At 60.6% G+C, this 51,228-nt stretch carries 39 protein-coding genes, 4 tRNA genes, 1 pseudogene and 1 riboswitch; of the genes and pseudogenes, 36 read left to right on the forward strand and 8 right to left on the reverse strand.

Features of this window, described 5'->3' with window-relative positions; all coding sequences use genetic code 11:
• Window positions 1-209: 209 nt before the first annotated feature.
• From cas2 to dcuC, 4 genes are all read right to left on the reverse strand, one after another.
• Window positions 210-539: a CRISPR-associated endonuclease Cas2 gene (cas2, locus tag HMPREF2526_RS13075; RefSeq protein WP_082254436.1), complete on the reverse strand. Its 330-nt coding sequence runs from the start codon at window positions 537-539 to the stop codon at window positions 210-212.
• Window positions 523-1,440, reverse strand: coding sequence for a type II CRISPR-associated endonuclease Cas1 (gene cas1, locus HMPREF2526_RS13080; protein ID WP_082254435.1), 918 nt, complete (start codon window positions 1,438-1,440; stop codon window positions 523-525). Before cas1 ends, cas2 begins: the two co-directional genes overlap by 17 nt.
• Complete coding sequence (gene cas9, locus HMPREF2526_RS11360) at window positions 1,440-4,739, reverse strand: type II CRISPR RNA-guided endonuclease Cas9 (protein WP_046647776.1); 3,300 nt, start codon at window positions 4,737-4,739, stop codon at window positions 1,440-1,442. Before cas9 ends, cas1 begins: the two co-directional genes overlap by 1 nt.
• A gap of 186 nt (window positions 4,740-4,925) precedes the next feature.
• On the reverse strand, window positions 4,926-6,335 hold the full coding sequence (dcuC, locus tag HMPREF2526_RS11365) for a C4-dicarboxylate transporter DcuC (protein ID WP_070547313.1): 1,410 nt from the start codon (window positions 6,333-6,335) through the stop codon (window positions 4,926-4,928).
• A 90-nt stretch (window positions 6,336-6,425) separates the two neighbouring features.
• Between dcuC and HMPREF2526_RS11370 the strand changes: the two genes are divergently transcribed.
• From HMPREF2526_RS11370 to HMPREF2526_RS11400, 7 genes are read left to right on the forward strand one after another with little or no spacing between them, the layout of a single operon-like run.
• Window positions 6,426-7,445, forward strand: a complete 1,020-nt coding sequence (locus HMPREF2526_RS11370) for an o-succinylbenzoate synthase (RefSeq protein WP_210384421.1) — start codon at window positions 6,426-6,428, stop codon at window positions 7,443-7,445.
• Between the two features lie 48 nt (window positions 7,446-7,493).
• Window positions 7,494-9,845: an ATP-binding cassette domain-containing protein gene (locus HMPREF2526_RS11375; RefSeq protein WP_070547314.1), complete on the forward strand. Its 2,352-nt coding sequence runs from the start codon at window positions 7,494-7,496 to the stop codon at window positions 9,843-9,845.
• A 10-nt stretch (window positions 9,846-9,855) separates the two neighbouring features.
• Window positions 9,856-10,470: a hypothetical protein gene (locus HMPREF2526_RS11380; protein ID WP_070547315.1), complete on the forward strand. Its 615-nt coding sequence runs from the start codon at window positions 9,856-9,858 to the stop codon at window positions 10,468-10,470.
• Window positions 10,463-12,151 carry a 2-succinyl-5-enolpyruvyl-6-hydroxy-3-cyclohexene-1-carboxylic-acid synthase gene (menD, locus tag HMPREF2526_RS11385; RefSeq protein WP_070547316.1) on the forward strand — a complete coding sequence of 563 codons (1,689 nt, stop codon included), beginning with the start codon at window positions 10,463-10,465 and terminating at the stop codon, window positions 12,149-12,151. Before HMPREF2526_RS11380 ends, menD begins: the two co-directional genes overlap by 8 nt.
• Entirely contained in the window at window positions 12,152-12,595 is a 444-nt protein-coding gene (locus HMPREF2526_RS11390; protein WP_046647772.1) for a DUF3592 domain-containing protein, read from the forward strand.
• 8 nt (window positions 12,596-12,603) lie between these two features.
• Window positions 12,604-13,803, forward strand: a complete 1,200-nt coding sequence (locus HMPREF2526_RS11395; protein WP_070547331.1) for a glycosyltransferase family 4 protein — start codon at window positions 12,604-12,606, stop codon at window positions 13,801-13,803.
• An 11-nt stretch (window positions 13,804-13,814) separates the two neighbouring features.
• On the forward strand, window positions 13,815-14,504 hold the full coding sequence (locus HMPREF2526_RS11400) for a demethylmenaquinone methyltransferase (protein WP_070516470.1): 690 nt from the start codon (window positions 13,815-13,817) through the stop codon (window positions 14,502-14,504).
• A 47-nt stretch (window positions 14,505-14,551) separates the two neighbouring features.
• Here the strand turns inward: HMPREF2526_RS11400 and HMPREF2526_RS11405 are convergent, their stop codons facing one another.
• Window positions 14,552-15,790, reverse strand: coding sequence for a geranylgeranyl reductase family protein (locus tag HMPREF2526_RS11405; protein ID WP_070513390.1), 1,239 nt, complete (start codon window positions 15,788-15,790; stop codon window positions 14,552-14,554).
• 93 nt (window positions 15,791-15,883) lie between these two features.
• Between HMPREF2526_RS11405 and HMPREF2526_RS11410 the strand changes: the two genes are divergently transcribed.
• The gene (locus HMPREF2526_RS11410; RefSeq protein WP_046647769.1) at window positions 15,884-16,888 is read left to right on the forward strand and encodes a polyprenyl synthetase family protein; all 1,005 of its coding nucleotides are present in this window, start codon (window positions 15,884-15,886) and stop codon (window positions 16,886-16,888) included.
• A 76-nt stretch (window positions 16,889-16,964) separates the two neighbouring features.
• Window positions 16,965-17,046, forward strand: a tRNA-Tyr gene (locus HMPREF2526_RS11415).
• 50 nt (window positions 17,047-17,096) lie between these two features.
• On the opposite strand, the gene HMPREF2526_RS11420 is transcribed toward HMPREF2526_RS11415, so the two are convergent.
• On the reverse strand, window positions 17,097-18,200 hold the full coding sequence (locus HMPREF2526_RS11420; RefSeq protein WP_070547317.1) for a glutathione S-transferase C-terminal domain-containing protein: 1,104 nt from the start codon (window positions 18,198-18,200) through the stop codon (window positions 17,097-17,099).
• A gap of 243 nt (window positions 18,201-18,443) precedes the next feature.
• Between HMPREF2526_RS11420 and HMPREF2526_RS11425 the strand changes: the two genes are divergently transcribed.
• The 7 genes from HMPREF2526_RS11425 (at window position 18,444) to rplA (ending at window position 21,644) form a co-directional block, all read left to right on the forward strand.
• Window positions 18,444-18,519: transfer RNA gene (locus HMPREF2526_RS11425), tRNA-Thr, on the forward strand.
• Window positions 18,520-18,553: 34 nt separating this feature from the next.
• Window positions 18,554-18,625: transfer RNA gene (locus HMPREF2526_RS11430), tRNA-Met, on the forward strand.
• Window positions 18,626-18,752: 127 nt separating this feature from the next.
• Window positions 18,753-18,828 (forward strand) — tRNA-Trp (locus tag HMPREF2526_RS11435).
• Between the two features lie 25 nt (window positions 18,829-18,853).
• A complete protein-coding gene (gene secE / locus HMPREF2526_RS11440) occupies window positions 18,854-19,180 on the forward strand; it encodes a preprotein translocase subunit SecE (RefSeq protein WP_070547318.1) in 327 nt (108 codons plus the stop codon).
• Between the two features lie 138 nt (window positions 19,181-19,318).
• Window positions 19,319-20,233: a transcription termination/antitermination protein NusG gene (gene nusG, locus HMPREF2526_RS11445; RefSeq protein WP_049154835.1), complete on the forward strand. Its 915-nt coding sequence runs from the start codon at window positions 19,319-19,321 to the stop codon at window positions 20,231-20,233.
• Window positions 20,234-20,398: 165 nt separating this feature from the next.
• Window positions 20,399-20,842: a 50S ribosomal protein L11 gene (gene rplK, locus HMPREF2526_RS11450; RefSeq protein ID WP_010189723.1), complete on the forward strand. Its 444-nt coding sequence runs from the start codon at window positions 20,399-20,401 to the stop codon at window positions 20,840-20,842.
• A gap of 97 nt (window positions 20,843-20,939) precedes the next feature.
• Window positions 20,940-21,644 (forward strand): 50S ribosomal protein L1, encoded by a 705-nt coding sequence (gene rplA / locus HMPREF2526_RS11455; RefSeq protein ID WP_046647767.1) that lies wholly within the window; start codon window positions 20,940-20,942, stop codon window positions 21,642-21,644.
• A 991-nt stretch (window positions 21,645-22,635) separates the two neighbouring features.
• On the opposite strand, the gene HMPREF2526_RS11460 is transcribed toward rplA, so the two are convergent.
• Window positions 22,636-23,430 (reverse strand): siderophore-interacting protein, encoded by a 795-nt coding sequence (locus HMPREF2526_RS11460; RefSeq protein ID WP_046647766.1) that lies wholly within the window; start codon window positions 23,428-23,430, stop codon window positions 22,636-22,638.
• A gap of 124 nt (window positions 23,431-23,554) precedes the next feature.
• On the opposite strand from HMPREF2526_RS11460, the pseudogene HMPREF2526_RS11465 reads away from it, so the two are divergent.
• From HMPREF2526_RS11465 to HMPREF2526_RS11495, 7 genes and pseudogenes are all read left to right on the forward strand, one after another.
• Window positions 23,555-24,498, forward strand: a pseudogene (locus tag HMPREF2526_RS11465) (ABC transporter substrate-binding protein).
• Window positions 24,499-25,566, forward strand: a complete 1,068-nt coding sequence (locus tag HMPREF2526_RS11470; RefSeq protein ID WP_082254433.1) for a FecCD family ABC transporter permease — start codon at window positions 24,499-24,501, stop codon at window positions 25,564-25,566.
• Complete coding sequence (locus tag HMPREF2526_RS11475) at window positions 25,563-26,615, forward strand: FecCD family ABC transporter permease (protein WP_046647764.1); 1,053 nt, start codon at window positions 25,563-25,565, stop codon at window positions 26,613-26,615. Before HMPREF2526_RS11470 ends, HMPREF2526_RS11475 begins: the two co-directional genes overlap by 4 nt.
• A 6-nt stretch (window positions 26,616-26,621) precedes the next feature.
• Entirely contained in the window at window positions 26,622-27,416 is a 795-nt protein-coding gene (locus HMPREF2526_RS11480) for an ABC transporter ATP-binding protein (protein ID WP_046647763.1), read from the forward strand.
• 338 nt (window positions 27,417-27,754) lie between these two features.
• On the forward strand, window positions 27,755-28,276 hold the full coding sequence (gene rplJ / locus HMPREF2526_RS11485; RefSeq protein WP_010189711.1) for a 50S ribosomal protein L10: 522 nt from the start codon (window positions 27,755-27,757) through the stop codon (window positions 28,274-28,276).
• Window positions 28,277-28,362: 86 nt separating this feature from the next.
• Window positions 28,363-28,749 carry a 50S ribosomal protein L7/L12 gene (gene rplL, locus HMPREF2526_RS11490; RefSeq protein ID WP_046647762.1) on the forward strand — a complete coding sequence of 129 codons (387 nt, stop codon included), beginning with the start codon at window positions 28,363-28,365 and terminating at the stop codon, window positions 28,747-28,749.
• Window positions 28,750-28,921: 172 nt separating this feature from the next.
• Window positions 28,922-29,266 (forward strand): HigA family addiction module antitoxin, encoded by a 345-nt coding sequence (locus HMPREF2526_RS11495; RefSeq protein ID WP_371326152.1) that lies wholly within the window; start codon window positions 28,922-28,924, stop codon window positions 29,264-29,266.
• A gap of 17 nt (window positions 29,267-29,283) precedes the next feature.
• Here the strand turns inward: HMPREF2526_RS11495 and HMPREF2526_RS11500 are convergent, their stop codons facing one another.
• On the reverse strand, window positions 29,284-30,528 hold the full coding sequence (locus tag HMPREF2526_RS11500) for an MFS transporter (protein WP_070547320.1): 1,245 nt from the start codon (window positions 30,526-30,528) through the stop codon (window positions 29,284-29,286).
• A 160-nt stretch (window positions 30,529-30,688) separates the two neighbouring features.
• Here HMPREF2526_RS11500 and HMPREF2526_RS11505 point away from each other — a divergent pair, with 160 nt between their 5' ends.
• The 13 genes from HMPREF2526_RS11505 to HMPREF2526_RS11565 all read left to right on the forward strand — a co-directional run bounded on the left by HMPREF2526_RS11505 (window position 30,689) and on the right by HMPREF2526_RS11565 (window position 50,881).
• Entirely contained in the window at window positions 30,689-31,645 is a 957-nt protein-coding gene (locus HMPREF2526_RS11505; RefSeq protein WP_046647759.1) for a cell envelope lipid trafficking protein PgfA, read from the forward strand.
• Between the two features lie 294 nt (window positions 31,646-31,939).
• A complete protein-coding gene (locus tag HMPREF2526_RS11510; protein ID WP_070547321.1) occupies window positions 31,940-35,419 on the forward strand; it encodes a DNA-directed RNA polymerase subunit beta in 3,480 nt (1,159 codons plus the stop codon).
• 105 nt (window positions 35,420-35,524) lie between these two features.
• Complete coding sequence (locus tag HMPREF2526_RS11515; RefSeq protein WP_070547322.1) at window positions 35,525-39,520, forward strand: DNA-directed RNA polymerase subunit beta'; 3,996 nt, start codon at window positions 35,525-35,527, stop codon at window positions 39,518-39,520.
• 204 nt (window positions 39,521-39,724) lie between these two features.
• Window positions 39,725-40,348 carry an ECF transporter S component gene (locus HMPREF2526_RS11520; RefSeq protein ID WP_070547323.1) on the forward strand — a complete coding sequence of 208 codons (624 nt, stop codon included), beginning with the start codon at window positions 39,725-39,727 and terminating at the stop codon, window positions 40,346-40,348.
• Between the two features lie 670 nt (window positions 40,349-41,018).
• Window positions 41,019-41,198: riboswitch (TPP riboswitch) on the forward strand.
• Window positions 41,186-41,830: an ECF transporter S component gene (locus HMPREF2526_RS11525; protein WP_070547324.1), complete on the forward strand. Its 645-nt coding sequence runs from the start codon at window positions 41,186-41,188 to the stop codon at window positions 41,828-41,830. Its footprint overlaps the riboswitch before it by 13 nt.
• A gap of 115 nt (window positions 41,831-41,945) precedes the next feature.
• Window positions 41,946-43,382: an ABC transporter ATP-binding protein gene (locus HMPREF2526_RS11530; protein ID WP_070547325.1), complete on the forward strand. Its 1,437-nt coding sequence runs from the start codon at window positions 41,946-41,948 to the stop codon at window positions 43,380-43,382.
• Between the two features lie 103 nt (window positions 43,383-43,485).
• Window positions 43,486-44,208 (forward strand): energy-coupling factor transporter transmembrane component T family protein, encoded by a 723-nt coding sequence (locus HMPREF2526_RS11535; protein WP_046648510.1) that lies wholly within the window; start codon window positions 43,486-43,488, stop codon window positions 44,206-44,208.
• A 54-nt stretch (window positions 44,209-44,262) separates the two neighbouring features.
• Window positions 44,263-44,865 carry an isopentenyl transferase family protein gene (locus HMPREF2526_RS11540; protein ID WP_070547326.1) on the forward strand — a complete coding sequence of 201 codons (603 nt, stop codon included), beginning with the start codon at window positions 44,263-44,265 and terminating at the stop codon, window positions 44,863-44,865.
• Window positions 44,866-45,182: 317 nt separating this feature from the next.
• On the forward strand, window positions 45,183-45,554 hold the full coding sequence (gene rpsL / locus HMPREF2526_RS11545; protein ID WP_005286791.1) for a 30S ribosomal protein S12: 372 nt from the start codon (window positions 45,183-45,185) through the stop codon (window positions 45,552-45,554).
• A gap of 6 nt (window positions 45,555-45,560) precedes the next feature.
• Window positions 45,561-46,028, forward strand: a complete 468-nt coding sequence (gene rpsG / locus HMPREF2526_RS11550) for a 30S ribosomal protein S7 (protein ID WP_046648491.1) — start codon at window positions 45,561-45,563, stop codon at window positions 46,026-46,028.
• 300 nt (window positions 46,029-46,328) lie between these two features.
• Window positions 46,329-48,455, forward strand: a complete 2,127-nt coding sequence (fusA, locus tag HMPREF2526_RS11555; protein ID WP_070547327.1) for an elongation factor G — start codon at window positions 46,329-46,331, stop codon at window positions 48,453-48,455.
• A gap of 362 nt (window positions 48,456-48,817) precedes the next feature.
• On the forward strand, window positions 48,818-50,008 hold the full coding sequence (gene tuf / locus HMPREF2526_RS11560) for an elongation factor Tu (protein WP_046648489.1): 1,191 nt from the start codon (window positions 48,818-48,820) through the stop codon (window positions 50,006-50,008).
• A gap of 108 nt (window positions 50,009-50,116) precedes the next feature.
• Window positions 50,117-50,881, forward strand: a complete 765-nt coding sequence (locus HMPREF2526_RS11565; protein WP_070547328.1) for a hypothetical protein — start codon at window positions 50,117-50,119, stop codon at window positions 50,879-50,881.
• Window positions 50,882-51,228 lie beyond the last annotated feature (347 nt).

Raw genomic sequence — 51,228 nt, forward strand, 5'->3', positions numbered from 1 at the left:
GGTTCAGTTCTCATTACCCCTGATAGACTTCGCCCCTGTAGGCGTAGTCATTGAGCAGCGCTGGGGTTCAGTTCTCATTACCCCTGATAGACTTCGCGGGGCCAGCCACGCCTGATTCTTCTGGCTGGGGTTCAGTTCTCATTACCCCTGATAGACTTCAGTGCAGCCCCAAAAGGGCTGTTCTACTGGAGTTTATCGGTGATCCTTCGCTAAAAAATCGTGAGTTGAGGTGGGGTATTCTCCATTTTGGAAGGTTCCGATTTGGAAAAACGAATCGCCTTTGACCATTGAACATCAGTGACGGATATGATTCTCACATCTCCGTCTTCCGGTAGGCTGGACTTGATTTGTTTGACGGTACTTGCGATACGGGAAGCAAGAGGGAAGTACTGGACGTAAACGCTTAGTTGGGATCTACAAAAGCCCAGGTCTAAAAGATGGTTTCGAAACCGGTTAGCCTCTCTGGTTTGAATTTTTGATTTTACGGGAAGATCGAACATGACCACGCACCACATTGGTTCACTATCTTTCGCCGGCATCGAGTTTTCCTTCCCAAACCGGAACTTTTAGGTGATTTATATTTCCTTCGATGTATAGGCCATATTGTTGGCTGAAGTCATTAAAAACTGTGGTCAACGATTTTCCACTGGAATCGAACGGGTTGGTCAGATGCTGTGAGATAAGAGTCTTTTGTGGAGAGCCTAATGGCTCTCCGTTCGCGGTAGCGGTGAAGACAATCTGATCAACCATTGGTCGAAAGGGTTCCATGAGATCATCAACCAATGCCCACTTGTTACCGCGGCCATGGTGGAATACTCCTAATGCTCCGGCTAGCCCAGCGCTAGCCACAGCTCGGATTCCATGGCCACGCAAAAGTGTGTAACCGTAATCGAGCGCAGAATTCCACCCAGGTTCTCCGCTGCCAGGTAAACGTAAGTATGCATGACCGTGGGAGACGCAAGACCAGTATTTGCGCGCTGCCTGTGCTTCAAGGTTCTCTGGATCGCCAGATTTAACGGTACGAGAGAGGGCGTAGAGCTCCTTAGCTCCAGGCTTAGCTAGTGCTTTTAGAACGGAAGCTTGACCGGAAATTTTGGCTGCGACAATTCGAGACCAAGCTTGCTTCTTTTTCGGCAAAGATAATTGTGATTGGGCTTGGTGGCGAGCACCGATCCGGGAATGTTCGTTCCATGGGTAAGCACCGGCGACCGGAACGTTTCTCCAGTCGCAGACCAAAAGGGCGATGTCGTAGTCACTGAGCTTCTGGAGAACGGCACCGCTTATGGAGATTTTCGAGCCAATGAGGACGACTGCAATTTGGGCTAGGGGTAGCGAAACATCGGTCGGAGTGTCTTCACGGTGGATGACGAGATGGCCCCGAGAATACCGAAGGGAGCCTTTCAAGTTGAGGCAATCAATGACTCGCCATCCCGAGTTCATTACTCTGCCCTCCAAGAAACAGGCAGATGAGCCTTGCTGGTCAGCCTAACTCTTCCAAGAGCATCTCGACGAATCACGGTAACGTTGCCTTGACTAAATACCTTGTTGATAGCAGTCCGCCAGCCTGAAGTATCAATCACTTTCTTGGAACCTTGAGAAGCGTCGGAAGGTAGGCCTTCGGCGCTCATGTACAAAGGCCGCAATCTCAGCTTTGAGTTTGAATCAAAACCATCCAACCGCCAACGTTGAATCTGTCCAAACTCACTCTGTACTTCCGCAATCTGTCCGGTGTTGAAGTTTGAGGTGTCGATGACGAGCTCATCGTCCACTACCAACCAGCCAAGGTATTCTGCCGTGCCGTCGGAAAGGGCCTCGCGCAGTTTGGGCTCTGCCTGACGGACTGACATTGTTTGCGGTTTGATTTCAACTGAGAACAGGTCCTCATGTCGGTGCTGCATTAAATCGACATTATAAACTCGCAACATGCTGAAAACGGGAGCTTTTTTGCCGGGAATTCTATAGATCCGGGCATGATGGAAACGGCTCAGTTCAGCGTAACCACCTCGCACCTTGATTGCTCCCGCGCGTCCTGGAAAGACCTCGATTTCGTCGTCGGCATCGTACCAAGTGCCGTGCACACGAATTCGCCGTTCGGGATTCTCTGGCAGACCTTCTTTAGGATCGAAGTCTTCTTCGCGAGTGAGCGCGCACCATAATGCTTCGGTGGATGCCCTGTCGATATCGGTGGCCGAAATAGCATCGCCGACGCGTATCTTCTTTAACTCACCGATGGTGTCCTCGTGGGCGCGACCGTTGCCGATGCGTAGCCTTAGATTCGAGGTAACTACGACTCGATCTTCATCCAGCGCCTGCTGCAAGAGCATTGCGAGTCTTCGCATCTTAGGCAGCCAAGCATTCCAAGCCGCACGATGTGCTTCGTCAGCCCCAGTGAATTCTTTCCACTGGGGTGCCGAGCGAAGCAGCTCGGCCTCTCGCTTTTTGTTTGAACGAATGGCAAGAGTTTCTGCGACGTAGTTTTGAGTAAAAGCTACTACTGCAGCATCGACAGCATGATGACGACGGTCGAGGCGAGATTTTCCAGTGCCATCGATGAAACGTAGTTGGCCTGATATTCCCGAAGCACGGCGAGCTTCCGCAGTGAGTGCACCTCGATAGACACTTACGGTAGTGCCGTTATCTTGAAAGCGCCGCGCAACTCTGCCGCGTAGTTCGTTCGCCATCCAAGCAACAGATTCCATCGAGCGGGCGTCGATCGGTTCATCCATGGCGGTTCGCTTCAGTCGCTCGCGGACGCTGGTACGGAATTTGTTGAAGTCCTTTGCTGACATGCCGGAATCTTCGGCCCAGTGGCGCGTACGGTCGAGTGCCTCCTTAACGCTCACACCTGGAATTCCAGACTGGGCTGCCCAAACAGCAAAGGGGAAGTTTTTCTTGGACAGATTACAGCGATGACACACAGCCACGAGGTTGTCACGAGTATTGGTAGAACCTTGGCCAGCGCGGGGGACAATATGATCCATCTCGCACGTGGAATAAGTGATTGGTTCCCCGCAGTAGGCGCATTGGCAATTTTGGCGTTGTACTGATTGGAACCGCCAAAGGTCGGCACTGCGTGGCTTTCCTTCGATGCCTAGTTTCTCCTGCATATCTTGGAAAAGCTTTTGGTTACGTCTATGGCGCGCGTTGTTCTCACGATCGATTTCGTTAGCCTTAGATTTACTGACAAAACCATCGCGGACGTGTTCGATTACTACGGACTTTGGGGCACCCCATACATCTGCGGCTGCCTCCAACCACCTTGCTACGCCTTTAAGAACGCGATCTACAGCTGGGTTTCCTACTGGTTCACCAATTCGAGGAGCGGGTGGGGTCCAATCCTTGGGGATGTTAAATTCCGCCAAACGTGCCGCGTAGAGATCAAGATTTTCGTCCAACATGCGGCTAGTTAGTCGCTTTAGAGTGTCTTCGCAGTATGCGGCACGGCCCATTGGCAGATGTAGAGAATCGAGCTTCTCATGCTCGGTTTCGTCGAGCTCTGCGAAGAAAGCTTGAACTTGAGCTCCTTCAGGGGAGTCGAAATCATCAACTTCGGCATTCGACAGAGACTTGAGCATGGCGGCGCGTTCGTCATCCGCGGCCCGCTCCCACCAGGCAGCTAAAGGCTTCACCTTGCAGCCGAGAATCGTCCGGTTGGTGTCATGCACAGGTGGTCGAGCGCCTGCACGTTCGCCATCGTCAGTCATTATGGCCGTTCCTCTTAGTTGGCCACGGTCAATTCGCAAAAGCTCGGCTATGTCTAACCAGGTGGGTTCTTTCTTGTGAGAAAGATTGACAAGGTAATTAAAAACAATCAGCCGCTCATCGCGATCAAGGGGAGAGGTATCGCCGCCGCGGTTGATACGGAGGTTTCCGGTGAGAGCAGCGATACGGTACTGCTGAAAGACGTCAGAAGCTTTTAGAGCTCGGTCTTGACTGGGTTGCAGGGGGTCCTTGCCGACGCGCCCTTGTTGAGCACCTTTGGGGGATTCAGCCTCGAAGACTAGATCTAAAATGTTTTTCCGTAGTGTGTCGTCTATCTTTTGGACACGGCAAATCTCGTTGATTTCGCGCGCGTGGTCTATCTGATGCAGCCGCGCAGAAATAACTGCCTGCTTCACCTCGTTTGCGGGCTTCTTGTCGTCTTTCTTCTTGCCACCGCCTCGTAGCCTGTCGGTACCCAATTGAGCAAAGGAAATGAGTTGCCCAACGGTGGCATCGTGAGGAATTGCGCGGCCGGTGGCCGCCTCCAGCTCCTTGCGTATTTGTTGAAAAGCCTCGCTAGGCTCGCTCGGTGCGTACAGGCTCGATACCTTCCAATATGGATTACGCCAACCTCGGTGGTTGGCAATATGACGTAGCGCGATAGAAAGATATCGGCCTCGTTCTTCGTCATCGTGGATGAAGGAATTTACCAATTCCACGCGAGCCTTCCACGGAAGGTAAGGGTCGGAATAATGCTCAAAAGGTAGAGTTTCCCAGCCCTGCGCTTTGAGAAACTTTTCAAGCTTAATCATGCGCTTGCGACGACGGCGGTACAGACGGCGAGTCCGTCGTGCGACTCCGGAGGAAGCGAGTCGGGTCACCGCTCGCTTTTGCTGGTCGGGATCTAGTCCTGAGTCGTGGATCAGCGAAACCGCACTGAGAATTTTTACTGGTTGATCATTTTCGTCGACTTCAATGGCGGTGCAGCCAAGAGAATAAGTTCCGACATCTATTCCAACGCGGTAAGAGAGAGACAAAAGGTTAGCCCTTTCGGATAAAAAGAAAGCCGAACCCGAGGGTTCGGCTTGGAGCAATCAACGTCGGAAACGAGCCGACGCTTACTGAGGTTCAGTTCTGGTTAAGAACATAGCAGAATGAGTCTCGTGTGTCTTGGTTTTCTCCACAAAATTGGCGGAAGGCTATTGGGTTCGCGCCGATGACTTTCATCCAATAAACATGAACGCAAACAGCGTGTTCAGCACCGTCGCCACGATCATGGGCACGGAGGTGCGCTTGACCAGCTGGATGGGATTGACCTTGATGGCGCCGGCAACAATGAGTACTGCGGCGTTGACCGGGGAGACCTGGCGCATCAGGTTGGAGGTACCCCAGATGGCGGTGAGCATCTGTGGGGCGTGGATGGAGGTCTGCGAGGCCAGGTTGGGCACCACCTCAGAGAAGGCGAAGTAAGGCGCGGTGCCGGAGCCGGTGAGCGCGGCCATCGCGGCGGTGGCGGCAACGAAGATGAGGACGATGATGACGGCGGCGCCGGAGGAGCCTTCGGCGGCGTCGATAAGCATGTCAATGACACCCATCTGCGTAATACCCTCCACCAGGACAGCAGCAGCCACCAGCAGGGCCACGACGCCCGCAGCACCTTCGCCCATGCCTTTGAAGAAGCTGGAGATGGAATCCACAGCACCGGTGACGGTGCGCTTGCGGATGGACTCGATGATCATCGCGATGAACAGGGAGACCACGGTCACCGGGAGGATGCCGCCCTCAAAGGGGATGACACCCAAACGGTTAAGAATGGCGGAGATAATGATGAGCAGCAGCGGCATGAGCGGGAGCACGGCGTAGTAACCCGGCAGGGAGGCTGCGCGGGCGATGGCTTCCTCGGTAGCGTCATCGTGCATCGAATCGGCGCTGACCTCACCGGAGCTTTCGGCCTTGCGGGCATCCACCTTGTCGCAGTGGCGTTGCCACCACATGTGTACGAAGGCCGTGATGAGGAGCGTGGGCACCGTGGCGTAGGCGACGGCGCCGTAGACGAACTCGGTTGGCGTCATGTTGGTGAGATCGGCGCCCTGAATGAGGCCGGCCTCAAGCGGCGTGGGCACGATGGTGGAGGAGGTCACCACGATGGCGCCCACGGTCAGGGGTGTCAGGCCCGCGGCGATGAGTGCCGGCAGGAGCGTGGCCACGAGCAATAGGGATAGCGCTGCAGCCGAGGGGATCACCAGCGAGAGCAGCGTGCCCAGGATGAAGCCCACCGGAACCAGCCAGTAGGAGCCTTTGAAGCGCTTGAGCGGTGCGGAGAGCACCACGACCGTCTTGGCGTCCGCACCGATGTGCCGCATATAGGACACGAAGCCGAAGAGCACCATGATCGCCATGCCGATGCCGGAGAAGCGTGCTTTGAATAGCGCGTCCACGACGAGCAGCTGGTCATAGAAGGCATTGCCCGTGGCTTCGATTTCGGTGGTGCGGAAGTCCGCGCGCCCGGTGAGAGCGGCGAGCATGAGCAGGATTACGCCAACGGCGAAGATGGAGGCCGCGGCGTGGACTTTCTTATAGATGAGATAGACAACTGCGGCGATGGCCAGCAGTGCGATGAGAAGGTAAAGCATCTGAGGATCCTTCTTCTGGTTATATCCACTTACCGTTATAACCTAACACCGGCTATGACAGGTGTCGCGCTGAGCCCCCCCACACGTACGATGAACCTCATGCATATTGATGACGTCCTCGACCGCGCCCACGTGGTATCCCTTCCACTCGCCGTGAAATTCCGCGGCATTACTACCCGGGAGGCGCTGCTTATCGACGGCCCCGCGGGCTGGGGTGAATTCGCCCCCTTCCTGGAGTACGGGGCAGAGGAATCCGCCCGCTGGCTCGCCGCCGGACTGGAGGCAGCCTACGAAGGCTTCCCGGAGCCCGTGCGTGAGTGGGTAGAAGTCAACGGCACTATCCCCGCGGTCCCCGCCGAGCAGGTGCCCGAGGTCATGGAGCGCTATCCCGGTTGCCGCACCTTCAAGATCAAGGTGGCGGAGAAGGGGCAGACGCTAGAGGATGACATCGCGCGCGTTCACGCTGTCCGCACCCACATCGAAGCCCAAGGCCGCGTGCCGGTCTTGCGCGTCGACGCCAACTGCGGCTGGAGCGTCGAAGAAGCCGTTGTTGCGGCAAAGGAGATGATGCCGCTGGATTACATGGAGCAGCCGTGCCAGACCGTGGAGGAGCTCAAGGAGGTGCGCACCCAGCTCATGCGCGCCGGGATTTTCGTGCGTGTGGCGGCAGATGAGTCCATCCGCAAGGTCAGCGACCCCTACCGTGTGGCGGAATTGCAGGCGGCGGACGTCGCCGTGGTCAAGCCCGCGCCGCTGGGTGGTGTGCGTAAGGTGCTCGAGGTGGCCTCCCACCTGCGCGAGCGCCACATGGACATCACGGTGGCCTCCGCCCTGGACACCTCGGTGGGCATCTCGATGGGCTTGGCCGCGGTGGCGGCACTGCCGCAGATCTATGACGACGAGGACATCGACGTCACCCCGGCCGCCGCGGGGCTGGCCACGGGGTCGCTGTTCCTGGAGGACGTGACGGAGCCACGCGAGCTTGTCGACGGTTTCTTGCGCGCCGAAGCCCTTGCGCCCGCCCCGGATCGCCTCAGCGCGCTCGCCGCGCCGGGCGAGCGCCGCGACTGGTGGTTTGAGCGCGTGCGCGAATGTTGGCCGCACCTTTAAAATCACAGCTCACGGTCCATGTCCGGAGGTCAGCGTAGGCTGGCGGGCATGACGATTTCCGTGAGAGATGCGCACCTGCACAACCTTCGCAACGTGGATGTGGACCTGCCGCGCGGCCAGCTCGTAGCCGTGACGGGGGTGTCCGGCTCCGGCAAGTCTTCGCTGGCCTTTGGCACTATTCATGGCGAAGGCCAGCGCCGCTACCTGGAATCCGTCGCGCCCTTTGCCCGCCGCCTTATTGCCTCGGCGGTGGACCCGCAGGTCGGCCGCATCGAGGGGTTGCCGCCGACGGTGGCGTTGCAACAGTCGGCGTCGGCAAGCAGCGCGCGCTCCACCGTGGGCACGATCTCCGCCATGTCTAACTCCGTGCGCTTGCTGTACTCGCGCTGCGGTGACAACCCGGAGGGGCTGTACTCCGATTCCTTTTCCCCGAATACCCCGGAGGGCATGTGCCCGGAGTGTCAGGGCACCGGCGTGGTGCACGAGCCGACAGAGGCCTCAATGGTGCCGGACCCTTCCTTAAGCATCGAGGATGGGGCGATTGCTGCGTGGCCGGGAGCTTGGGCGGGCAAGAACTTCCACGACATCCTCCAGGAGCTGGGCTATGACCTGGACTCGCCGTGGGAGCAGCTGCCGAAGAAGGACCGCGAGTGGATCCTCTTCACCGAGGAACGCCCGGTGGTGACCGTCAAGCCGCGCCGCGGGGCGGATCAGATCCAGCGCAATTACGAGGGCACGTGGCGCTCCGTGGCCAGCTACCTGACCAAGACCTATGCGGAGACGAAGTCGGACACACTTCGTGCGCGCGTCTTGAGTTTCATGGAGACCCGCCGCTGCGATACCTGTCAGGGGCGCCGGCTGACGGCGAAGGCCCTCAAGGTCACCTACGCCGGGCTGCCTATCGACGAATTCAATGCCCTTCCGCTGAGCGAAGCCCACGAGCTGCTTAAGGACCAAAAGTCGCAGCCGAATGACGCGGAAGACTTGCTCCTCAAGGCCCTCCTTCCGGCTTTGGAATCCGCACTGGAACTCGGCCTTGGGCACCTCAGCCTGGACCGGCCGACGGAGACACTCTCGGGCGGTGAGGTGCAGCGCCTGCGCCTGGCAGCGCAGCTGCGCTCCGGGCTGTATGGCGTGACCTATGTCCTGGATGAGCCCTCTGCGGGCCTGCATCCGGTGGAGCGGGGCGCGGTGCTCGACATGTGCCGTCGCTTCATCGCGGAGGGTAACTCGGTGCTGCTGGTGGAGCACGACATGGAGCTGGTTAAGCACGCCGATTGGATCGTGGACGTCGGCCCGCTCGCCGGTGAGCGCGGCGGCCAAGTGGTGTACTCGGGCCCTGTTGCCGATTACATAGAGGCGGCGGACTCCGCCGATACTCCTACCGCGCGTGCCTTGGCGCGCCCGCGCCCCACGCCCAAGGCCGAAGCGCGCTCGGCTCACGGGGATATCGCGCTGCGCCAGGTGCACTCGCACACCATCGACGGCCTCGACGTGGACTTTGGGCTTGGTCAGTTCACGGCTATTACTGGGCTCTCGGGTTCCGGTAAATCCACACTGTTGGCCGCACTCCATGACACGCTCACGGGGCCGGAGTGCCCGGAGCAGGTCAAGCGCGTGGTCTCCATTACCCAAAAGCCGATCGGCCGAACCCCGCGCTCCACGGTGGCGACGTACACCAACCTCTTCGACAATGTCCGCAAGCTCTTCGCCGCCACGCCGGAGGCCAAGAAGAAGAAATGGACGGTCTCGCGCTTTTCCTACAACGTCAAGCAAGGCCAGTGCCATACCTGCGGCGGCGCCGGCCAGATCGAGGTCGAACTGGTCTTCCTGCCCGGCTCCTATACCCAGTGCCCAGACTGCCAGGGACAGCGTTATAACGATGACACCTTGTCCATCCGCTGGCAGGGCCGGACCATCGCGGACATCTTGGACCTCACGGTGGAAGAAGCCCTAGAGGTCTTTGCAGATGAAGCGCCGATCCTCCACGCGCTGCAAACCCTGGAAGCGGTAGGTCTGGGTTACCTGCGCCTAGGCCAGGGTGCACCGGAGCTTTCCGGTGGTGAGGCGCAGCGCATCAAGCTCGCCACGGAACTTCAGCGCTCCCGCAACTCGCGCCGGGGCCATACCGTCTACCTGCTGGATGAGCCCACCGTGGGCCTGCACCCGGCCGATATTGACCTGCTCATTACTGAGCTGCACTCGCTGGTGGAGGCCTCCCATACCGTCGTGGTGGCAGACCACGACCGTCACCTCATCGCTGGTGCTGACCGCGTTATCGAGATGGGCCCGGGCTCAGGCGCGGAGGGCGGACAGATCGTGGCGGATGGCACACCGGCTCAGGTCGCGGCGGGTGAGACGCCCACCGGCCGGGTGCTAAGTGGCGCGGGGGCACGATAAGGTAAATCCCATGACCAACAACACCGGCGACAACGAGACGCGGCAGTTCGGCCGCGTCAACGGTGAGAACGAAACCCGCCAGTTCGGCGCGCCCCAGCAGCAGCCGCCACAGCGTCCCCAACAGCACTTCCCAGAGCCTGGCTCCCAGAACACGCAGGCTTTCGGTCAGCCCTATCAGCAGGGCTATGACCAGAATTATCAGCAACCGCAGTATGACCCGGTTCCGTCGAGCTACCAGGTGGAGGAGCCGAAGAAGGGTGGGGGAGCCCTGTCCTATGTCTTCGCGGCCATCGCCGCTATCGCCGTCGTTTTCGCCGGCGTGCTGTTCTTCCTCTGGCGCGGTGCGGCCGCGGATGCCAACAAACCCGCCCCGGAGCCGGTCACCGAGACCGTGACGACCGAAGTCCCCACTACGGTGACCACCACGAAGGAATCTCCGCGGGATCGCCTCCCCACTGAGATTCCTACTGAGCTGCCACCGGAGGTCCCGACGGAGCTGCCGCCGAGCATCCAAGATCAGTTGGATCAGGGCGGATCTGACCTAGAGAGCCTGCTCAACGATCTCTTCGGCGAATTAGAGTCGGGCAACGGTGAGCCCGGTGCGGGCGGTGCAGAGAATGCCTAGTACGCCTAATACACAGCCCGTGGAGTCCTCGCAGCCGGAGTCGATGCAGCTGGCTGAAACACTCGCTGCTCAGCTCTCGCGGCACCTCACTGACGTCGTACTTTGCCCCGGCTCGCGCAACGCGCCGCTGTCTCTGGCGCTTCTCGCGCGCAGCGATATTCGCGTGCATACCCGCCTGGATGAGCGCTCCGCCGCCTTCGCTGCCCTCGGCCTCGCCCGCGTCCAACGCCGGCACGTCGGCATCGTCATGACCTCCGGCACCGCGGTGGCCAACGCCTTGCCCGCGATGGTGGAGGCACATTACTCGCATACCCCGCTGGCCGTTATCAGCGCGGACCGCCCGGCCCGTTTGGTGGGTACGGGGGCCTCCCAGACCATTGAGCAGCCTGGCATCTTCGGTGTGTATGCGGAAACCACCCAGGTGGAGACCACGAGTGATATCCCGCTCGTTGCCGAGCGCTTCCTGAATGATCGCCAGGTGCACATCAACGTGGCCCTCGATGCCCCGCTGGTAGGGGAGGAGCTGCCCGGTACCCCGACGGATTACACGCAGCACCGCGCGCGTACCCCGCGCTGGTCCAACCACGGCGAGGTGGCCGTTGATCTCAGCCGCAACACCCTCGTCATCGCGGGCGACGAAGCTTGGGAAGTCGACGGTTTGGAGGATGTCCCCACCATCGCCGAGCCCACGGCACTTGCGCCCTATCACCCGGTGCACCCGGCCGCGGCCCACCTGTTCCGCCGCGCTCAGGTGTCCGCCAATGACTACGTGGTCAACACCAAGGTGGAGCAGGTCATCGTCGTGGGCCACCCCACCCTGCACCGTGGAGTTCTGGCGCTGCTCAGTGATCCCGATATCGACCTCATCTGCCTGTCCCGCACGGAAGATTTCACTAACCCGCGCGGCGAGGCCGCGCAGCTGGGCACCACCGTCAAGACCAGCGGCGAGCCCACGCGCGAGTGGATGAAGATCTGCGAAGGTGCGGCACAGATGGCGGCCGACGGTGTTCGTGAGGTTCTGGCGGAGACCACCGGTGAGGATGCCACCAAGCCCGAGATCGGCTTTACCGGCCTCCACGTCGCCGCCGCGGTGGGCGATACCCTCGCTGTCGGAGATACCCTCGTCCTGGGCGCCTCCAACGCGGTGCGGGATGCGTCCTTCATCGGCCTGCCCTTCGACGGTGTGGAGACCTACTCGCCGCGCGGGGCTGCTGGCATCGACGGCACCATCGCGCAGGCCATCGGCATCGCCCTGGCCACCCAGTCCCGCGAAGCCGACGCCCCGCGCGCCCCGCGCACCGTGGCGCTCATGGGGGATGTCACCTTCCTCCACGACGCCACCTCCCTCATCCTCCCCGAGGACAACCCGCGTCCGGAGAATCTCACCATCGTCGTTTCAAACGACGACGGCGGCGGCATCTTCGAGGTGCTTGAACAAGGCCGCGAGCCCCTGCGCCCCTCCTTCGAGAAGGCGTTTGGGACGCCGCATGGGGTGGGCGTCGCCAAGCTGGCGGAGGCTTGCGGCGCTGAGCACCGCGAGGTGAGCTCGGCGCAGGAGCTTCTCGATGTTCTCGCAGAGCTCAAGGAATACTCCACCGGCATCACCGTCGTAGAGGCGCATACCACCCGATCCTCGCGCCGCGCGCTGCAGGAGGCGCTGAACGCCAAGGTAGGCCAGTAAATGCCGCGGCGCCGGGTACGCCAGCTGGTCCTGGTGCTGTATGCCGCGGCATTAGTGGGCATGGCGGGAATGGTCATCGGCCCTTTCTTGAACGACCGCACCATCAACGCCAACCCCGGGCGCGCGCTGGCCACGGTGACGGATGTCGGCACCTTGCGTACCTTCGTGGATTTCCAGGATGCCGAAGGTATCTACCACACCCCACCCACCGGGCTGCTGTATCCCACCGGGCTAGGAGAGGGCCAGCAGGTCTGGGTGCTCTACGCCAAAAGCAACCCGGACTTGGTCAAGGTAGAAGGCCGCGAATGGACCCTGTCCATCATTCCGGCGCTGTCTTCGGCAGCCGTCGCTACCCTGTTAGCGGGTGCCTTGTGGTGGGCAAGCGGGAAAATTAACCGGAATTTAGCACGTGCTTTACCAACCGAGCACTCAGGAAAGGAATGATGGGGCGCATGCGTGTTGCCATCGTCGCGGAATCCTTCTTGCCTAACGTCAATGGAGTGACCAACTCCGTGCTGCGTGTCCTCGAGCACCTCCACGAGCACGGCCACGAGGCCATCGTCATCGCCCCCGGCGCTCGGGATGGACAGGAGGAGATCCCTGATTACCTCGGGTTCACCATCGTGCGCGTGCCCACCGTGCGCGTGCCGTTAGTGGATTCGCTCCCAGTCGGCGTTCCCACCTCCGCTGTGGATGAGGCGCTACGAGAATTCAAGCCGGACATCATCCACCTGGCCAGTCCCTTCGTGCTGGGCGCTGCGGGGGCCTTTTCCGCCCGCCAACAACGTATTCCGGCCGTGGCGTTGTACCAGACTGATGTGGCAGGCTTTGCCACCAAGTACCACGCCTCCGCGCTGGCCTATGGGGTGTGGGAGTGGCTGCGCACCATCCACAATGCGTGCCAAATGACTCTCGCGCCCTCCTCACTGACCATCGCCGACTTGGAGAAGCACCACATCAAGAACGTGCGTCACTGGGGCCGCGGCGTGGATTCGGAGCGCTTCCACCCCTCGAAGCGCTCGGAGGCGCTGCGCCGCGAGTGGGATCCCACAGGAAGCAAGAAGATCGTCGGCTTCGTGGGCCGGTTGGCCGCGGAAAAAGGCGTGCACCGCCTTTCCGCGCTCAATGATCGTGAGGATATCCAGCTCGTGATTGTGGGTGATGGCCCAGAGCGCCCGCTGCTGGAGGCACAGCTGCCGGACGCGGTGTTCACCGGGGCGTTGGGCGGCGAGGAGCTCGCAGCGGCCTATGCCTCCCTCGACATCTTCGTCCACGCCGGTGAGTTTGAGACCTTCTGCCAAGCTATCCAGGAGGCTCAGGCCTCGGGCGTGCCCACCATCGGCCCCCGCGCGGGCGGCCCGGTGGACCTCATCGAGGAGGGCTATAACGGGCTGCTTCTCGACGTTTCAACGTTCGTCGAGGACCTCCCCAATGCGGTGGACGCGCTGCTCAACCCGGAGATTCACCAGGAGTTGCGGGAGAACGCCCGGAAGTCGATTGCCTCCAAGACCTGGCCGGCGTTGTGCGAGCAGCTGCTGGGCTACTACGACGAGGTTTTGGAGAATGTCCGTGAGGTCCCGCTGACCATTTTGGGCCAGCGTCCGGAGCTGCCGCGTTGGGCCGCTCGCGCTCTGGGAGCGCGCGTCGCCTAGACTAGGCGCTTGTGTCTAAGGCAGATCTGGAGAAGAAGCCCTTCGATGTCGCGCGCATGTTTGACGCGGTGGGCAAGAAATACGACATCACCAACACGGTGCTGTCCTTTGGCCAGGATGCGCGCTGGCGCCGCCTGACCCGCGAGCGGCTCAACCTCAAGCCGGGGGAGAAGGTCCTCGACCTCGCCGCCGGAACGGCCGTCTCTACGGAGGAGCTGTCCAAGTCCGGCGCGTGGTGCGTGGCCTGTGATTTCTCACTCGGCATGCTCGCGGCTGGTAAGGACCGCGATGTTCCCAAGGTAGCCGGCGATGGAATGCGCCTGCCCTTTGCGGATAACACCTTCGATGCGGTGACCATCTCCTACGGTCTGCGCAATATCCACGACTTCGAGCTGGGCCTGCGGGAGATGGCGCGCGTGACCAAACCCGGCGGGCGCCTGGCAGTAGCGGAGTTTTCAAAGCCGGTTATCCCGGTCTTTGGCACCGTCTACAAGGAATACCTGACCCGCTTGCTGCCGCCGATTGCCAAGGTGGTCTCCTCCAACCCGGAGGCCTATATCTACCTCGCAGAATCCATCCGTGCGTGGCCGGAGCAGCACGAGCTGGCCGCCGCCATTAACCGCAACGGCTGGGAACAAGCAGGCTGGCGCAACCTGACCTTCGGCATCGTGGCGCTGCACTCCGCAGTGAAGCCCGCCTAGGGGCCTAAGCCCAATGGGCTTAGGCCGAAAGGTAAAACCCAAAGGCCTTAAGCCCAAAGAGGCGTATCGCGCCGCAGCGCAGAGACCGCCCCGCCGGCCAGCCGCCAGGCGCGGGCAAGCAGATCCTTGTCCTCCTCGGTGATGAGGTTGCCCATGAGGCGCGCTGCGGCCGGCATGAGCATGCGGCCCACCGGCCCACGCATGGCCACAGGTCCGGCCAGCGGCAGGAATTGTGGGTAGGTCAGCAGGCGCGCGGCGGTGCGGGCAAGTAGGAAGGCCTCGCCATACTCGGCGCGTAGCCGGTCTGGCCACGCCAAGGTGAGGTCCTTGGTGCCGAGCATCTCCACGGCGAGCGCCGCCGTTTCCAAGCCATAGTCGATGCCCTCGCCGTTGAGCGGATTAACGCAGGCCGCAGCGTCACCGATGAGCATCCAGTTCGCGCCGGCAACTCCAGACACCGCACCACCCATGGGCAGCATCGCCGAGGTGACGTTGCGCAGCTCGCCCAGACCCCATTCCGAACGCTGCTGCTCAGCGTAGAAATCCAGCGCCTTCTTCGTGTTGAGGCGGGCCGGGCGGGCGGCCGTAGAGAGCGCGCCCAAGCCGATATTGACCCCCTGGCCCAGCGGAAAGATCCAGCCATAGCCCGGCTGCACCACGCCCTCGGGGTCCTTGAGCTCAACGTGGGAGTGCATCCATTCCTCGCCGTCCTGCGGTGAATCGGCATAAGCGCGTGCAGCAATGCCATAGACCTCCTCGCGGTGCCAGGTGCGGCCCAACTGCTTGCCAAATGTCGAGCGCACGCCGTCGGCCACGATGACCCACCGGGCGCGCACGCGGCGCTTGCCGACGGAGAACTCGACCAGCCGGTTGCCGTCCAGCTCCGGCTGCGTTGCCGTGCCGGTTATAAGCTGCGCGCCGACGTCTCGGGCGGCGTCAACCAGCAGCGCGTCGAATTCATAGCGCGGCAGCGCCGTGCCTTCGTGCGAGGGGTAGGCCTCAGGCCACGGAGCGGTCACGGTGCCGCCGAAGCCGTGTAGCTTGAGCCCGCGGTTGCGGTAGGACGCGTTGACCTCGATGCCGAGGAGCTCCAACTGGTGCATGGCGCGCGGGGTCAGTCCATCGCCGCAGGTCTTGTCGCGGGGGAAGGGGGAGGCGTCGACAAGCAGCGTCTCATGGCCGGCGCGTGCGGCGTGGATAGCGGCGGCAGCGCCGGCGGGCCCGGCACCTACGATGGCGACGTCAACAAGGGTGGAATCGATCTGCTCCGACATGGGGACTATCATTGCACGGGATAGTGGCCACAAGTGTGTTGAGGGCCGTGCCATGGGCTACGGTAAGTAAACACTAGGATTTTTGAGCTTAAAGGAACACGTTTAATGTCACACGGCCAAACTCACGCCAAGCACGTGGACTTGGGGGATGCGCAGCTCACCGAGCGTATCAACGCCGGGATGGCTGCTGTAGAGGACCTGCTGAATACGGAGCTCGACCGCGGGCAGGACTTCATTAAAGACAAGGTGCGCCACCTCTCCCTGGCCGGGGGCAAGCGTTTCCGCCCGATGATGGCGTTGCTGGCTTCCGAGTTTGGTGAACGCTCGCAATCGCCCGAGGTGATTAAGGCGGCCACCGTGGTGGAAATGGTCCACGTGGCCACGCTCTACCACGACGATGTCATGGATGAGGCGGAGCGCCGCCGCGGCGTGGATTCCGCGAACTTTCGGTGGACCAACTCGGTGGCCATTCTGGCGGGCGATGCACTGCTCGCGCACGCCTCGCGACTGATGAGCCAGCTGGATACCCACACGGTGGAGCACTTCGCGGAGACTTTCGAGGAGCTCGTCACCGGCCAGATGCGGGAAACCATCGGTGCTGGCGAAGCCAATGCCGTGGAGCACTACACGGCGGTGATCCGGGAAAAGACCGCGGTGCTGATCGCGTCCGCCGGCTACCTGGGTGCCTACCACGCGGGTGCGGGCCCGGAGCAGTGCGAGGCCCTGCGCCAAATCGGTGCGGCCGTGGGCATGATCTTCCAGATCGTCGACGATGTCATCGACATCTTCTCCGACTCCGAGGAATCCGGGAAGACCCCGGGCACGGACTTGCGCGAGGGTGTGTTCACCCTGCCGGTGCTCTATGCCCTGGAGGAGGAAGGCGAGGTTGGCGATGAGCTGCGCGCGCTGCTGACGGGCCCGCTTGAGGACGACGCCTCCGTACAGCGCGCCATCGAGCTGCTGTGGCAGTCGGGCGGCCGCGATAAGGCGCTGGCCGACGTTAACGCGTACCTGCGCGTGGTCGAGGACCAGCTCTCCCTGCTCCCGGAGTGCACGGCTAGTGAGGCTCTGCGCCAGCTGGCGGACTATACCGTTCAGCGCGTTGGTTAAAATACCCTCCTGCCTGGCGATTTGCATGTTGGGCGGGAGTTCGTAGTAAAGTACATAACCGCACTCAAGAGTGCTTGCCAGGTTGCCCGAGCGGCCAAAGGGAGCGGACTGTAAATCCGCCGGCATTGCCTTCAGAAGTTCGAATCTTCTACCTGGCACAACATGAATCCCGCAGACGCAAAAATGTGTCTGCGGGATTTTCTTATCGCTATCGCTGGAAGTCCGCGGGGTTCTTCAACTGCTCGGCCTCAGGCAACGGCCCCGGCAGGGTGGTGCCTTCAGCGAATGGTGCACCCGGCAGATGATCGCGGCCGTGGGGCTGGGCCAACCCAGACAGATCCGGACCGGCCGGCACGATTTGGGTGGGATTAATCTCGCGGTGGACGATGTAGTAGTGCTGCTTGATCTCCGTGAAGTCGGTGGTATCGCCGAAGCCCGGGGTCTGGAAGAGTTCGCGCAGGTAGCCGTAGACATTCGGCATCTCGCTGATTTTGTTCCGGTTCGTCTTGAAGTGGCCGTGGTAGACGGCATCAAAGCGGATCAGGGTGGTGTATGCCCGGATATCGGTCTCCGTGATGTGCTCACCCATGATGAACCGGCGGTGGGCTAGCCGTTCTTCCAACCAATCGAGGACCTCAAAGACATCCGCATAGGCCTCTTCATAAGCCTCCTGGGATGCGGAGAATCCCGCGCGATACACGCCGTTGTTGAGTTTCCTGAAGATGAAGTCGTTAATTTCTTCCATCTCCTCCTGCTGCTCGGCCGGCGGCAGCAGGTTGGGCGCGCCTTCTCGCTGGTACTCGGTCCACTCGGTTTGGAAGTCTCGCACCATGGAGTTGAAATCATTGGTCACGACTTTGCCGCTGGATTCCTCCACGATGGCTGGCACCGTGATGCCTCGCGGGTAGTCAGGGAAGCGTGCGAAATACGCATCCTGCAGGCGGGGGATGCGCAGGACTGGGTCGAGCCCGTCGGGTTCGAGATCAAAAGTCCAGGAGCGCTTGTCGTGGGTCGGGCCCGCCAAGCCTGAGGAGATGACATTTTCCAGTCCCAACAGGCGCCGCACGATGACGGCGCGGTGTGCCCACGGGCAAGCGCGCGCGGCGATGAGACGGTAGCGGTGGGGCTGCACCGGCCAGTCCAAAGTCTCGCCACTGCCACTCACGGAGGGCTGTGGATTGTCACCAGTGACTGAGGCGAGGATGCGGTCACCGATGTAGTTGGTGTCTCGCTTGAATTCGCCGTCCGTCGAGGCATTCTGGGCGTCGCCGGCCCAGTCCTTCGGTGTCTGTTTCTGGGTACCAGAGCTCATGTGTCCTCCCTAGAGCACATAAAGTATTTGATACATCAACAATAGCTGGATTTGGCGCGCCTGGAGTGGGGGTGGTCTACCGCGAGAGTGGTGCAAGGGTGATGCGTGTGAGTTTAGGTGCCTGAAAAGTGCGCAAAAACCCTTGTCGTACTGGCGATTTGTGTTGTTTAAGCGTTTCGGGTTAATCTTTTCAAGGCTTCAACGAGAGCACAGCGGAGAAATTCCGTGACTCAAAGAGGCTGTGCCCCCTTAGCTCAGTCGGCAGAGCGTTTCCATGGTAAGGAAAAGGTCGACAGTTCGATTCTGTCAGGGGGCTCCATTCATGTTTCTGGAAGCTTTCAGAAAGTGAATATGGCGGTGTAGCTCAGTGGTAGAGCAAGCGACTCATAATCGCTGTGTCGCGAGTTCAATTCTCGCCATCGCTACCGGGAAAGAAAAGCGCCCGCATCTGGGCGCTTTTTCACTACCGACTCCCAGCCTTGCGCGGCACGTGGTTTCCAAAGGGAATCGGCGTTCTGGTAGGGTTGTGCGTTGTCCCAAAAGGGCACGCAAAGGGGCGTGGCGCAATTGGTAGCGCAACGGTCTCCAAAACCGTAGGTTGCAGGTTCGAGTCCTGTCGCCCCTGCCACATCACTTCCAAGGAGGGAATCGCCGTGAGCGATGAAAAGCAGCCGAGCACCGGGGCTCCGCGCCCAACCGGCAAGCGTCAGCTCTCTGGCGCAGCGACCACCTCTACCGATTCCTACACTGACAAGCGCGTCGTGCGCGTCGAGGACAAGAAGGAAGATTCCTTCGGCGGATCTGTTGGTTCCTTCCCGGGTGAGGTTGTCTCCGAGCTTAAGAAGGTTGTCTGGCCCACCGGCAAGGAAATGGTTCAGTACGTTCTCGTGACCTTCGCCTTCCTCATCGTCCTCACCGCTCTGGTGTGGGGCGTGGACGCGCTGACTGGCCTCGGAGTTGAAGCAATCCTCGCGCCTTAGTAAACTAATTACATACTTTCATCCCGCCGCCTTCCCGCTAGCTCGACTAGGGGAAACGGCGGGATACTTTTTGCCCAAGTCCGGCCGAGTACCCTGGTGGGGACGAGAAGAATAATTACCAATTTGGAGTAGCAGACAATGAGCGAAGAAAACACTGGCACTTCCCTTGAGCAGGCCATGATCGATAACGTCCAGGAACAGGCCGCGGAGGCGGTCGAGGCTACCGAGGAGGCCCAGCAGCCGCAGGAGGAGCTCTCCGCAGAGGAGAAGGAAGCCGCCGAGAAGGAAGCTGCTACCAAGGCCGCCGAAGCCGCCCTCGGTGGCGGCACGGACGAGGCTGAGGCTGAAGGCGAGGGCGCAGGGGAGGCGTCGGCAAGCGCTGACGCGGACGCCGCCGCAGCAGCCGACGCTGAGTACAAGTCCCGCCTGCGCGCCTTTACCCGCGAGCTGAAGAAGCAGCCTGGCCAGTGGTACATCATCCAGTGCTACTCCGGTTACGAGAACAAGGTAAAGACCAACCTCGATATGCGTGCACAGACCCTCGAGGTTGAGGACTCCATCTTTGAGGTCGTTGTGCCGGTCGAACAGGCCATTGAAAAGAAGGACGGCAAGAAGAAGGTAGTTAAGCGCAAGCTGCTGCCGGGCTACGTGCTGGTGCGCATGGAGCTTAATGACGCTGCCTGGTCCGTCGTTCGCGATACCCCGGGCGTGACCTCCTTCGTGGGCAACGAAGGTAACGCCACCCCGGTCAAGATCCGCGACGTGGCTAAGTTCCTCATGCCGAACGATCCGACGGTCTCTCCAGAAGCTTCCGCAGCAGATTCCGAAGGCGAGCAGGTCGTGGCTATGCCGGAGAAGGAGGCCGCCAAGGCCTACGCGCACGACTTCGAGGTGGGCGAGGCCGTCACCATCCTGTCTGGCCCGCTGGCTTCCGTCTCCGCCACCATCTCCGAGATTGACCCGGAGACCGGCAAGATGCAGGGCCTGGTGTCCATCTTCGGCCGCGAGACCCCGGTGGAGCTGTCCCCGACGGAGATCGAGCGCATCTCCTAAAAAGCGATTTTGAGCTGGGCGCACGGTGTTCTAAACTTGAACGCCGTGCGCTTTTGCGCATCTTGAAACGTTCATCCTCCGGTGGCCCACAATGCGTGAGCATCCGGACGGGGCGCTGTTATTCATCGTGGCGGCACTCCGGTACCACAGGAAAGAGGTAATTCGATGGCTCCCAAGAAGAAGGTCACTGGCCTGATCAAGCTCCAGATCGAGGCAGGCGCTGCTAACCCGGCTCCGCCGGTCGGCCCGGCACTCGGTGCCCACGGCGTCAACATCATGGAGTTCTGCAAGGCCTACAACGCTGCGACCGAGTCCCAGCGCGGCAACGTCGTGCCGGTGGAGATCACCGTCTACGAGGACCGCTCCTTCGACTTCAAGCTGAAGACCCCGCCGGCAGCGAAGCTCCTGCTCAAGGCTGCTGGCATCAAGAAGGGCTCTGGCGTTCCGCACACCGACAAGGTTGGCTCCGTGACCTGGGATCAGTGCAAGGAGATTGCACAGACCAAGTTCGAGGACCTCAACGCTCGTGACATCGAGAACGGCGCCCGCATCATCGCTGGTACCGCTCGCTCCATGGGCATCACCGTTGACGGCGTCCCGGCTAAGTAAAAATTCGATTTAATGCGCGATACGTTCTGTGTCGCGCGTGGCAGGGCCAGCTTCGGCCCGCTAACACCACATCAATCCAAGAAAAGGAATTGCACTTATGAGCACCAAGTCCAAGGCATACAAGGCTGCCGCTGAGCTGGTAGACCGCTCCCGTCAGTACCGTCCGATCGAGGCCGCCAAGCTGGCCAAGGAGACCTCCTCCAAGAACTTCGACGCTACTGTCGACGTTGTCTTCCGCCTGGGCGTTGACCCGCGTAAGGCTGACCAGCTGGTTCGTGGCACCGTCTCCCTCCCGCACGGCACCGGTAAGGACGTCCGCGTGGCCGTCTTCGCTGAGGGTGACAACGCTGAGGCCGCTAAGGCTGCTGGCGCCGACATCGTGGGCACCGAAGAGCTGATCGCTGCCATCAACGAGGGCAACATCGACTTCGACGTTGCTATCGCTACCCCGGATCAGATGGCCAAGGTTGGCCGCGTTGCTCGCGTCCTGGGCCCGCGTGGTCTCATGCCGAACCCGAAGACCGGCACCGTGACCGCCGATGTGACCAAGGCTGTTGCTGACGTCAAGGGCGGTAAGATTTCCTTCCGCGTGGACAAGGCTTCCAACCTGCACGCCATCATCGGCAAGGCTTCCTTCGATGCTGAGAAGCTGGCTGAGAACTACGGCGCGCTGTACGACGAGATCATTCGCCTGAAGCCGTCCTCCGCTAAGGGTGTCTACGCTAAGAAGATCACCATGTCCACCACCACCGGCCCGGGCATCCCGGTCGATGCTTCCGTGGAGAAGAACTACACCGACTAATTGATGTCTGTGTTAACGGAGTAAAGGCCTCGGCTCATTCGTGAGCCGGGGCCTTTTCCTATGCTTCATGTGGGCTTGGCTTCACGTGGGCTTGACTGCAGAGCACTACACGTATCTTCGCGAAACGGATTACATTCTTTGTTCCTCTTGTAATTCGCAACGTCTGCGTGCTTCCATCGACGTGCTGGAGGCATCGGACAAAAGGCGTCTGGTAAAAGGCATCAGTCATAAGGCGTTTTCACGGCTAAAAACGCCTTTTTCTCATTGCAGATGGCGTTTTTAGACCCAAAGATGCCTTTTACCAGATGCCTGTTGTCAGATGCCTTTTGCGGGACGCCCTCCTGACTTAGGTCAATTTAGTACGGAAGTATCCCATCTCACCGCCGAATAACACTAGGTAGCAGGGGTAGGAATGACGTTGTTCATCCGACCATGGCCTCAATCGGAAAGCCCTCGTATATGCAGGTTAAGCGGCTGGGTTTCATTGACAGGTAAAACACAGGCAGGTTCGATGGGCTTTCAAGGAAGATGCCGCATACTAATTCTTGTGCGTTTGAGAGAGGCGCATGAGAGATAGAGAGAACACCCTGAGTCTTGCAGGGCGGGCGGCGTGAGAAACCGCCTGATAAACAAGACCCCTTACAACGCGGGTTCCGGATTTCACCGGGGCCCGCGTTGTACTGTGTAACCCAAGTCAGGTACTCCACGCCGTGGACTTAAGCGGAGATGCATCAGGCCTAGGGCAAACGCGGACGCTGGATGTAGATGGTTCTAGTCAAAAGGTTTTCTTGGGGGCAAACAAACCATATGGAGGAGCGAAGAAGGTTCGTTTGGGGGCAGGTGAACCTTCTGACTGAAACCTCCTGACGGAAACCTCCTGACGGAAACCTTCTGATGGGAACCTTCTGATGGGAACCATGTGGCAGCGCACCGAGTTATTCACCGGCTATCCGCTGCCGGTTAAAAGGATTAGATGCGTGCGAAGTCCGCTTTAAGGCCGCGGCTTGCCCTTCATCCAGTACACGGACCAGATGACGTCTTCGCGCGGCACACCCCAGTCATGCACGGCTATCGAGCGCACTGCTTTGGCCAGGTCCCCTTCGCCGGATACCCACACCGAATCCGGCGCTGTATCCGCGGTGAAACGGGAGCCGAGAAGTTGTCTGGCGCGTGTGCAGTGTTCGTCATGTGGAGCCAGGACCATGGTGAGTGAGCGGACCTTGCCGCGCCACGTCTCCTCCAAGCCGTCTTCAACTTCAGCGTCGTCTGTGATCATGGCAACGACGTCGACTGCACCCAAGGTTTCCGGTGAGAAGGCTTCGTAGTGCTCGAGGATGTGCCACAGCGCCGGTAGGGCAGAGGCATCTGCGAGTAACAGTTGTGACTTCCTAGGGGCCTGCCACAGTGCTTGCCCGGTATATATTCCGGCGGTATCCCCGGGTTGGGCATTGAGGATCCAGCGTGAGCCCGGGCCATTATCGCCATGGGTCACCACGTCGACATCGATGGTGCACGCTTCTTGGTTGAGCTTGCGAATTGTGTACCAGCGCAATGCTGGGCGAATGTCGTCGGGCAATCGGGTGACGGCGGCACGAACATTGGTATCGTCGACCGGGAAGGGCGAAAAATCCTGCTCGTCTTGGGGCATGAGGAGCCCAAAATACTCGTCAGGCCCGGCTAAGGGGTAGTCACTAAAAGCCGGCGAGTGAAAAGTTAAACGGTGCAGCCGCGGCTTGAGGCGGGTGTTCCCGGTGAGGGTGACGGGCAATAAGCGGTGATGCGTCAAGGGAATTGATCCTAGGTAGAGGTCAAATTTGAAACCATCATAACGTACAGGTTAGGCTAGCCTCAAATAAGTTAGGGGTGCGAATGCTTGCATGCTCGCTCCCGTTGAAGGAAAGGTTTATTCCATGGTTGCTATCCACCGGCGCGCGAAAACCGTGCTCGCTATTGTCTCAGCGGCAGCGATTGCTTTAGCGGGGTGCTCCCGCGGAAGTGGCGAGGACAGCGCGGGTGCGGACAGTGCTGAGGAGGTGCGCGTTGCCAGCCTGGGGCTCGGTGATGCCGATACCGTGCTGGCACTCGGAATCACTCCGGTTGCTGTGGCCCCTGGGGTGCGAAAGGGGATGGTGATCCCTCCGGAGTTGGCCCATGGGCGAAGGAGCTTTTGGGAGATGCCCAGCCCGAGGTGATCTATAACACCGCCTCCGGTTTCACGGCCGAGGTTCTAGAGCAGGTCACTGCCTCGGACCCCACACAGATCATCGCCGTGAACCAGGCAGTGGATCAGGAGGCGAAGAAATCCCTCGAGGATATCGCCCCGCTGACCGTGAAGCCCGAAGGTTTCGAGGACTGGCAGATCCCCTGGGATGAGCAAGTCAAGACCATCGCCTCTGCCTTGGATAAGGAAGAGGAGGGGGAGAAGCTCATTGACCAAGCAGAGGGCGCCTTTGAGCAGTTCAAGGACTCCCACCCGGAGCTGCAGGGCAAGCGCGCAGCCATCCTCATGCCCTATGACGGGAAGCTGGGCCTCTACACGGCAGAAGACGGCCGTGGCCAGTTCATCGAAGACCTCGGCTTTGAGATCCCCAAGGAACTGCAGGGTGATGGTTCCAGCTTCTTCGTGGACTATGCCCCGGAAAACTACTCCCAGCTCAACAATGTGGACTATCTGTTCGTCTTGGATTACAACGGTGCGGTCGATGAGCTGAAGAAGGATTCCACATTCCAAGGCCTGGACGTGGTCAAGGATGGACGCGTCCGCTACCTCGACACGGACACCGGCAATGCGATGAGCGTGCCGAACCCGCTGACGATCCCGTGGGCCGTCAACAAGTTCGAAGAGCAGCTCTAAGTGCTCGCACTACCGAGGAAGGCTGACGCTATCCACGGCGTTGCGTACCCGCAACGCCGTGGCAAGGCAGACGCACTGGATTCGCGGGGGAGAAGCCGCGCACTGCTCACCACGGCCCTGGTTGTGTCGACCTTCCTCCTTTTGCTGTGCTCATTGGCGGTTGGCTCGAGGGCTATTCCGTTGCCGGATCTGGTGTCTGCCCTCCTCCACGGAGGCGAAGCAGATATCGAGAACATCGTGTGGGATTTGCGTATCCCCCGCACGTTCGTTGCCTACTTCGCGGGAGCGGCCATCGCGGTATCGGGTGTTATCGCTCAGTCCTGGACTAGAAACCCCTTGGCTGATCCGGGCTTCATCGGTATCACCGCGGGGGCCTCGTTCCTGGTTGCCCTCGGGACGGCGCTAGGCGTCGCCACCTCAACCGGGATGCGGACCGCGCTCGCTCTCGTAGGCGCCGGCCTGGCCACAGCATTAGTGCTGGGTGTGTCCCGGCGGTTTCAGGATCCCCTGACGCTGGTCCTAGTCGGCGCGGGAGTTGCTGCTGCCTTGAGCTCTGGCGCCATGCTGATCGGCCTGTACTCCACGGATGTCCTTGACAGCATGCGCCGGTGGACCATCGGATCCACGTTCGGGCGCGGCCCAGAGGATGTCGCCATCGCAGGTGCCGGATTGCTCATCGGGTTTTTCATCGCCGCACGTGTGGCGCGCCCGCTCGATCTTCTGGCAATGGGGGAGGAATCCTCGGTTGCTCTAGGCGGTTCTCCCACGCTGGCGCGGCGCGGCGCTGCCTTGAGCATCGTTGTCCTAGCGGGATGCGCTACCGCAGCGACGGGGCCCATTGCCTTCGTCGGATTCGCCATCCCCCATCTGCTGCGCCGGTTCACGGGGCCAGAAGTTACCGCGATGATTGCCCCGGCCGCATTGCTCGGTGGTTGCTCCGTACTCGCTGCGGATATTCTGGGTCGCCTCATCGCGGGCCCCTCTGAGTTGGAGATGTCCATCGTCTTGGCCTTTGTGGGCGCACCATTTCTCATCTGGGCCGTACACCGTGGGGAGCATAAACTATGAGTGGGCGGGTGAAGGGGGACGTCGCCAAGCAACTGCGTTCCCAGGAGCGGCAGCGCCGGACATGGATATGGGCGGCGACCTGCTTCTTTGTTCTGGTCGCAGCAACCTCCTATGTCCTCCTTTTAGGCCAAGGCCCTGTGGCCTTGAGTCCGGGGCGAGTCCTAGAGATCCTCAACGGTGGCGGCAGCCGAAGCGAAATCCGCGTTGTCTGGGACCTGCGCATGCCGGTAGCTCTAGCGACCCTCATCGTAGGTGCCGCGCTCGGACTGGCGGGGTCGTGGACGCAATCCATGTCGCGCAATCCGCTGGCCTCGCCTGACATTCTGGGTGTGACTGGTGGCGCGTCCGTCATGGTGGTCCTCGGAACGGTATTCTCCCGGCCGTTGCTTGCCGACGGACTATCCATGTTCTGGTGGCGAGCCGGACTCGCGCTGCTGGGCGCGGTGCTAGCGGCCATCCTGCTGGTGGCGCTGGGGGGAATCGGCACGAGCAACCGCATCGTCATCGTCGGAATCGCGCTCTCCCTGCTGTTCCAAGCGCTGGTGGCGTATCTCTTACGCGCAGCCGAGCTCCTCCGCGCGGCGCAATCCCAGCTGTGGCTGGCGGGAACCACGGGTTTCGTGCGGATGGAGGTCATTGTTCCCCTGCTCCTGGGGTTGACGCCTTTCGTAGTTCTTGGCCTGTGGTGTGCTCGGGAGCTACCGCTTCTTGCGCATGATGATCTCTCAGCCCTTTCCCTCGGGGTCAACATCACGCGAACACGCGCGTTGCTGCTGGTGGCAGCTACGGGCATCTGCGCGGTGACCGTATCCGTGGCCGGTCCCATTGGTTTCATTGCACTTCTGGCCCCGCATGTGGGGCGTATTGTTGCCCGCACACCCACGCCTGTGCCGCTGGTCTCCTGTGCTGCAGGCGCCGCCTTGTTGAGCGTGTGCGCTGTCATTGCTGGAGCGTTGCCGATGGACGCTCCGGTGGGTGCTGTCTCCTCCATTATCGGAGGATGTGCCCTGGTCATCTTGGTGTGGAATGCCGCACGGCGGAGAGGATAAGAGCTAGTGAAAGACAGAGAAATTACGGCCACCGGTATTTATGCCGGATATAAGGACGGGGAAGACATCCTGTCGGGTGTTGACTTGGTGGCACGCCCGGGCGAAATCACCACGCTTATCGGGCCTAATGGCTGCGGCAAGTCCACGTTGTTGAAGACCTTGTCTAAGATTCTTCGCCCGCGGCAGGGGAGCGTGCACATCGGCGAGTTGGACGTGCACGCCATGAGCCCGAAGGAAGCAGCTGCCCACGTGGCGCTTCTTCCGCAGCAGCCGACGGCGCCGGATGGGCTGCGGGTGGGCGAGCTCGTCGCGCGCGGCCGCTACCCGCACCTGGGCCGTGGTCGGGGACTGTCCACGAAGGACCGCGACATCATCGCGCAGGCCTGCGTGGAGACTAGCATTACGGACTTCATCGACCGTGACATCGCAGCACTCTCGGGCGGCCAGCGCCAGAGGGTGTGGCTCGCGCTGGCCTTGGCGCAGGACACGCCAGTGCTGCTTCTCGACGAACCTACAACCTTCCTCGATCCAGCCCATGCCATCAGCGTTCTGCAGCTCGTGCGCAAGCAAGCCGACGCTGGGAAAACGGTCGTCGTCGTGCTGCATGATCTCATGCTGGCCGGGCAGTACTCCGACACCATGGTGGTCATGAACAACGGCGAAGTCATCGCGCAGGGAACACCCCGCCAGGCGTTGCGGAAAGAAGTGCTGGCCGCAGCCTATGGCATCGACGTCGAGATCTGGGACGACCCACGCAGCGACGCCCCCGTCATCGTTCCGCGCGGAGTGCTCAGCGACTGACAACGTTCATACAGGAACCCGCGTCGAAAGCTCTCAGCGGAGCGATTTGGAGTTAAGGCAGGTCGGGTTGTAAAGTACCTAGCGAAGTTTGAACGGCCCGCTGAGGCCGAGTCAAAGTTCACCGAAGACCGTCGGTCATCCGGATATCCGGATCGAAGGTTCCTCATCCTAGAGGGCGGCCCACGCAGGAGACACTTTGCGAATAAGCGCGGATTTCCGCGCGCGCCCTGTGCTCTTGCACGGGGCTTTTGTTATTTCGGTTGTCCATCGGGCAAGCGGAGTAGGGGAGGCCCCGGCGGAAAACACAAGAGATGTTTCGAAAGGAGGCGAAGTAGAAAATGGCAAACCCGAAGAACACCGCAGACCTGGCGGCACTGAAGGAGAAGCTCGAGGGTGCAAACTCCATCGTGCTTACCGAGTACCGTGGCCTGACCGTGGGTCAGCTCCAGGAGCTGCGTAACAACCTCGGCTTTGACGTTGAGTACTCCGTCGCCAAGAACACCCTTTTCAAGATCGCTGCCAACGAAGCTGGCATCGAGGGTCTTGACGAGCACCTGACTGGCCCGACCGCTATTGCGTTCATCAAGGGCGAGGCAGTGGATGCTGCGAAGGTCATCACCAAGTTCGCTGATGACAACAAGGCACTCGTTATCAAGGGTGGCTACATGGACGGCAACGCTCTGTCTGCCGACCAGGTTGAGGCCATCGCCAAGCTGGACAACCGCGAGACCACCCTCGCAAAGCTGGCTGGCGCCATGAAGGGTTCTATGGCAAAGGCTGCCGCCGTATTCAACGCTCCTGCAACCAAGATGGTCCGCACCGCTGCGGCCCTGCAGGACAAGAAGGCTGCGGAAGCTTAAGACGCCAATTACAGGCGCACAACTTAAACACACACACTTATCTGGCTGCCTAGTGCGGCCAGGAACAATGAGAAAGGATGCCAATCATGGCTAAGCTCACCAAGGACGAGCTCATTGAAGCTTTCAAGGAAATGACCCTCATCGAGCTCTCCGAGTTCGTCAAGGAGTTCGAGGAGGTCTTCGACGTTGAGGCCGCTGCTCCGGTTGCTGCTGTTGCTGCTGGTGCCCCGGCTGCCGGCGGTGCCGCTGAGGAAGAGAAGACCGAGTTCGACGTCGTTCTGACCGACGCTGGCGCTAAGAAGATCGGCGTTATTAAGGCTGTCCGCGAGATCGTCTCCGGCCTGGGCCTGAAGGAAGCTAAGGAGCTCGTTGAGGGTGCTCCGAAGGCTATCCTCGAGGGTGCTTCCAAGGACGACGCTGACGCTGCTAAGGCTAAGCTCGAAGAGGCTGGCGCTTCCGTCGAGCTCAAGTAATTCACCTGAATTACTCAGCTTTCCTGCGCGGCACATTCGCTGCGCGCCAACAACCCCGTTCCGCTTTCCTGCGGTGCGGGGTTGTTCCCGTTTTGTAAGGCCCGACGGCCTTGAATTATGCACTCGCAGTAGCGCATCATATTCAAGTGGACACCCGAAGGAGCTGTTGACGTTGACTTTATCGACTACCACTGACGCGCATTCTCATGTTGATGTTGTTCCCGTTCCGCACCCTGGAGAGGTACTTCTCCTAGAATTCCTCAAACCCTGCGGTATTACCCAGTATCGCCTGGCCAACGACATTGGCACTACCCGTTCCCAAGTTTCCAAAATTACCCGTGGTGCGCTCGGTATCAGTGCCGATATGGCTTTGCGTTTGTCGGCCTACTTTGGGAACTCCGCGGAGTTCTGGCTCGGACTCCAAGAGGAATACGATCTGTGGAAAGCTCGCCAGACCACTGATGTCAGCGCCATCGTTCCGCGGAATCACAAAGAAGAAGCCGACTCGCACTCGTAGAAACAGTTGACTTACGCTTATGAGTGGCTAGGGGAGTCCTCTTTCTCCTTCGCGTCTGCTTGTGCAAGGGCGCGATCGGCTCGGCGCACAAAGATGAGGGCGGGCCCGATAGCGAGGAACCCGGCGACCGCATTGGCCCACAATCCAGTGGTCAAGGTCCAGCGATGAGACAATGCGGCTAGAGGGGTCGACCACACACTGGAGAGTGAGACGACGGTGCTCATTTGGATATTGGTGACTCGGCCAAATGTTTCTTCTGCCATAAGCCTGTGGAGTGCGGCATAGGTTACCGCGCCGGCGGCTGGGGCTGTAAGAACGGATAGTCCTAGCGGGATGATCATCAACAGGCTGGGGCTGAGCAGGGCGCCACAGGCGATTGATGCAGCAACCCAGACACACGTGCCTACCTGAAGGGCTGCGAAGGAGAACTTCTTCTGCAGCCAACCCGTCGACAAAGCACCCACAATCCCGATGAGGCCGATGGACGTGCGGGCTAGTCCCGTTACCCATCCAGGGTTGTTCCCCTCCTCCAGTATGAGGACGGCCATGAACAGTGAGCCGTTAATTGCGCAGTTCGACAGTGTTTGCATGGCAATGAGCCCGCGCAGCAGGGGCGAGCGAGCCACGATGGCTAAGCCTTCCTTCGTTGTGCGTAGGAGCTTGTTCTCTGCCTTCTTTGCGGGGTCTAGGCCAGCCCTGATGAACAGGAAGAAAACAATGGTGAGGAAATTCGCCAAGCCTACAAACACAAAGGGCAGTGCCAGATTGACTTCTAGAAGTGCACCGCCCACGGTGGGGCCGATCAGTCCCGCAAATTGCAGGCGCGCTTGGATGAGCCCTTGTTTGGCGGCGAGCTGTTCTTCTTCAACGAGCTGGGGCAGGCAAGGGTCGGAGCAAGCTTGGCCTATTCGGTAAAAGAGCATCATGCTCCCGAGTAGCGCACCGAAGACGATGGGGGAGAAGCTTCCGGATAGAATGAGGCCCGCTAACGCGAGGTTGAGTACCCCAGCCAGCGCGTTGGTCACAATGATGAGTGGCTTGCGGCGCCACATATCCGCAAGAGAACCGCCGATGATGCCGCCTGCCAGTGCAGCTATTCCGGTGATGGTTCCATACAGGCCGGCAAGGGTAAGGCTATCGCTCAAGCGTAGAGTGACCACCGGAATAGCAAGCCCGGCTCCTACCCCGGCTATCTGAGCCACGAGGTCTGACCATAGGTAGAGGCCGAAGTCTCTGTTCTTGCGTTGGGGGTCATTCTTCATTGATTACTGCCAATCCCATGATGCGATCTTGAATGTGAGCTGGAGCACTTAGTTTAGGTTATTTAACACTCCTCTAGCCCCCCGTCAATGCCGCGTAAATGTGAAACGCACCCTCCGGGGAAATGTGTTTTGAGCAAACGAATCGGTAGGATAAGCCACCATGCTGCCCAAGTCCCGCATCTTCTCCGTCCTCCTGCTCGGCCTCGGCGTTGCGCTGATCGCGGCCGGCCTGACGGCGTCGAGCTTCTTGAGCTTTAGTCCGCGCCTGCCGTTGGATATCGAGGACACGACGTGGACTTTGCAGGATGACAATGCTACCGCGCAGGAGCTATCCGCGGAGGGCGTTACGCAGTATGAGGGGCCGATGACTTATCAGCTCAACCTGGACATCCAGGACCCAGCAGACAAGGAGACGGCGACGCTGCGAGTGGGGGAGTCCGCCATCCGCGGCGGCACGGGCAACGTGGAGGACTTAAGCTTTGCCCGCGTGTGGAATTATCCCGTTGACCGCCTCAGCGGTGAGGCCACGGGCCCGGCGGCGCTCTCCCACACCATGGGCTCGCCCACGGCGGAGGTGCCCGTCGAGGGCTACTGGCTGAAGCTGCCCGCCGATGCCGAGCAGACTACCTACCCGGTCTTTGACCCGGTGCTGCGCAAGGCGGCCGACGCCGTCTTCGAAGAATCCCTCGACATCGACGGCCGCACGGTCTACCGCTACCGCCAGGAGATTGAGCCCACCAACGTGGCTACCCTCTATGCTGGCAGCACGACGACCACGCTGAGCAACGAGGATGGCTCCACCGAGCAGGGCTACCTCTTCCACGCCGCAACCCGGGACCTCTACGTGGATCAAGCCACCGGACTCGTCGTGGGCATGGACGTCGATATCAAGGACTACTGGGCCGACCGCGAGGGTAACGAGCGTGAGGTGCAGTTCGCCTTCAATGGTGCGACTTCTGAGGAATCCCGCGCGGAGCTGCTCCAGCAGGCCGAGCGCTTCCCGCGGAGTGCTGTGGGGCAGTGGGTGCGCTGGGGCGGCATCGGAATCGGTGCGCTTCTGGTGTTGCTTGGGGCGCTAGGCGCTTTCCGACGTCCCACTAGCCGCCACTCCCGCTAGCTGCGCGTGCTAGGGGCCCGCGCGTGCGGATCTACGTAGCGACACGCCGTGGGCGCGTTTCGCCTTTACAAGGCCGCCATTATGCTATAGGCTATTTCGTTGCGCTGGAATCTGGATCTTTAGTGCACATTTAGCCTTTCGAGCGGTGATGGTAAAACCGACTTGACAAGGTGATTTTGTGCATTCTAAACCCAGTCATTCCACAGCAGACCGAATGCTAAATCTACCAGCGGTTTTGCACCTCACCGGCCAGGGTGGGGCCGCAATCCGCCAGAGGTACTGGAAGGACCCATCTTGGCAGTCTCCCGCCAGACCAAGTCAGTGGCCAACATCCCTGGAGCCCCGAAGCGATACTCCTTCGCTAAAATCAGCGAGCCTATCGCCGTCCCGGGCCTCCTCGATCTACAACTCGATTCTTACGCGTGGCTCATCGGCACCCCCGAGTGGCGCGAGCGCGAGCAGGCAGAGCGCGGCGAAGACGCACGCGTGACGAGCGGCCTTGAGGATATTCTCGAGGAGCTTTCTCCGATCCAGGATTACTCGGGCAACATGTCCCTGTCCCTGTCGGAGCCTCGCTTCGAGCCGGTGAAGAACACCGTGGACGAGTGCAAAGAGAAAGACATCAACTACTCGGCGCCACTGTACGTCACCGCAGAATTTATCAACAACGACACCCAGGAGATTAAGTCCCAGACCGTCTTCATCGGTGATTTCCCGATGATGACCGAGAAGGGCACCTTCATCGTCAACGGCACCGAGCGCGTTATCGTCTCGCAGCTCGTGCGTTCCCCGGGTGTCTACTTCGACCAGACCATCGACAAGTCCACCGAGCGCCCGCTGCACTCCGTGAAGGTCATTCCTTCCCGCGGTGCGTGGCTCGAGTTTGACGTCGACAAGCGCGACACCGTCGGCGTGCGCATCGACCGTAAGCGCCGCCAGCCGGTCACCGTGCTTCTTAAGGCCCTGGGTTGGACCGAGGAGCAGATCAAGGAGCGCTTCGGTTTCTCCGAGCTCATGATGTCCACCCTCGAGTCCGATGGCGTGGCCAACACCGATGAGGCTCTGCTGGAGATCTACCGCAAGCAGCGCCCAGGCGAGCAGCCCACGCGTGACCTCGCACAGGCACTGCTGGATAACTCCTTCTTCCGCGCCAAGCGCTATGACCTGGCCAAGGTGGGCCGCTACAAGGTCAACCGCAAGCTCGGCCTGGGCGGAGACCACGATGGTCTGATGACCCTGACCGAGGAAGACATCGCTGTCACCCTCGAGTACCTCGTGCGCCTGCACGCCGGCGAGCGTGAGATGAAGGCCCCGAACGGTGAGATGATCTCCATCCACACCGACGACATCGACCACTTCGGTAACCGTCGTCTGCGCACCGTCGGCGAGCTCATCCAGAACCAGGTCCGCGTGGGCCTGTCCCGCATGGAGCGCGTCGTCCGCGAGCGCATGACCACCCAGGACGCCGAGTCGATTACCCCGACTTCCCTGATCAACGTCCGTCCGGTTTCTGCTGCTATCCGCGAGTTCTTCGGTACCTCCCAGCTCTCGCAGTTCATGGACCAGAACAACTCCCTGTCCGGCCTGACCCACAAGCGCCGCCTGTCCGCGCTGGGCCCGGGCGGTCTGTCCCGTGAGCGCGCCGGCATTGAGGTGCGAGACGTTCACGCTTCGCACTACGGCCGCATGTGCCCGATTGAGACGCCGGAAGGCCCGAACATTGGCCTGATCGGTTCGCTGGCTTCCTACGCCCGTGTGAACGCTTTTGGCTTCATTGAGACCCCGTACCGCAAGGTTGTGGACGGCAAAGTCACCGACCAGGTGGAGTACCTCACCGCCGATGAAGAGGATCGCTTCGCTATCGCGCAGGCTGAGGTTGAGAAGGATGCCGACGGCACCTTGACCGGCGACCGCATCGAGGTCCGCCTCAAGGATGGCGATATCGGTGTGACCGACGCCTCCGGCGTGGACTACGTTGACGTGTCCCCGCGCCAGATGGTCTCCGTGGCAACCGCCATGATTCCGTTCCTCGAGCACGACGATGCTAACCGTGCGCTCATGGGCGCGAACATGCAGCGCCAGGCCGTGCCGCTGGTTCGCTCCGAGGCCCCGTACGTGGGCACCGGTATGGAGCAGCGCGCTGCCTACGATGCTGGTGACCTCATCATCACCCCGAAGGCGGGTGTGGTCGAGAACGTCACCGCGGACCTCATCACCATCATGGATGACGAGGGCCAGCGCGATACTTACATGCTGCGCAAGTTCGAGCGCACCAACCAGAACACCAACTACAACCAGACTCCGCTGGTCTCCCTGGGTGACCGTGTGGAGGCAGGCCAGGTGCTTGCCGACGGCCCCGGTACCCACAACGGTGAGATGTCCCTCGGCCGCAACCTGCTGGTTGCCTTCATGCCGTGGGAAGGCCACAACTACGAGGATGCCATCATCCTCAACCAGCGCATCGTGGAGGAAGACATCCTCACCTCGATCCACATCGAAGAGCACGAGATCGATGCTCGCGATACCAAGCTGGGCCCGGAGGAGATCACCCGCGAGATCCCGAACGTCTCCGATGACGTTCTGCGTGACCTCGACGAGCGCGGCATCGTCCGCATCGGTGCTGACGTCCGCGCGGGCGATATCCTCGTTGGTAAGGTCACCCCGAAGGGTGAGACCGAGCTGACTCCGGAGGAGCGCCTGCTGCGCGCCATCTTTGGTGAGAAGGCCCGCGAGGTTCGCGATACCTCCATGAAGGTGCCGCACGGTGAGACCGGTAAGGTCATCGGCGTTTCCCGCTTCTCCCGCGAGGATGATGACGATCTGGCCCCGGGCGTCAACGAGATGATCCGCGTCTACGTGGCTCAGAAGCGCAAGATCCAGGACGGCGATAAGCTCGCCGGCCGCCACGGTAACAAGGGCGTTGTGGGCAAGATCCTCCCGCCGGAGGATATGCCGTTCATGGAGGATGGCACCCCGGTGGACATCATCCTCAACACCCACGGTGTGCCGCGTCGTATGAACATCGGCCAGGTTCTCGAGGTTCACCTCGGCTGGCTGGCACACGCCGGTTGGAAGATCGACACCGAGGACCCGGCCAACGCCGAGCTGCTCAAGACCCTTCCGGAAGAGCTGTACGACGTCCCGCCGGAGTCGCTCACCGCAACCCCGGTCTTCGACGGTGCCACCAACGAGGAGATCTCTCGCCTGCTGGCTTCCTCCAAGCCGAACCGCGATGGTGACGTCATGGTGGATGAGCACGGCAAGGCCCGCCTCTTCGACGGCCGCTCCGGCGAGCCTTACCTGTACCCGGTTTCCGTCGGTTACATGTACATGCTCAAGCTGCACCACCTCGTCGACGAGAAGATTCACGCCCGCTCCACCGGTCCGTACTCCATGATTACCCAGCAGCCGCTGGGTGGTAAGGCACAGTTCGGTGGCCAGCGCTTCGGTGAGATGGAGGTGTGGGCAATGCAGGCATACGGCGCTGCCTACACCCTGCAGGAGCTGTTGACCATCAAGTCCGATGACGTGGTCGGCCGCGTCAAGGTCTACGAGGCCATTGTCAAGGGTGACAACATCCCGGATCCGGGTATTCCGGAGTCCTTCAAGGTCCTCCTCAAGGAGCTGCAGTCCCTCTGCCTGAACGTGGAGGTTCTCTCCACCGACGGCACCCCGATGGAACTGTCCGGCTCCGACGATGACGACATGGACGGCGCTCCGTCCCTGGGCATTAACCTGTCCCGCGACGAGCGATCCGACGCAGACATCGCCTAGCTTCTTGGTCCGCCGCCTATCAACAGCGGCGGGCATAACGAAACACCACCTACATTCAAAGCCATCAACTTCCCCCCCTGACGGGGGATGAAAGGGAGACATTACGTGTTTGACGTAAATCTCTTCGACGAGCTCCGCATCGGGCTGGCCACCGCAGAGGACATCCGTCGCTGGTCCAAGGGCGAGGTCAAGAAACCCGAAACCATTAATTACCGCACCCTCAAGCCGGAGAAGGACGGCCTCTTCTGTGAGCGCATCTTCGGCCCGACCCGTGACTGGGAGTGTGCCTGCGGTAAGTACAAGCGCGTGCGCTACAAGGGCATCATCTGTGAGCGCTGTGGCGTCGAGGTGACCAAGTCCAAGGTGCGCCGTGAGCGCATGGGCCACATCGAGCTGGCCGCGCCGGTTACCCACATCTGGTACTTCAAGGGCGTTCCTTCCCGCCTGGGCTACCTGCTGGACCTGGCTCCGAAGGACCTTGAGCGCATCATCTACTTCGCCGCCAACATCATCACCTCCGTGGACGAGGAAGCTCGCCACAATGACCAGTCCACTCTGGAAGCAGAAATGCTGCTGGAGAAGAAGGACGTGGAGGATGACGTCGAGGCAGAGATCGCTGAGCGCGCTGCCAAGCTCGAGCAGGATCTGGCCGAGCTGGAGGCCGCCGGCGCTAAGGCCGACGCCCGCCGCAAGGTCCAGAACGCTGCCGACAAGGAGATGCAGCACATCCGCGAGCGCGGTGAGCGCGAGGTTGCTCGCCTCGATGAAATCTGGAATACCTTCATCAAGCTGGCTCCGAAGCAGATGATCATCGATGAGACCATCTACGAAGAGCTGGTTGACCGCTACGAGGATTACTTCACCGGCGGCATGGGTGCTGAGGCTATCCAGACCCTGATCCGCAACTTCGACCTCGAGGCTGAGGCCGAGGAGCTCAAGGAGATCATTAACAACGGCAAGGGCCAGAAGAAGATGCGTGCCCTCAAGCGCCTGAAGGTTGTTGCAGCCTTCCTGCGCTCGGGCAATGACCCGGCCGGTATGGTCCTGGATGCTATCCCGGTGATCCCGCCGGAGCTGCGCCCGATGGTGCAGCTGGACGGTGGCCGCTTCGCTACCTCCGACCTCAACGACCTCTACCGTCGCGTGATCAACCGCAACAACCGCCTCAAGCGCATGATCGACCTCGGTGCTCCCGAGATCATCGTGAACAACGAGAAGCGCATGCTGCAGGAGTCCGTTGACGCGCTCTTCGACAACGGCCGTCGCGGCCGTCCGGTCACCGGCCCGGGTAACCGCCCGCTGAAGTCCCTGTCTGACCTGCTCAAGGGTAAGCAGGGCCGCTTCCGCCAGAACCTGCTGGGTAAGCGCGTGGACTACTCCGGTCGTTCCGTGATTATCGTTGGTCCGCAGCTCAAGCTGCACGAGTGTGGTCTGCCGAAGCTCATGGCACTGGAGCTGTTTAAGCCCTTCGTCATGAAGCGGCTGGTGGAAAACGACTACGCGCAAAACATCAAGTCCGCTAAGCGCATGGTGGAGCGCCAGCGCTCCGAGGTGTGGGACGTCCTCGAAGAGGCCATTTCCGAGCACCCGGTGATGCTGAACCGCGCACCTACCCTGCACCGCCTGGGTATCCAGGCCTTCGAGCCGAAGCTCGTCGAGGGTAAGGCCATTCAGCTGCACCCGTTGGCTTGTGAGGCTTTCAACGCTGACTTCGACGGTGACCAGATGGCAGTCCACCTGCCCCTGTCCGCCGAGGCACAGGCTGAGGCACGTGTGCTGATGTTGGCTTCCAACAACATTCTGTCCCCGGCTTCCGGTAAGCCGCTGGCTATGCCGCGCCTCGATATGGTTACCGGCCTGTACTACCTCACCATGGACAAGGCCGAGGACGAGATCGGCGGTGAGGGTCGTTACCAGCCCGCCACCGAAGACCGTCCGGAGCAGGGCGTGTACTCCTCCTACGCGGAGGCCATCATGGCTCGTGACCGCGGTGTCCTGGGCCTGCAGGCCCCGATCAAGGTGCGCATCTCTCACCTGCGTCCGCCATCAGACATTGAGGCAGAGCAGTTCCCGGATGGTTGGCAGAAGGGTCAGGCTTGGCTCGCTGAGACCACCCTGGGCCGCATCATGTTCAATGACCTGCTGCCGTGGAACTACCCGTACCTTGAGGGCGTCATGGTCCGTAAGGGCGGCGCCGGCAACAAGATGCTGCTGGGTGACGTCATTAATGACCTCGCCGCGAAGTACCCGATGATCACCGTTGCCCAGGTTCTGGACAAGATGAAGGACGCGGGCTTCTACTGGTCCACCCGTTCCGGCGTGACCATCACCATGCACGACGTTCTGGTTCTGCCGAACAAGACCGAGGTTCTCGAGTCTTATGAGAAGGAAGCAGAGCGCATTGAGCGCAAGTACTGGGAGCAGGGTGCCCTGACCGAGCGCGAGCGCTACGACCGCCTGGTGGAGCTGTGGAAGGATGCCACGGACACCGTGGGTAACGCCGTCGAGGAGATGTACCCCGACGACAACCCGATTCCGATGATCGTGAAGTCCGGTGCTGCCGGTAACATGCGTCAGATCTGGACCCTGGCCGGCATGAAGGGCATGGTTGTGAACTCCAAGGGTGACTACATCACCCGTCCGATTAAGACCTCCTTCCGCGAGGGCCTGTCGGTTCTGGAGTACTTCAACAACTCGCACGGTTCCCGTAAGGGTCTGGCGGATACCGCTCTGCGTACCGCTGACTCCGGCTACCTCACCCGTCGTCTGGTGGACGTGGCGCAGGACGTCATCGTCCGCGAGGAGGACTGTGGCACCCGCCAGGGCGTGCGCGTCCCGCTCGGCGTCGAGGTTGCCCCTGGCTCCTACGACCTGCACGAGCTGTGGGAGACCTCCGCCTCCGGCCGCGTCGTGGCTAACGACGTCAAGGATGAAAACGGCGAGGTCATCGCTGAGGCAGGCACCGACCTGACTGAGGAACTCAGCCGCACGATCGTCAACGCTGGTGTTCTGGAAATCAAGGTCCGCTCCGTGCTGACCTGCCAGACCCCGGCCGGTGTCTGTGCCAAGTGCTACGGCAAGTCCATGGCCTCCGGCCAGCTGGTCGATATCGGCGAAGCCGTCGGCATCGTGGCCGCGCAGTCCATTGGTGAGCCGGGTACCCAGCTGACCATGCGTACCTTCCACCAGGGTGGTGTCGGTGGCGATATTACCGGTGGTCTGCCGCGTGTTCAGGAGCTCTTCGAGGCCCGTAACCCGAAGAACCGTGCTCCTATCGCCTCCGTCGACGGCACCGTCTCCCTGTCGGATGAGGGCAACTTCTGGACCCTGACCATCACCCCGGATGATGGCTCCGACAACGTCGTTTACGAGAAGCTGTCGAAGCGCCAGGGCCTGGCTCAGGTCCGCCGCCCGATGGAGTCCAACCCGGATGCGATGATTGAGCGCTCCCTGCGCGATGGCGACCACGTCAGCACCGGTGACCGCCTCATGCGTGGTGCGGCTGACCCGCACGACGTGCTGGAGGTCCTCGGCCGCCGTGGCGTGGAAAAGCACCTCATCGACGAGGTCCAGGCCGTCTACCGTGCACAGGGTGTGGCCATCCACGACAAGCACATCGAGATCATCATCCGCCAGATGCTGCGTCGCGGTACCGTCATCGACGCTGGTACCACCGACCTGCTGCCGGGCAACCTCATTGACCTCTCTGAGGCCAAGCAGGTCAACGCGGCTCAGGTCGCTGAGGGTGGCCAGCCGGCTCAGTTGCGCAGTGAGATCATGGGTATTACCAAGGCCTCCCTGGCTACGGAGTCCTGGCTGTCGGCGGCCTCCTTCCAGGAGACCACGCGCGTGCTTACCGACGCCGCTATTAACAAGCGCTCGGATCAGCTCATTGGTCTGAAGGAGAACGTCATCATCGGTAAGCTGATCCCGGCCGGTACGGGTATCTCCCGCTACCGCAACATCAGCGTGAAGCCTACTGAGGCTGCACGCAATGCTGCGTACTCCATCCCGACCTACGGTGATTCCATCTACGGCGACGATGGCTTCGGTGAGTTCACCGGTGCTTCCGTCCCGCTGGAGGAGGACTACACGTTCTAGGTTCTAGTCCTTAGCCCTTTATTACCGAGGGAAACCACAGACCCGCACTTCACCCGCCAGACAATGGTGGGGAAGAGGTGCGGGTCTTTTTGGTATGCGGGATTATTTGGCTTTGCTTAGAATAGCGCCAACGGCATAGCCAACAACAGCGTTACTAGACCAGCCTCAATCGACCTCGTACTCCAAGCAAGAAGGGCCGTATCCATGACCCAGCCCAACAAGAAAGTCCACGATTCGACTTCATCCTCGCGCGCGACTGCCGAACGCTGTAAGGCATGGACTGGGATTGACGCCCTTGTTGTCATGGGTTTCTCGCTCATGGGCGCATTGCTGCTGTGGGGAAAAGCAGCGATTTTTCAACGAGTGGCAGAGGGGGAGGATATGCCCCTCAGTTGGGAGAATCTGATGGTTCTACTCTCTGCCTTATGGGTGCTGCAGTTTATGGGTGCTCTGTGCGCGGCCTTGACCACCCGCAAGCCGGGTGCGGCCTTCGTGGGCTATGTCATGACCGTTATTTTGTGCCGTGCGTTGGTTGGGAGCTTTGATCAGTTGGGGTGGCCAACAATTATCGCGACGGGCTTGGCCATGGAAGCGGCCTTTTTCGCCTTCAAATACACGCGCTTCACTATTCTCAGCGGGGCACTCGCTGGCGCCGCTGCTGTGCTAGTCACTGGAATCGCCACCTTCGTCACCCGCGACCTCGCTCCCGGTGATGCCGCGATCCAATTCCGCGCCGAAGTTATTCAGTTCCTCGTTACCGTCGTGACCGTGGCGCCGGTGTCCTACCTACTCGCCATGACGGTGCGGTCGGCGTTCTATAAAACTTAAAGTGAGGTCTCGAAGGTCATCATCTTCACAAAAGAAGATTGGTACGTTCGGTAGGCCGCTAGCTGGTGGCATGGCTGATAGCGATGCCGATTTGAAGCGCTTTGGTGGCGACCACCAGCAGGCTGCTGGCTCTGTAGCGTTGATTGATGCTGGTGCTCTGGCTATGGGGCTTAGTGTTGATGCTTGTGCTCTGGGTGCAGGTGTCTCTAAGCAATCAAAGTACAGGGACGGGTGTCGTCCGCGAACACCACCCTGGGAGGTGCGTTAACCTCCTACCCGACTTGAGAGTTGATGAAGTGAGACTTTGCAGTCAAGCTTTTTCGGCTGGTACTGTTTGAAAGTTCATTTCTAGATAGTGCTTGTTCGATATTTCCGAAACACTATTTGTTAATGCCCATCGTCTTGGGTCTCTACCGAATTTTCTCCTTTCTTTAAGCTGTACGAGTGGAGGCTCATGGCCGCTGGCTTTTAAAGCCGGTGTGCACGTACCCCGTCGCGTAGGTCAGAGGACGCGACGGGGTACATTCGTTTTCTTCTGAGTGGCCCGGTGGTGTTTCTCTTTTGTTTGAAGCAGAGGTAGATGTGCTCTTGTGAGGTCCTCCTTGCTAAGCTGACAGTGCTTTTTGAGCGTGCTTAGCTGGTGCTCTTTTGGCGCTGGCGGCTTCCAATTACACATCGTCACGGGTGCTTCCTTGTTTGCCTTGATTGCGCTTAACCCGATTCCATTTCTTTTGTCTTATTGGGTTGTGCATGGATTGGCTGGGGAGGCTGAGATGCCGCTGAGTAGCGGCGAACCGTCGAACCTGATCCGGATAATGCCGGCGAAAGGGAGGGATCATGAACTCTGTATCTCATGGTGGATTTGTTAATAGCAGCGAAACTGCGAATGGTGTAGCCCCGCGCAGTTTGAACTGGCGCGTCGTTGACATCGTGGTGGCGTCCGTGCTGGGTGTGGCCTGCGGAATTGTGTTCCTGGCATGGAATACGGTGGGCTACGCCTGGTTCCAGGCCATGGATGCCCTCACCCCGGGTCTAGGCGGCATCGCCACCGGTATTTGGTTGATTGGTGGCGTAGTTGGCGGCCTGATTATCCGCAAGCCGGGTGCGGCACTTTATGTGGAGTTGTTGGCGGCCATTGTGTCTGCGGTGCTGGGCTCCCAGTGGGGTCCGAGCACCGTGTACTCCGGTATTGCTCAGGGTATTGGTGTCGAGATTGTCCTGGCTATCTTCCTGTACCGCCGCTTTGGTCTGGGCATTGCGATGCTCGGCGGCATGGCTGCGGGCTGGGGCGCGTTTGTGCTGGAGCTGTTTACTTCCGGAAACCTGGGTAAGACTCTGCAGTTCAACATCATCTACCTGGTAACGCTGAGCATATCCGGTGCTGTGTTGGCGGGTGCCGTGGGCTATTTCGTGGTTAAGGCTCTTGCGAAGACTGGTGCGCTGGACCGCTTTGCGGTCGGCCGCGAACTACACAGTGCTTAAACGAGTATTGCTTGAGGCTATTTGCTCGTTGCTTGCTGCTTGTTTCGCGTTGTTTGTTGTTTGTCGATCGTTGACTGAGGTTGGTTGGCGTTGCTGACTGTGATGGCTGGTTCTGATGGCTGATGTGGGTAGTGCTGGGGCCACGAAGCTTGTGGCCCGCGGCTATGGCTGGACGCATGCGGGCAGGCGTGCGCCGGCGCTAGCGGATATTGACTTGGTTGTATCGCCGGGGGAGAAGGTGCTGCTGTGTGGGGATTCCGGTTCCGGGAAATCCACGCTGCTGGCGGCGATTGCGGGCGTGCTTGGTGGGGATGATGAAGGTACCCGCGTCGGAGAAATTCTTCTTGAGGATTCCTCCGGTCACGTCGAGCCGCCCGGGAGCACGATTCCGGTGGGGTTGGTGCTGCAGGACCCAGACTCCCAGGTGATTGCCGCGCGTGTGGGCGATGACGTTGCCTTTGGCTGCGAGAATTTGGCCTATCCGCGCGAGGAGATTTGGCAGCGGGTAACTGCGGCGCTATCGATGGTGGGGCCGTATGTGGATTTGTCTTTTCCCACGGAGCGTCTCTCCGGAGGGCAGAAGCAACGCTTGGCCTTAGCCGGTGTCATCGCGATGGGTGCGGGCATGGTGTTGCTTGATGAGCCGACGGCGAACCTCGACCCGGAGGGTGCGCGCGAGGTCATCGAGGCCGTATCCACCATGGTGGAGCGCACCGGGGCCACCCTTATCGTGGTGGAACACCAGCACGCGGCGTGGAGGGGTGTGCTTGACCGTGCGATTGAGCTGAAGGATGGGCGCATCGTCGCCGACGGTCCCGTGGAGGCTGTTGTTGCTTCGCGCTCTATCAGCGGTTTGCCGCGGGCGCGGGATGCTGGCGGGACGTCGCCAAGCAGCACTGGAAGAGCACCCGAATCGGCGGCGCTGTGGAGCACGGACCTGGTCACCCGTTTCGGGCCGCCGCGCAGCTACGCGCTGCCCCGGGGGATGTCCACGGTGATTACCGGGCCGAATGGTGCGGGCAAGACCACGTGGCTGATGACGGTGGCGGGGTTGCTTCCAGCAGTGGCCGGGGAGATTGGTGTGGCAGAGTACGTGCGGCGGGGGCTGAAAGGCTCGCCGTTGACGTGGAAGTCCCGGGAATTGGCGGACCGCATTGGCTTCGTCTTCCAGAACCCCGAGCACCAATTCGTCGCCCGCACGGTGGCAGAGGAGCTGCGCGTAGCACCCCGTGTCATGCACCGCGAGGTGCCAGAGGGGCGCATCGCGGAACTCGTGGAGGCACTACGCCTGGGGCATGTGCTCAACGCCAATCCGTTTACGCTCTCCGGTGGGGAGAAGCGCCGGTTGTCGGTGGCCACTGCGTTGGTCACGGCGCCGGAGGTGCTGCTTCTCGACGAACCCACCTTCGGCCAAGACCCCCACACCTTCACCGAGTTGGTGTGGTTGCTGCGGCGCATGGCGGATGAGGGGACGACGATTGCGTCGGTGACCCACGATCCGTTGTTCATCTCCGCATTGGGTGACCACCGAGTGGAGGTGAGCCGTGGCTGAGACAACTACGTCGTCGGCGAACGCAGACGGCGCTGGTCGCGCCGATCGTGCTGGCCGTGCAGGTTTACTGCACGGCGTGAACCCGCTGACCCGAATTTTCCTCATGTTCGTGTGGGTGAGCCCGCTGTTGCTCTCCGTGGATTGGGTCTCTGCGGCAGTGTCCTTGGCCATGACTTTAGTTTTTGCGCCCCTGTGCGGGGTGTCGTGGCCGCGCCTGTTTAAAGCTGGCTGGTTCCTTTTTCTTATCGCTCCGTTGTCCGGCATTTCGATGCTGCTTTACGGCGCACCGGGCGGGCGGGAGTACTTCAGCTGGTGGCTGATCACGGTTACGGACAACTCGATGGAGCTGGCCATCGCCATTACGATGCGCGTGCTGGCGGTGGCGCTGCCCATGGTGGTGCTGGCGCGGGATATTGACCCGACGGAGTTGGGCGACGCCCTCTCGCAGATCCTCAAGCTACCTTCCCGCTTCGTCATCGGTGCGGTGGCCGGGGTGCGCATGATGACGTTGTTCAAATCCGATTGGCAGTACCTGGCCATGGCGCGGCGCGCGCGTGGGCTGACCGACGAGGGCCGCATCAAGCACCTCATCACCATGTCCTTCGGGCTCTTGGTGCTAGCCCTGCGGCGCGGGGGCAAGCTGGCCACGGCGATGGAGGCGCGCGGTTTCGGGCGAACCCCACCGGGCGGTGGGCAACGCACATGGGCGCGGCCGTCCCGCCTTGCCGGCCGGGACTGGCTGGTGATGGTGGTGGGAACCGGCCTTGCGGCGCTTCCGGTGGTAGTTTCGGTTCTCAGTGGGTCCTGGAGATTCTTCGGACTCTAGGACGACTCTCTCAAAGCTGCACGCTAGACGTACCCAGAAGTGGTGAAGAAATACATGCAGGACGCGGACCGCACGGCCGACCAGGACAGCGGTAAGGACACTGCCCAGACGCACGCCGCCGAGATGGATCGGCTCTTGACCGATGTGGTGGCGCTCGCCGCGTCGCGCAAGCGCCCGATGCGCCCGATCACCGTGCTTATCGACGGCCCCTCCGGCGCCGGCAAGACCTGGACCTCTGTGGCCCTGGCGGAGCGGACTGGGTGGCGAGTAGTCCACCTCGACGAGTTCTACCCCGGCTGGCATGGGCTGCACGAGGGCTCAGAGATGGTCTCGGAACAAGTGCTGCGGGAGAATAACCCGGGCTATTGGCGCTGGGACTGGGAAGCCAACGCACCGAAGGATTGGGCCAGCTTGGATGAGCGCGATGATCTGATCGTCGAAGGAGTTGGTTCTGTCACCGAGGCCACCGTGGCCGCCGCCAAAGAGCGCGGCTCCGTGGTGACGGTCCGTATCGACGGGCCACGCGAGAAGCGTCGCGAGCGCGCATTGGAGCGCGACCCTGGCTATGAAGAGTGGTTTGAAACCTGGGAGCGGCAGGAAAAAGAGCACTTCGCCGAGCACGCGGTGGAGGCGGACCTGACGTGGGAGTGGAACTAGCTTTTTAATAGCTCCTTGTGTGCACCGTTGCGTGCAGCCAGTGGCGTGGCCAGCCGGGCCGTGCTGTAGGTACGCCGGTCACTAACCATTGGGAAGTACGGGCACGTGAGATTTGGGCAGATCAGTGGGGTGGTGGTAGTCTGTCCAAGGTTTCATCTTTATAGGAGATGAAAAGTCTGATCGGAATCTCAACCATCTGCTGGGTGAGATTCGTTCTGGACATGCGGAAGGGCCCCGGAGGAGAGCCCCCATTTTTGCATGTTTGGACGTGTGAAAGCGGTCAGTTCAAGCCGAAGTCATAGAGAAAGACTAGATTTATGCCAACTATTCAGCAGCTGGTCCGCAAGGGCCGCCACGACAAGAAGGCCAAGGTTGCTACGGCCGCCCTGAAGGGCTCCCCGCAGCGCCGTGGCGTGTGCACCCGCGTGTACACCACCACCCCGAAGAAGCCGAACTCGGCTCTGCGTAAGGTTGCCCGTGTGCGCCTGACCTCCGGTATCGAGGTTTCCGCCTACATTCCGGGCGAGGGCCACAACCTGCAGGAGCACTCCATGGTGCTCGTCCGCGGTGGTCGTGTGAAGGACCTCCCGGGTGTTCGCTACAAGATTATCCGCGGCGCACTGGATACCCAGGGCGTGAAGGACCGTAAGCAGGCTCGTTCCCGCTACGGCGCAAAGAAGGGACAGTAATCAACAATGCGTAAGAATGCTGCACCGAAGCGTCCTGTAGTTAAGGACCCGGTTTACAACTCCGAGCAGGTCACCATGCTCGTGAACAAGATCCTGCGTGACGGCAAGAAGTCCACCGCTGAGCGCATTGTGTACGGCGCTCTCGAGGTCTGCCGTGAGAAGACCGGTACCGACCCGGTCGGCACCCTGGAGAAGGCCCTGGGCAACATTCGCCCGGACCTCGAGGTTCGCTCCCGTCGTGTGGGCGGCGCTACCTACCAGGTTCCGGTTGAGGTTAAGCCGGCACGTGCCAACACCCTGGCTCTGCGTTGGCTGGTTACCTTTACCCGTCAGCGTCGTGAGAACTCCATGATCGAGCGTCTCGCAAACGAGATCCTCGATGCATCCAACGGCCTGGGTGCTTCCGTGAAGCGCCGTGAGGATACTCACAAGATGGCTGAGGCCAACCGCGCCTTCGCTCACTACCGCTGGTAATCCCTCCGGTATAACCCGCCACATGGCATCATGGCTCGAACAGCGATATTATCGTTTACCTGCGCTGACACTGCGTGTTCTCGCTCCCCTTGGCGGAGCGCTCCACGCTAAACAGTGCGGAACCTAAACTTGAATAGCGTTGTTCGGGCCATTTTTATGGCGTGGGCTCCACGTCTCACGCTGACGTAGAAGCCCAGACGTGGCAAAATAGACCAAGACCTATCCATGAAGACGTCACCTATGTTTCGTCAGTGCATAACTGGCGTCGGCGTCGACGACAATTAAGTTGGGGTATTAACTGTGGCACAAGAAGTGCTTAAGGATCTGAACAAGGTCCGCAACATCGGCATCATGGCGCACATCGATGCGGGTAAGACCACTACCACTGAGCGCATCCTCTTCTACACCGGTATTAACCGTAAGGTCGGTGAGACCCACGATGGTGGCGCCACCACTGACTGGATGGAGCAGGAGAAGGAGCGCGGCATCACCATTACGTCCGCTGCTGTGACCTGTTTCTGGAACAACAACCAGATCAACATCATTGACACCCCGGGCCACGTGGACTTCACCGTTGAGGTTGAGCGCTCCCTGCGTGTTCTCGACGGCGCTGTTGCTGTCTTCGACGGCAAGGAAGGTGTGGAGCCGCAGTCCGAGCAGGTGTGGCGCCAGGCTGCTAAGTACGACGTCCCTCGTATCTGCTTCGTCAACAAGATGGACAAGATGGGCGCGGACTTCTACTTCACCGTCCAGACCATCATTGATCGCCTCGGTGCTAAGCCGTTGGTCATGCAGCTGCCGATCGGTGCTGAGGATGACTTCGATGGCGTCGTCGACCTGATCAACATGAAGGCGCTGACCTGGCGCGGCAAGGTAGAAACCGGAACCGAAGCCACTATTGAGGAGATCCCTGCCGAGTTGCAGGAGAAGGCTGAAGAGTACCGCGAGAAGCTGCTCGAGACCGTCGCCGAGTCCGACGAAGAGCTCATGGAGAAGTACTTCGGCGGCGAAGAGCTGACCATTGAGGAAATCAAGGGCGCTATCCGCAAGCTGACCGTGAACTCCGAGATCTACCCGGTCCTCTGCGGTACCGCTTACCGCAACAAGGGTGTCCAGCCGCTGCTCGACGCCATTGTTGACTACCTCCCGAACCCGCTGGACATCGGCGAGGTCAACGGTACCTCCCTCGACGGTGAGGAGACCCTGACTCGTAAGCCTTCCGTCCAGGAGCCGTTCTCCGCACTGGCCTTCAAGATTGCCGTGCACCCGTTCTTCGGCAAGCTCACCTACGTGCGTGTCTACTCTGGCCAGGCTATCCCGGGCGAGCAGATGCTCAACTCCACCAAGAACAAGAAGGAGCGCGTGGGCAAGCTCTTCCAGATGCACGCGAACAAGGAGAACCCGGTCGAGCACGCCGACGCCGGTAACATCTACGCGTTCATCGGCCTGAAGGAAACCACCACCGGTGACACCCTGTGTAACCCGGACAACCCGATCATCCTTGAGTCCATGGACTTCCCGGATCCGGTTATCCAGGTTGCTATTGAGCCGAAGACCAAGGCTGACCAGGAGAAGCTGGGTACCGCTATCCAGAAGCTCGCTGAAGAGGACCCGACCTTCACCGTTCACCTCGACGAGGAGTCCGGCCAGACCGTTATCGGCGGTATGGGCGAGTTGCACCTCGACGTTCTGGTTGACCGCATGAAGCGCGAGTTCAAGGTTGAGGCCAACATCGGTAACCCGCAGGTTGCTTACCGCGAGACCATCCGCAAGAAGGTCGAGTCCCTGGAATACACCCACAAGAAGCAGACCGGTGGTTCTGGCCAGTTCGCAAAGGTCATCGTTACCATCGAGCCGTACAACCCGGAGCCGGAAGAGCTGGAAGAGGGCGAGTCCGCAACCTACAAGTTCGAGAACTCCGTCACCGGTGGCCGCGTTCCGAAGGAGTACATCCCGTCCGTCGACGCTGGTATCCAGGACGCCATGCAGTACGGCTTCGTCGCTGGCTTCCCGCTGGTGAACATCAAGGCCACCCTCGAGGATGGCGCTTACCACGACGTTGACTCCTCTGAGATGGCCTTCAAGCTCGCCGGCTCCCAGGTCCTTAAGGAGGCCGTCGCTAAGGCTAAGCCGGTTCTGCTGGAGCCGATCATGGCCGTTGAGGTTGTGACCCCGGAGGAGTACATGGGTACCGTCAACGGTGACATCTCCTCCCGTCGTGGCCAGGTCTTCGCTATGGAAGACCGCTCCGGCGCCAAGGTCGTCAAGGCTAAGGTTCCGCTGTCCGAGATGTTCGGCTACATCGGTGACCTGCGTTCTTCCACCGCTGGTCGTGCAAACTTCACCATGGTCTTCGACTCCTACGCTGAGGTTCCGTCCTCCGTGGCACAGGAGATCATCGAGGAGCGCACCGGCGCCAAGGCCTAACTTTTAGGCCCTGCCGCAAAGGCGTACATGCGGGGCTGGTAGTCTTCGCCAGTGGAAGACCAGTTCCGCGCCTTGGGGTAGCGGTCGGCTGAGCGCACACGCATGATGTGGGTTGAGCCGGCCGTTACCCTCCCAGGATCCGTTAATTTGATTCTTGTCGAGGGTCAACGTCCGCACGTGTTGGGCGGGGTTACCTCCTATTTAGGCAGTTTGAAAAAACTGCGGCATAAATCTAGGATCGTGTAACTGGCACGTAAGAAAGCGTCATTAGCGCTTATGAGCTCCGGCTCGAAGTGCCAATGGCAATACAAACCACGTGGCTGCGAAATACGTAGCCGCCATAGAGTCCAGGAGGACAAACAGTGGCAAAGGAGAAGTTCGAGCGTACGAAGCCGCATGTGAACATCGGCACCATCGGACACGTCGACCACGGCAAGACCACCACCACCGCAGCGATCACCAAGGTTCTGGCTGACGCTTACCCGGAGGAGAACACCGCTTTCGCCTTCGACATGATCGATAAGGCTCCTGAGGAGAAGGAGCGCGGTATTACCATCAACATCTCCCACGTTGAGTACTCCACCCCGAAGCGCCACTACGCACACGTGGACGCCCCGGGCCACGCCGACTACATCAAGAACATGATTACCGGTGCTGCTCAGATGGACGGCGCTATCCTGGTTGTTGCTGCAACCGATGGCCCGATGCCGCAGACCCGCGAGCACGTTCTGCTGGCTCGCCAGGTTGGCGTTCCGTACATCCTCGTTGCACTGAACAAGTGCGACATGGTTGACGATGAGGAAATCATCGAGCTCGTCGAGATGGAGATCCGTGAGCTGCTCGCTGAGCAGGACTACGATGAGGAAGCTCCGATCGTTCACATTTCCGCTCTGAAGGCTCTTGAGGGCGACGAGAAGTGGGTACAGTCTGTTATCGACCTGATGCAGGCTTGCGATGACTCCATCCCGGATCCGGTCCGCGAGCTGGACAAGCCGTTCCTGATGCCGATCGAGGACATCTTCACCATTACCGGCCGCGGTACCGTTGTTACCGGCCGTGTTGAGCGTGGCTCCCTGAACGTCAACGAGGACATCGAGATCATCGGCATCAAGGAGAAGTCGATGTCCACCACCGTTACCGGTATCGAGATGTTCCGCAAGATGATGGACTACACCGAGGCTGGCGACAACTGTGGTCTGCTTCTGCGTGGTACCAAGCGTGAGGAGGTTGAGCGTGGCCAGGTTTGCATCAAGCCGGGCGCTTACACCCCGCACACCAAGTTCGAGGGTTCCGTCTACGTCCTGAAGAAGGAAGAGGGCGGCCGCCACACCCCATTCATGGACAACTACCGTCCGCAGTTCTACTTCCGCACCACCGACGTTACCGGCGTCGTCAAGCTGCCTGAGGGCACCGAGATGGTTATGCCGGGCGACAACGTTGAGATGTCCGTAGAGCTCATCCAGCCGGTCGCTATGGACGAGGGCCTGCGCTTCGCTATCCGTGAGGGCTCCCGTACCGTCGGCGCTGGCCGCGTTACCAAGATCCTGGGCTAATTCTTGCTAGGGCTTAAGGCCCTTCCTGATTAGCAGGTCTGTGAGCCGCTCAATCCCTGATGGGGTTGGGCGGCTTTGGTGATCGTGGGCCTACTAGGCTTGAGAGTTATGTTCGACCCAACCCGCATTGACCGCACCCTCGCCGCACTGCGCGCCGCGTGGGAAGGCCAACCGGACCTTCCCCTGGGAACCTTGTTTGGCATGTTGGCGGCGGAGGGCTACGGCTGGGGCGTGCCTGACGACGAACTCACCGCGCGGCTGGAGGCGATGGCGGCTGTGCATCCCCCGCTTGTGCCTCTCGACGCCAATCTCGTCACCGAGGGCCTCTGGCTCGTCGTTACGCCCACACACCGCGTGACGCTAGCTCCTACGGCTGCCGCCTCTCGCAGTGTGGAGCAGCGCCGACAGGCGACGTCCGTGGCGGTGGTAAGGCCGGTATCCAAGGAGGGCCAGCGTGGCCAGCCGGTGGCGTGGACGGTGTCAGCCCTCCGGCCCGTTGGGCCAGGACGACCGCTCGTGATTGCCGATGCCGAAGGCTTCGAGCATCGGTTTGGTGTCGTTGAATCCGTTACGCGGTTGCGAGAAGACCATCGCAACCTGACCGGTCTTAAGCGGCGCAGCGTGGGGGACCGAGTGTGGTTCATCCGTACCGATTCCGAAACCATCATCCTTGACCATGGCCTCCACATCGTGGAGCGCAAGAACCGGGCGCTTATCCGTACCGACTTCTCATGGCACACTATCGAGGCCGGGGAAGTCGGGGAACCGCTTCGCGTCCACCTTTCCCGGGGCACGCTGCACACCTTTGGGCGTATCCAGGAGGTCATTCTCGCTGAATCCGCGCCTTGGAACGAGTCCGCCTCGCCTTACTAGCGAGGCCCTGTTCAGCCCGCCGAAATCCTCGCGACGCTCGTAACCCGCTAGGTCTTCTGCACTTCTCGAGCAGATAGCCGCTAGCACGCTGTTCCGCGCGTTAGATTGCCCGATGTCTCCGTCAACCTTCATTCGGTTGGCGGGTGTCGCTCTTTAAGGGCTTAACTCCACCCCCAGCGGGGAGCGCCTGAATCATGGTCAGGGATCGCCGATATGCCCGTCAGCATGGCTTTGACTGACGGGTTTTCTATCTATCGGGAGCGCCTTTGTTGCAGGTTACCGGCGCTTTTACTCTTTTGTGTTTGGTGGCTGAGTGTTAGCTGCTGTCGGGTGGTGGGTCCGGTGGC

The sequence above is a fragment of the Corynebacterium sp. HMSC070E08 genome (assembly GCF_001808895.1).
GTDB classification, from domain to species: Bacteria; Actinomycetota; Actinomycetes; order Mycobacteriales; family Mycobacteriaceae; genus Corynebacterium; species Corynebacterium hiratae.

What these genes read in the sequence shown, in the direction of transcription:
- cas2 (WP_082254436.1), bottom strand. Translation starts at nt 539, where the DNA reads ATGCCGGCGAAAGATAGTGAACCAATGTGGTGCGTGGTCATGTTCGAT.
- cas1 (WP_082254435.1), bottom strand. Translation starts at nt 1,440, where the DNA reads ATGAACTCGGGATGGCGAGTCATTGATTGCCTCAACTTGAAAGGCTCC.
- dcuC (WP_070547313.1), bottom strand. Translation starts at nt 6,335, where the DNA reads ATGCTTTACCTTCTCATCGCACTGCTGGCCATCGCCGCAGTTGTCTAT.
- HMPREF2526_RS11370 (WP_210384421.1), top strand. Translation starts at nt 6,426, where the DNA reads ATGAACCTCATGCATATTGATGACGTCCTCGACCGCGCCCACGTGGTA.
- HMPREF2526_RS11375 (WP_070547314.1), top strand. Translation starts at nt 7,494, where the DNA reads ATGACGATTTCCGTGAGAGATGCGCACCTGCACAACCTTCGCAACGTG.
- HMPREF2526_RS11380 (WP_070547315.1), top strand. Translation starts at nt 9,856, where the DNA reads ATGACCAACAACACCGGCGACAACGAGACGCGGCAGTTCGGCCGCGTC.
- menD (WP_070547316.1), top strand. Translation starts at nt 10,463, where the DNA reads ATGCCTAGTACGCCTAATACACAGCCCGTGGAGTCCTCGCAGCCGGAG.
- HMPREF2526_RS11390 (WP_046647772.1), top strand. Translation starts at nt 12,152, where the DNA reads ATGCCGCGGCGCCGGGTACGCCAGCTGGTCCTGGTGCTGTATGCCGCG.
- HMPREF2526_RS11395 (WP_070547331.1), top strand. Translation starts at nt 12,604, where the DNA reads ATGCGTGTTGCCATCGTCGCGGAATCCTTCTTGCCTAACGTCAATGGA.
- HMPREF2526_RS11405 (WP_070513390.1), bottom strand. Translation starts at nt 15,790, where the DNA reads ATGATAGTCCCCATGTCGGAGCAGATCGATTCCACCCTTGTTGACGTC.
- HMPREF2526_RS11410 (WP_046647769.1), top strand. Translation starts at nt 15,884, where the DNA reads ATGTCACACGGCCAAACTCACGCCAAGCACGTGGACTTGGGGGATGCG.
- HMPREF2526_RS11420 (WP_070547317.1), bottom strand. Translation starts at nt 18,200, where the DNA reads ATGAGCTCTGGTACCCAGAAACAGACACCGAAGGACTGGGCCGGCGAC.
- nusG (WP_049154835.1), top strand. Translation starts at nt 19,319, where the DNA reads ATGAGCGAAGAAAACACTGGCACTTCCCTTGAGCAGGCCATGATCGAT.
- rplK (WP_010189723.1), top strand. Translation starts at nt 20,399, where the DNA reads ATGGCTCCCAAGAAGAAGGTCACTGGCCTGATCAAGCTCCAGATCGAG.
- rplA (WP_046647767.1), top strand. Translation starts at nt 20,940, where the DNA reads ATGAGCACCAAGTCCAAGGCATACAAGGCTGCCGCTGAGCTGGTAGAC.
- HMPREF2526_RS11475 (WP_046647764.1), top strand. Translation starts at nt 25,563, where the DNA reads ATGAGTGGGCGGGTGAAGGGGGACGTCGCCAAGCAACTGCGTTCCCAG.
- rplJ (WP_010189711.1), top strand. Translation starts at nt 27,755, where the DNA reads ATGGCAAACCCGAAGAACACCGCAGACCTGGCGGCACTGAAGGAGAAG.
- rplL (WP_046647762.1), top strand. Translation starts at nt 28,363, where the DNA reads ATGGCTAAGCTCACCAAGGACGAGCTCATTGAAGCTTTCAAGGAAATG.
- HMPREF2526_RS11500 (WP_070547320.1), bottom strand. Translation starts at nt 30,528, where the DNA reads ATGAAGAATGACCCCCAACGCAAGAACAGAGACTTCGGCCTCTACCTA.
- HMPREF2526_RS11505 (WP_046647759.1), top strand. Translation starts at nt 30,689, where the DNA reads ATGCTGCCCAAGTCCCGCATCTTCTCCGTCCTCCTGCTCGGCCTCGGC.
- HMPREF2526_RS11520 (WP_070547323.1), top strand. Translation starts at nt 39,725, where the DNA reads ATGACCCAGCCCAACAAGAAAGTCCACGATTCGACTTCATCCTCGCGC.
- HMPREF2526_RS11525 (WP_070547324.1), top strand. Translation starts at nt 41,186, where the DNA reads ATGAACTCTGTATCTCATGGTGGATTTGTTAATAGCAGCGAAACTGCG.
- HMPREF2526_RS11530 (WP_070547325.1), top strand. Translation starts at nt 41,946, where the DNA reads ATGGCTGATGTGGGTAGTGCTGGGGCCACGAAGCTTGTGGCCCGCGGC.
- HMPREF2526_RS11535 (WP_046648510.1), top strand. Translation starts at nt 43,486, where the DNA reads ATGTTCGTGTGGGTGAGCCCGCTGTTGCTCTCCGTGGATTGGGTCTCT.
- HMPREF2526_RS11540 (WP_070547326.1), top strand. Translation starts at nt 44,263, where the DNA reads ATGCAGGACGCGGACCGCACGGCCGACCAGGACAGCGGTAAGGACACT.
- rpsL (WP_005286791.1), top strand. Translation starts at nt 45,183, where the DNA reads ATGCCAACTATTCAGCAGCTGGTCCGCAAGGGCCGCCACGACAAGAAG.
- rpsG (WP_046648491.1), top strand. Translation starts at nt 45,561, where the DNA reads ATGCGTAAGAATGCTGCACCGAAGCGTCCTGTAGTTAAGGACCCGGTT.
- HMPREF2526_RS11565 (WP_070547328.1), top strand. Translation starts at nt 50,117, where the DNA reads ATGTTCGACCCAACCCGCATTGACCGCACCCTCGCCGCACTGCGCGCC.